At 70.4% G+C, this 55033-nt stretch carries 52 protein-coding genes and 1 tRNA gene (1 of these 53 only partly in view); 32 read left to right on the plus strand and 21 right to left on the minus strand.

All coding sequences use genetic code 11. The features are described 5' to 3' along the window. Positions 1-38 precede the first annotated feature (38 nt). The 3 genes from ACQUS7_RS08110 to ACQUS7_RS08120 form a co-directional block, all read right to left on the minus strand. Positions 39-728, minus strand: coding sequence for an alpha/beta hydrolase (locus ACQUS7_RS08110; RefSeq protein ID WP_435125891.1), 690 nt, complete (start codon positions 726-728; stop codon positions 39-41). Next, positions 729-1328, minus strand: a complete 600-nt coding sequence (locus ACQUS7_RS08115; RefSeq protein WP_435125893.1) for a nucleotide exchange factor GrpE — start codon at positions 1326-1328, stop codon at positions 729-731. Between the two features lie 71 nt (positions 1329-1399). Beyond that, positions 1400-1627, minus strand: coding sequence for a hypothetical protein (locus ACQUS7_RS08120; protein WP_435125896.1), 228 nt, complete (start codon positions 1625-1627; stop codon positions 1400-1402). A 132-nt stretch (positions 1628-1759) separates the two neighbouring features. Here ACQUS7_RS08120 and ACQUS7_RS08125 point away from each other — a divergent pair, with 132 nt between their 5' ends. After that, a complete protein-coding gene (locus ACQUS7_RS08125) occupies positions 1760-3115 on the plus strand; it encodes a DEAD/DEAH box helicase family protein (protein ID WP_435146216.1) in 1356 nt (451 codons plus the stop codon). Between the two features lie 51 nt (positions 3116-3166). Here ACQUS7_RS08125 and ACQUS7_RS08130 read toward each other — a convergent pair whose 3' ends face one another. After that, on the minus strand, positions 3167-3559 hold the full coding sequence (locus ACQUS7_RS08130) for a hypothetical protein (RefSeq protein WP_435125900.1): 393 nt from the start codon (positions 3557-3559) through the stop codon (positions 3167-3169). A 112-nt stretch (positions 3560-3671) separates the two neighbouring features. Here ACQUS7_RS08130 and ACQUS7_RS08135 point away from each other — a divergent pair, with 112 nt between their 5' ends. Beyond that, the gene (locus tag ACQUS7_RS08135) at positions 3672-5234 is read left to right on the plus strand and encodes a DUF790 family protein (RefSeq protein WP_435146218.1); all 1563 of its coding nucleotides are present in this window, start codon (positions 3672-3674) and stop codon (positions 5232-5234) included. A 33-nt stretch (positions 5235-5267) separates the two neighbouring features. Here the strand turns inward: ACQUS7_RS08135 and ACQUS7_RS08140 are convergent, their stop codons facing one another. Then, positions 5268-5861 carry a DUF7122 family protein gene (locus tag ACQUS7_RS08140; protein ID WP_435146220.1) on the minus strand — a complete coding sequence of 198 codons (594 nt, stop codon included), beginning with the start codon at positions 5859-5861 and terminating at the stop codon, positions 5268-5270. After that, positions 5861-6769, minus strand: a complete 909-nt coding sequence (locus ACQUS7_RS08145) for an RsmB/NOP family class I SAM-dependent RNA methyltransferase (RefSeq protein WP_435125907.1) — start codon at positions 6767-6769, stop codon at positions 5861-5863. The genes ACQUS7_RS08140 and ACQUS7_RS08145 overlap by 1 nt, the downstream gene beginning before the upstream one ends. A gap of 406 nt (positions 6770-7175) precedes the next feature. Between ACQUS7_RS08145 and ACQUS7_RS08150 the strand changes: the two genes are divergently transcribed. The 3 genes from ACQUS7_RS08150 (at position 7176) to ACQUS7_RS08160 (ending at position 9998) form a co-directional block, all read left to right on the plus strand. Beyond that, a complete protein-coding gene (locus ACQUS7_RS08150; RefSeq protein ID WP_435146222.1) occupies positions 7176-7916 on the plus strand; it encodes a proteasome assembly chaperone family protein in 741 nt (246 codons plus the stop codon). Between the two features lie 136 nt (positions 7917-8052). Then, positions 8053-9156: an ABC transporter ATP-binding protein gene (locus tag ACQUS7_RS08155; protein WP_435146224.1), complete on the plus strand. Its 1104-nt coding sequence runs from the start codon at positions 8053-8055 to the stop codon at positions 9154-9156. A gap of 26 nt (positions 9157-9182) precedes the next feature. Beyond that, positions 9183-9998: an SAM hydrolase/SAM-dependent halogenase family protein gene (locus ACQUS7_RS08160; protein WP_435146226.1), complete on the plus strand. Its 816-nt coding sequence runs from the start codon at positions 9183-9185 to the stop codon at positions 9996-9998. Between the two features lie 7 nt (positions 9999-10005). Here ACQUS7_RS08160 and ACQUS7_RS08165 read toward each other — a convergent pair whose 3' ends face one another. Together ACQUS7_RS08165 and ACQUS7_RS08170 are read right to left on the minus strand one after the other, a co-directional pair. Then, positions 10006-11343 (minus strand): hypothetical protein, encoded by a 1338-nt coding sequence (locus ACQUS7_RS08165; RefSeq protein ID WP_435146228.1) that lies wholly within the window; start codon positions 11341-11343, stop codon positions 10006-10008. Then, on the minus strand, positions 11340-11993 hold the full coding sequence (locus tag ACQUS7_RS08170; protein WP_435146230.1) for a hypothetical protein: 654 nt from the start codon (positions 11991-11993) through the stop codon (positions 11340-11342). Before ACQUS7_RS08170 ends, ACQUS7_RS08165 begins: the two co-directional genes overlap by 4 nt. 141 nt (positions 11994-12134) lie before the next feature. Between ACQUS7_RS08170 and ACQUS7_RS08175 the strand changes: the two genes are divergently transcribed. After that, positions 12135-13256, plus strand: a complete 1122-nt coding sequence (locus tag ACQUS7_RS08175; protein WP_435146233.1) for a pyridoxal phosphate-dependent aminotransferase — start codon at positions 12135-12137, stop codon at positions 13254-13256. 321 nt (positions 13257-13577) lie between these two features. Next, positions 13578-13841 (plus strand): hypothetical protein, encoded by a 264-nt coding sequence (locus tag ACQUS7_RS08180; protein WP_435146235.1) that lies wholly within the window; start codon positions 13578-13580, stop codon positions 13839-13841. A 10-nt stretch (positions 13842-13851) separates the two neighbouring features. On the opposite strand, the gene ACQUS7_RS08185 is transcribed toward ACQUS7_RS08180, so the two are convergent. Next, complete coding sequence (locus tag ACQUS7_RS08185) at positions 13852-14592, minus strand: proteasome assembly chaperone family protein (RefSeq protein WP_435146237.1); 741 nt, start codon at positions 14590-14592, stop codon at positions 13852-13854. A gap of 145 nt (positions 14593-14737) precedes the next feature. Here ACQUS7_RS08185 and ACQUS7_RS08190 point away from each other — a divergent pair, with 145 nt between their 5' ends. The 3 genes from ACQUS7_RS08190 to ACQUS7_RS08200 all read left to right on the plus strand — a co-directional run bounded on the left by ACQUS7_RS08190 (position 14738) and on the right by ACQUS7_RS08200 (position 16874). Next, complete coding sequence (locus ACQUS7_RS08190) at positions 14738-15220, plus strand: hypothetical protein (protein WP_435146239.1); 483 nt, start codon at positions 14738-14740, stop codon at positions 15218-15220. A gap of 109 nt (positions 15221-15329) precedes the next feature. Further along, positions 15330-16511, plus strand: coding sequence for a redox-regulated ATPase YchF (locus ACQUS7_RS08195; RefSeq protein WP_435146241.1), 1182 nt, complete (start codon positions 15330-15332; stop codon positions 16509-16511). A 57-nt stretch (positions 16512-16568) separates the two neighbouring features. Next, positions 16569-16874, plus strand: coding sequence for a hypothetical protein (locus ACQUS7_RS08200; protein ID WP_435146243.1), 306 nt, complete (start codon positions 16569-16571; stop codon positions 16872-16874). Between the two features lie 13 nt (positions 16875-16887). On the opposite strand, the gene ACQUS7_RS08205 is transcribed toward ACQUS7_RS08200, so the two are convergent. Next, entirely contained in the window at positions 16888-17082 is a 195-nt protein-coding gene (locus tag ACQUS7_RS08205) for a DUF5800 family protein (protein ID WP_435125938.1), read from the minus strand. 96 nt (positions 17083-17178) lie between these two features. Beyond that, positions 17179-17946: a ribonuclease H-like domain-containing protein gene (locus tag ACQUS7_RS08210; protein WP_435146245.1), complete on the minus strand. Its 768-nt coding sequence runs from the start codon at positions 17944-17946 to the stop codon at positions 17179-17181. Between the two features lie 251 nt (positions 17947-18197). Here ACQUS7_RS08210 and aroA point away from each other — a divergent pair, with 251 nt between their 5' ends. From aroA to aroC, 4 genes are all read left to right on the plus strand, one after another. Further along, on the plus strand, positions 18198-19493 hold the full coding sequence (aroA, locus tag ACQUS7_RS08215) for a 3-phosphoshikimate 1-carboxyvinyltransferase (RefSeq protein ID WP_435146247.1): 1296 nt from the start codon (positions 18198-18200) through the stop codon (positions 19491-19493). 96 nt (positions 19494-19589) lie between these two features. Beyond that, on the plus strand, positions 19590-20759 hold the full coding sequence (locus tag ACQUS7_RS08220) for an iron-containing alcohol dehydrogenase family protein (protein ID WP_435146249.1): 1170 nt from the start codon (positions 19590-19592) through the stop codon (positions 20757-20759). Positions 20760-20873: 114 nt separating this feature from the next. Next, positions 20874-22220 (plus strand): cytochrome P450, encoded by a 1347-nt coding sequence (locus tag ACQUS7_RS08225; RefSeq protein ID WP_435125949.1) that lies wholly within the window; start codon positions 20874-20876, stop codon positions 22218-22220. Positions 22221-22315: 95 nt separating this feature from the next. After that, positions 22316-23500: a chorismate synthase gene (gene aroC, locus ACQUS7_RS08230; protein WP_435146252.1), complete on the plus strand. Its 1185-nt coding sequence runs from the start codon at positions 22316-22318 to the stop codon at positions 23498-23500. A 29-nt stretch (positions 23501-23529) separates the two neighbouring features. On the opposite strand, the gene ACQUS7_RS08235 is transcribed toward aroC, so the two are convergent. From ACQUS7_RS08235 to ACQUS7_RS08245, 3 genes are all read right to left on the minus strand, one after another. Continuing rightward, positions 23530-24030, minus strand: a complete 501-nt coding sequence (locus ACQUS7_RS08235; RefSeq protein ID WP_435146254.1) for a hypothetical protein — start codon at positions 24028-24030, stop codon at positions 23530-23532. Between the two features lie 230 nt (positions 24031-24260). Further along, entirely contained in the window at positions 24261-24983 is a 723-nt protein-coding gene (locus ACQUS7_RS08240; protein ID WP_435146256.1) for a CAP domain-containing protein, read from the minus strand. A gap of 104 nt (positions 24984-25087) precedes the next feature. Further along, positions 25088-27787 (minus strand): PKD domain-containing protein, encoded by a 2700-nt coding sequence (locus ACQUS7_RS08245; protein ID WP_435146259.1) that lies wholly within the window; start codon positions 27785-27787, stop codon positions 25088-25090. A 321-nt stretch (positions 27788-28108) separates the two neighbouring features. Between ACQUS7_RS08245 and ACQUS7_RS08250 the strand changes: the two genes are divergently transcribed. From ACQUS7_RS08250 to lrpA1, 3 genes are all read left to right on the plus strand, one after another. Further along, positions 28109-30001: a 2-oxoacid:acceptor oxidoreductase subunit alpha gene (locus tag ACQUS7_RS08250; protein ID WP_435146261.1), complete on the plus strand. Its 1893-nt coding sequence runs from the start codon at positions 28109-28111 to the stop codon at positions 29999-30001. Between the two features lie 2 nt (positions 30002-30003). Continuing rightward, a complete protein-coding gene (locus ACQUS7_RS08255; protein ID WP_435146263.1) occupies positions 30004-30942 on the plus strand; it encodes a thiamine pyrophosphate-dependent enzyme in 939 nt (312 codons plus the stop codon). Between the two features lie 154 nt (positions 30943-31096). Continuing rightward, positions 31097-31525 carry an HTH-type transcriptional regulator LrpA1 gene (gene lrpA1, locus ACQUS7_RS08260; RefSeq protein ID WP_435125969.1) on the plus strand — a complete coding sequence of 143 codons (429 nt, stop codon included), beginning with the start codon at positions 31097-31099 and terminating at the stop codon, positions 31523-31525. A 143-nt stretch (positions 31526-31668) separates the two neighbouring features. Here lrpA1 and ACQUS7_RS08265 read toward each other — a convergent pair whose 3' ends face one another. Then, positions 31669-32526 carry a hypothetical protein gene (locus ACQUS7_RS08265; protein WP_435146265.1) on the minus strand — a complete coding sequence of 286 codons (858 nt, stop codon included), beginning with the start codon at positions 32524-32526 and terminating at the stop codon, positions 31669-31671. 145 nt (positions 32527-32671) lie between these two features. On the opposite strand from ACQUS7_RS08265, the gene dinB reads away from it, so the two are divergent. Beyond that, positions 32672-34003: a DNA polymerase IV gene (gene dinB / locus ACQUS7_RS08270; RefSeq protein WP_435146267.1), complete on the plus strand. Its 1332-nt coding sequence runs from the start codon at positions 32672-32674 to the stop codon at positions 34001-34003. 87 nt (positions 34004-34090) lie between these two features. Continuing rightward, positions 34091-36001 (plus strand): helicase HerA domain-containing protein, encoded by a 1911-nt coding sequence (locus tag ACQUS7_RS08275; protein WP_435146269.1) that lies wholly within the window; start codon positions 34091-34093, stop codon positions 35999-36001. A 51-nt stretch (positions 36002-36052) separates the two neighbouring features. On the opposite strand, the gene ACQUS7_RS08280 is transcribed toward ACQUS7_RS08275, so the two are convergent. Continuing rightward, positions 36053-37717 carry a S8 family peptidase gene (locus ACQUS7_RS08280; protein ID WP_435125980.1) on the minus strand — a complete coding sequence of 555 codons (1665 nt, stop codon included), beginning with the start codon at positions 37715-37717 and terminating at the stop codon, positions 36053-36055. Positions 37718-38074: 357 nt separating this feature from the next. Between ACQUS7_RS08280 and hflX the strand changes: the two genes are divergently transcribed. The 10 genes from hflX to tpiA all read left to right on the plus strand — a co-directional run bounded on the left by hflX (position 38075) and on the right by tpiA (position 48417). Next, on the plus strand, positions 38075-39433 hold the full coding sequence (gene hflX / locus ACQUS7_RS08285) for a GTPase HflX (RefSeq protein ID WP_435146272.1): 1359 nt from the start codon (positions 38075-38077) through the stop codon (positions 39431-39433). A gap of 56 nt (positions 39434-39489) precedes the next feature. After that, positions 39490-39888, plus strand: coding sequence for a hypothetical protein (locus tag ACQUS7_RS08290; RefSeq protein WP_435125986.1), 399 nt, complete (start codon positions 39490-39492; stop codon positions 39886-39888). 102 nt (positions 39889-39990) lie between these two features. Next, entirely contained in the window at positions 39991-41085 is a 1095-nt protein-coding gene (gene hisC / locus ACQUS7_RS08295; RefSeq protein ID WP_435125987.1) for a histidinol-phosphate transaminase, read from the plus strand. Continuing rightward, positions 41082-41606 (plus strand): adenylate kinase family protein, encoded by a 525-nt coding sequence (locus ACQUS7_RS08300; RefSeq protein ID WP_435146274.1) that lies wholly within the window; start codon positions 41082-41084, stop codon positions 41604-41606. The genes hisC and ACQUS7_RS08300 overlap by 4 nt, the downstream gene beginning before the upstream one ends. Then, a complete protein-coding gene (locus ACQUS7_RS08305; protein ID WP_435146276.1) occupies positions 41603-42223 on the plus strand; it encodes a CDP-alcohol phosphatidyltransferase family protein in 621 nt (206 codons plus the stop codon). Before ACQUS7_RS08300 ends, ACQUS7_RS08305 begins: the two co-directional genes overlap by 4 nt. A gap of 83 nt (positions 42224-42306) precedes the next feature. Next, the gene (locus ACQUS7_RS08310) at positions 42307-43152 is read left to right on the plus strand and encodes a DUF7504 family protein (protein WP_435125996.1); all 846 of its coding nucleotides are present in this window, start codon (positions 42307-42309) and stop codon (positions 43150-43152) included. Positions 43153-43278: 126 nt separating this feature from the next. Beyond that, the gene (locus ACQUS7_RS08315; protein WP_435125999.1) at positions 43279-43803 is read left to right on the plus strand and encodes a multiprotein bridging factor aMBF1; all 525 of its coding nucleotides are present in this window, start codon (positions 43279-43281) and stop codon (positions 43801-43803) included. Positions 43804-43968: 165 nt separating this feature from the next. Continuing rightward, entirely contained in the window at positions 43969-45630 is a 1662-nt protein-coding gene (locus tag ACQUS7_RS08320) for a type II/IV secretion system ATPase subunit (RefSeq protein WP_435146278.1), read from the plus strand. After that, positions 45623-47683 carry a type II secretion system F family protein gene (locus tag ACQUS7_RS08325; RefSeq protein WP_435146280.1) on the plus strand — a complete coding sequence of 687 codons (2061 nt, stop codon included), beginning with the start codon at positions 45623-45625 and terminating at the stop codon, positions 47681-47683. The genes ACQUS7_RS08320 and ACQUS7_RS08325 overlap by 8 nt, the downstream gene beginning before the upstream one ends. Positions 47684-47772: 89 nt before the next feature. Further along, positions 47773-48417, plus strand: a complete 645-nt coding sequence (gene tpiA, locus ACQUS7_RS08330) for a triose-phosphate isomerase (RefSeq protein ID WP_435146402.1) — start codon at positions 47773-47775, stop codon at positions 48415-48417. A 179-nt stretch (positions 48418-48596) separates the two neighbouring features. Here tpiA and ACQUS7_RS08335 read toward each other — a convergent pair whose 3' ends face one another. Beyond that, positions 48597-49334: a fumarylacetoacetate hydrolase family protein gene (locus ACQUS7_RS08335; RefSeq protein ID WP_435146282.1), complete on the minus strand. Its 738-nt coding sequence runs from the start codon at positions 49332-49334 to the stop codon at positions 48597-48599. Between the two features lie 154 nt (positions 49335-49488). Between ACQUS7_RS08335 and ACQUS7_RS08340 the strand changes: the two genes are divergently transcribed. Continuing rightward, a complete protein-coding gene (locus tag ACQUS7_RS08340; RefSeq protein ID WP_435146404.1) occupies positions 49489-50202 on the plus strand; it encodes a metal-dependent hydrolase in 714 nt (237 codons plus the stop codon). Positions 50203-50289: 87 nt separating this feature from the next. Then, on the plus strand, positions 50290-52209 hold the full coding sequence (locus ACQUS7_RS08345) for a response regulator (protein WP_435146284.1): 1920 nt from the start codon (positions 50290-50292) through the stop codon (positions 52207-52209). 42 nt (positions 52210-52251) lie between these two features. On the opposite strand, the gene ACQUS7_RS08350 is transcribed toward ACQUS7_RS08345, so the two are convergent. The 3 genes from ACQUS7_RS08350 to ACQUS7_RS08360 all read right to left on the minus strand — a co-directional run bounded on the left by ACQUS7_RS08350 (position 52252) and on the right by ACQUS7_RS08360 (position 54295). Then, a complete protein-coding gene (locus ACQUS7_RS08350; RefSeq protein ID WP_435146286.1) occupies positions 52252-52674 on the minus strand; it encodes a CoA-binding protein in 423 nt (140 codons plus the stop codon). Between the two features lie 40 nt (positions 52675-52714). Continuing rightward, positions 52715-53323: an RAD55 family ATPase gene (locus ACQUS7_RS08355; RefSeq protein WP_435146288.1), complete on the minus strand. Its 609-nt coding sequence runs from the start codon at positions 53321-53323 to the stop codon at positions 52715-52717. A 138-nt stretch (positions 53324-53461) separates the two neighbouring features. Next, the gene (locus tag ACQUS7_RS08360) at positions 53462-54295 is read right to left on the minus strand and encodes a geranylgeranylglycerol-phosphate geranylgeranyltransferase (RefSeq protein ID WP_435126017.1); all 834 of its coding nucleotides are present in this window, start codon (positions 54293-54295) and stop codon (positions 53462-53464) included. A gap of 112 nt (positions 54296-54407) precedes the next feature. On the opposite strand from ACQUS7_RS08360, the gene ACQUS7_RS08365 reads away from it, so the two are divergent. Beyond that, positions 54408-54482 (plus strand) — tRNA-Arg (locus tag ACQUS7_RS08365). Positions 54483-54748: 266 nt separating this feature from the next. On the opposite strand, the gene ACQUS7_RS08370 is transcribed toward ACQUS7_RS08365, so the two are convergent. Next, positions 54749-55033, minus strand: the 3' portion of a protein-coding gene (locus ACQUS7_RS08370) for a helix-turn-helix domain-containing protein (protein WP_435146290.1). It continues 117 nt past the right edge of the window; 285 of the gene's 402 nt are visible here — the last part of the coding sequence; its start codon lies off the right edge, out of view — the gene reads right to left on this strand; it ends in the stop codon at positions 54749-54751.

The following is a 55033-nucleotide window of genomic DNA, read 5'->3' on the forward strand; positions in this document are numbered from 1 at the left end:
GTCCGGTCGCCGTCGGTGCGCGTTCGCGGAATCGGTACTTACGCGTCGGCGACGTCGTCGAGGTCGGCGAGGAACCGGTCGAGGACGGCTTCCCGCCCGGTCGACGCGAAGAACTCGTGGCCGCCGTCGTACAGCCGGATTCGGTCCGCGGGAGCCCGGTCGCCGATGGCGTGCACGTCGACGACGCGGTCGCTGAGCGAGCAGTGCACCGCGCTCCCCTCGCGGAACGGCGGCAGCGACGCCTGCGCCGCCCGGACCGCGTCGAGCCACGCCGGCGACGCGCCGCGGTCGGCCGCCGTGTCCTGCGTCTCCGGCTGGAGGTCGCCGATGAGTTCGGGTTCGTGCTCCAGCGGGACGACGCGGCGCGACACCGGGAGCGTCGCCAGTAGCGGGACGAGCAACCCGGCCGCGCCGGACGTCTCCAGCCCCCAGAACGGCGACGAGTAGACGCGGGGGTCGTCGCCGGGGACGTGCGCCAGCGTCAGGCCGCCGAGGCTGTGGCCGGCGCAGGCGTCCGGGTCGACGTCGTCGCGGACGCGGGTCAGCGGCTCCGCGTAGTCGCGGGCGAAGTCCGTTCCGTTCTCCGGGACCACCGCGGCGTGAACGGTCCAGCCGGCGTCGGCGAGGCTCGACAGCAGCCAGTCGACCGTCTCGTGGCCGGGCCGGTTCCCCCACCCGAGCGCGAACAGCAGGTCGCGGTCGCCGTCGCCGCGGACGTGGACGTCCATCTACGAGTCGCCGTCGCTCACCGTCACCTGCGCGGCCTCGATGACCTTCCCGGCCATCTCGTAGCCCGGCTTGTACACCTCGGCGATGGTGTCGGCAGGCTGGTCGGCGTCGACGCGCATCAGGACCTCGTGCCGCTGCGGGTCGACCTCGTCGCCGAGGTCCGGGTCGATGACGGAGACGCCCTCCTCGTCGAACACGCGGTCGAACGACTCCAGCGTCGACTCGACGCCGGGCCGGATGTCGGCGTCTTCGTCTTGGTCGAGCGCCCGGACCAGGTTGTCGCGCACCTCGGTGAGCCGCGTCACCAGGTCCTCGGTGGCGCGCGCTTTCTGCTGCTCCTGCCGCTTTTTCGCGCGCTTCTTGTAGTTCTCGAAGTCGGCTTTCGTCCGCGACAGGCTCGACTTCAGCTCCTCGACGCGCGCCTCCGCCTCCGCGGCGCGCCGCTCCATCTCTGCGACGTCGCGCGCGAGCGCCTCGTCGTAGTCGGCGACGCGGTCAGCCAGCGCCGGTTCGGCGTCGGCCGCCGGCTCTCCCGACGCACCGTCCCGCTGCTCGTCGGACGCCTGCTCGGCGGGGTCCGCTTCGGCCTCTTCGCTCATACCCGTCCAGACACGTCGCGGAGAAATACGGGTTGCGGATTCGCCGCCCGAGCCGCACCGCCCGGTCTCCGCTATTCGCCGCCGTGCGCCTCGTGGACGTCCCGGAGTTCGTCGATGTGCCGCCACAGCAGCGACACCGCGGCGTCCGCGTCCATGTACCCCTGCTCGTACTCCTCGCGGACCGTTTCGGCGTCGGCGAGGAACGCCGAAACCGCCGCCGTCAGCTCCTCGTCCGCGGGGACGTCCTCGGCCTCGTCGTCTGCGGCGTCTGCGCCGGTGTCGTCGGAGCGTCGACTCATAGCGGTGGCTTGTTGCTCCACCTACCTCGGTGTTGTGCCCGAACGGCCGGCGGTGCGCCCGACCCGGGCCGAGGAGCCGAGACGGGGCGGCGACCAGAGTACATTTCTGCCGCGGCGACTCACGGCCACGTAGTGACCGTCGTGCTGCGGTTCGAGGACGGAACCGTCGTCGTCGACGGCGACGTGCAGTCCGCGCTGAGCGACGTGCCGGACGTCGAAGCCGACCCGCGGAGCGGCGTCGTTCGCGCGCCGGCGGGCCGGTACCGCGCGGTTCGGGACGCGCTCGCCGACGCCGGCGTCGACGTGGACGACCGCGTCGCCGTCGCGGACGACGACCGGCTGGAGCTGACGCTGCGGTACGACCTGCGCGACTACCAGCAGGACGCGCTGGACGCGTGGCGCGACGCGGGCGACCGCGGCGTCGTCGAACTCCCGACCGGGAGCGGGAAGACGGTCGTCGCGCTCGCGGCGATGGCGGCGCTCGGCGTACCGACGCTCGTGGTGGTGCCGACCGTCGACCTGCTGACGCAGTGGCGGCGCGAACTCGAATCCGAGTTCGACGAGCCGGTCGGCCAGCTCGGCGGCGGCGAGCAGCGCGTCGAGCCGCTGACCGTCGCCACCTACGACTCGGCGTACCTCCGCGCCGACGACGTCGGCGGCGACTTCGGCCTCGTCGTCTTCGACGAGGTCCACCACCTCGGCGGCGAGGGCTACCGCGACATCGCGCGGCTGTTCGCGGCGCCGGCGCGGCTCGGCCTGACCGCGACGTTCGAGCGACCCGACGGGGCGCACGAGGTCGTCGCCGAACTGGTCGGCCCGGTCGTCCACCGGCTCTCCGCTGACGACCTCGCCGGAGACCACCTCGCGGAGTACGAGGTCCGCCGCGTCGAAGTCGACCTCTCGCCGGCCGAGCGCGACCGCTACGAGGAGGCTCAGGGGACGTTCGTGGACTACGTCCGGGACGCCGGCATCACGTTCCGGTCCGGCTCGGACTACCAGGAGCTGGTGAAACGCTCCGGGAACGACCCGCGGGCGCGCGAGGCGCTGCTGGCGAAACAGCGCGCCCGCGAAGTCATGATGAACGCCGACGCGAAAGTCGAGGAGCTGGCGCGCATCCTCTACCGGCACCGAGACGAGCGCGTCATCGTCTTCACGGCCCACACCGACCTGGTGTACCGGCTCTCGGACCGATTCCTGCTGCCGGCGATAACCGCGGAGACCGGCGCCGCCGAGCGCCGCGAGATCCTCGACCGGTTCCGCGACGGCGAGTACAGCCGCGTCGTCGCCGCGAACGTCCTCGACGAGGGCGTCGACGTCCCGGACGCGTCCGTCGGCGTCGTCATCTCCGGCAGCGGCTCCGAACGCGAGTTCACCCAGCGGCTCGGCCGCATCCTCCGGCCGGGCGACGACGGCGCGAAGACCGCGACGCTGTACGAGCTCGTCACCGCCGAAACCGCCGAGGAACGAGTCGCGGACCGCCGGCGCTGAACCCGGCTCCCGCCCGGCCGCGACGACTCTGGACGACCCGCGACGCCGAACTCACTCGATGGTGACCTGGAGCGACCCGTCCTGCTGGAACTTCGCGTACGACAGCGACGTTTCGAGGACGACGGTGACGCGCTCGCTCGCGCCGACCGTCACCTGCTCGCTGGCCGAGTCTTCGGCGCCGCTGGCCGAGGCCGTCGCGACGACGGTGCCGGTGCGCTGCTCGCCGCTCCGGTTTTCGACCGTGACGCTGACGTGGAGGTCGCCGTCGTCGGACTCCACGTCGGTGAAGTCCGCGACGACCAGCCCGGAGCCGGAGACGACGGTCGACTCGGGGGAGCGCGGCGGCGTCTTCGGGCCGGACGGCGCGGCGCTGTTCGTACAGCCGGCGGCGACGCCGAGCCCCGCGACGCCGGCGACGCCCTTGAGCAGTCCGCGGCGCTTCATACCCGCGAATCAGCCGCCCCCGCCATGAGCCTTGTCCATCCTCCGTCGGTCCCGTGTGTTCTGTCCGCCTCCGCACCGTCGCGGCTTTACGCCGGGGTCGCCAACGGCGGGTGTGCTGCGGAAGGACCTCCTGCGCGTCTCTCGTCGCGGCGGCTACCGCCCGGAGTTCGTCCGGGGCGACCCGGACGCGTCGGCGCTGGCCGCGCGAGTCATCGGCGTGTATCAGGGCCACGTCGGGGAGCCGCGTCGCCGCCTCACGGCGTCGCTGGAGGCGCTCGAACGGGAGGCGGACGACTTCAAACTGGTCCGGGGGTTCGCGGCGCTGCTGGAGCGGGAGGCGACGTTCGAGACGTCGGCGTCGCTGCCGCCCGAGCGCGCCCGCCGCGCCGCGTTCACCGCCGCCGAAGAGGTCGGCGTCGTCGACGAAGCGGACCGGGAGGCGGCGCTGTCGCTGGCGGCGGACCGGCTCGGCGTCGACGCGGCCGCCGTCGAGTCGTCGCTGTACGCCGACCGCGATCCGAACCAGGTGCTCGCCGCCGTCGACGTCCGCTGGGACCCCGCGTCGCTGTGTGAACAGTACGACCTGTCGCTCGCGCAGACCGCGCTGTTCGACGCCACCGAGGTGCGCGTCCGGTCGAGCGACCCGAAGGCCGTGGTGTCGGCGGTGAAGCGGCTCGGGCTGCTGTACGAGATTCGTCGGCCGGCCGACGACGCCGGCGCGGAGCCGGTCGCGGCCGGCGACGACGCGGCGTCGAACCGCGAGGTCGTCGTCACCGGCCCGGACGCGCTGTTCCGGCGGACGCGCCGGTACGGCACGGCGTTCGCGCGGCTGCTCCGCACCGTCGCGTCGACGGCGGCGACGTGGGAGCTGACGGCGACAGTCGACGACCGCGGCCGCGAGTACACGATGACGCTGACGGACGACGACGTGTCGGTGCCGGGCGTCGAGCCGCTGGCGGAGCCGTCGTTCGACTCCGGCGTCGAGGCGGAGTTCGCGGCGCGGTTCCGCGCGCTCGACCTGGACTGGGACCTGGTCCGGGAGCCGGAGCCGCTGGCCGTCGGCACCCGCGTCATGATTCCGGACTTCGCGTTCGACTACCGGCACGCCGACTTCCGCGTGTTCTTCGAGGTGATGGGGTTCTGGACGCCGGCGTACGTCGAGAAGAAACTCGGCCAGCTCGCCGGCGTCGAGGACGTCGAACTGGTGGTCGCGGTCGACGAATCGCTCGGCGTCGGCGAGGAAATCGCGGCGCGCGACCACCGCGCAGTCACGTACTCCGGGTCGGTGCGCGTGAAAGACGTCGTGGACGTGCTCCGCGAGTACGAAGCCGACCTGGCCTCCGAGGTGACCGCGTCGCTCCCCGCCGAACTGACGCCGGACGCCGACGTCGTCGACGCCGACGAACTGGCCGCCGAGTACGGCGTCCCGACCGACGCCCTCGACGACGTCGCGTTCCCCGAACACGAACGGGTCGGCGGCGCGCTCGTCAGGCCCGCCGTGCTCGACGCCGTCGCCGCCGAAATCGCCGACGGCGACGACTTCGCCGACGCGGAAGCCGCACTGGAGGACCGCCGCATCAGCGACGCGTCGGCGGCGCTGTCACGGCTCGGCTACCGCGTCGCCTGGGACGGCCTCACCGGCGGGACGGTCCGCGCCGTCGACGGCGACGAGTGAGAGAACGGGGTTCGGCTCGGTCGTCGTCTTCGTTCAGTCGTCCAGTTCGGGGAGGTCTTCCTGGTAGCCCTTCGGGACGACCGACCTGAGTTCGTCGTAGAGGTAGAGGCCGACGCCGATGGGTTCGGCGTCGCCGGCGACCTCGTGGGTCGCGATGAGGTAGCCCCAGTCGCCGTCCCACTCCGGGAGGTCCTGGTCGTGGCCCGCCGCGAACGCCGAGGCCTGGCCGGGCGACAGTTCGATGACGTTCTTCGTCGCGAGCCGCCCCCAGCGCTGCGCCGCCGTCGTCGTCGGCTTCCAGTGCTCCTGCCGGGTGCGGAGGAACGTCATGCCGACGCCCTCGCGCTCCTGCGGCGACGGCAGGTCCGCGGCGAACGCCCACAGCTTTCCGGCGCCTTTCTCCCAGAAGGTGTAGTCGTCGAACGTCTCCGGCGGAATCCCGAACCGCTCGTCCCACCACTCCAGCACCGCCTCGCGCGTGGCGCGCCCGTCGACCTCGCGGTCGGCCGCCGTCGCGGGAAGCCGGTCGAACTGCTGGCCGTCGTTCTGCTGGCCGTCGTTCTGCTGGCCGTCGTTCTGCTGGCTGTCGTCCTGCTGGCCGCCGCTCTGCTGGCCGTCGTCGGTCATCAGGCGCCCACCTCCAGTTTCGCGACGAAGAAGCCGCCGGTGTCGTTGAGGTGCGGGTAGACGCGGTGGGCCTTCGCGACCTGGTCGTCGTACTCGTCGTCCTGCCACTCGGTGACGCCGGGCCGGGAGTCGAGCGGGCAGTCCCAGTCGGCGACGCGGCAGTCCTCGGCGTCGAGCACGTGGTCGAGGACGGCCTCGTTCTCCTCGGGCGCGAACGTGCAGGTGGAGTAGACGACGGTGCCGCCGGGCTTCGTCGCCTGGACGGCGCGGGCGAGAATGCCCTTCTGGATGCCGCTGACCTCCCGGACGTGCTGGAGCGTCCACTGGTCGAGCGCGTCCGGGTTCTTCCGAATCGTGCCCTCACACGAGCAGGGCGCGTCCACGAGCGCCGCGTCGAAGGCGTCGAAGTCGAAGCCGTTCAGCGAGTAGTTCCGGGCGTCTTGGTGGTCGACGACGAGGTTCGTGACGCCGAGCCGTTCGGCGTTGTGCCGGAGCGCCGAGATGCGGCCGAGGCTGGTGTCGTTGCCGACGAGGACGCCGCGGTCGCTCATCAGCGCCGCGAGGTGGCTCGTCTTCGACCCGGGGGCGGCGCAGGTGTCGAGCACGCGGTCGCCCGGCGCCGGGTCGACGGCGAGCGCCGGGAGCGACGACACCTCCTCTTGGCCGTGTATCCAGCCGTGCGCGTACGGCCACGTCGTCCCCGGCGACCGGCTGTCGAGCCGGAAGACGCCGCGGTGCCAGTCGGCGCGCTCGTAGCCGACGCCCTCCTCGTCGAACGCGGCGGCGACGCGGCCGGCGTCGGCTTTGATGTCGTTGACGCGGACCACCGACGGGAGCGGCCGGTCGCACGCCGCCCGGAACGCCGCCTCGTCGTCGACCAGCGGCGCGTACCGGTCCAGCGGATTCATGGCGAAGCGTTCGTCGGCGCTCCGGTAATCGGTTTCGAACGCGGCTCGTCGGCCGCGACCCGCGGTGGAGCGACCGAACAGGGGGCGGCCGGGGCGGCGTCAGACACGGCCTTCGCCCGCTCCGCCGTCAGAGGCCGACGAACCCCTGTACGTGACTGACTAGCACTCCGCAGATGTGGGTGAGTTGACTTGTCGGACAGTCGTCGGACAGACGGCCGTGTAACCAACTCCCAATGGGCCGTGGTCTGTGGGTTCGAGGCTGTCTGACGGACGCCGTCTGACGCCGGCTGCTGTTCGGTGGCAGTCCGGCGGCTGTTCCGTGGCTGTTCGGCGGTTGTCGAGCGACCGTTCGGTGGGCGGCCGGTGACTGGCGTACGTTTACGGTCGCTCCGCGCTCACTGGGGGTATGGCGCACGTAGACGTCGTTTCGGACGCGGACCTGCACGAGCCGGTGCTCGTCGAGGGGCTCCCCGGAGTCGGGCTCGTCGGGAAAATCGCGGTCGACCACCTCGTCGACCAGCTCGACATGGAGCACTACGCGAACGTCCACTGCGAGGCGCTCCCGAAGGCCGCCGCGTACGGCGGCGGCGACTCGACGCTCCGCACGCCGGTCCGGCTGTACGCCGCCCCGGAGGCCGACCTGCTCGCGCTCCAGTCGGACGTGACGGTGTCGCCGGACGCCGCCGCCGAGTTCGCCGGCTGCATCGCCGACTGGTTCGCGGAGGCGTCGGTGACGCCGCTGTACGTCGCCGGCCTGGAGCGCGACGAGCCGTCCGACGGCGCCCCGCGACTCCGTGGCGTCGCCGCCGGCGAGGGGGACGCGGTGCTCGACCGCGTCGGGGTTTCGGCGCCGGACGAGCCCGGCATCGTCTCGGGGCCGGCGGGCGCGCTGCTCAGCCACGCGCTCGCGACCGACCAGACCGCCGTCGGGCTCGTCGTCGACGCGGACCCGAAGTTCCCCGACCCGATTGCGGCCCAGGCCGTCCTGGAGGCCTGCGTCGAGCCGATTGCGGACGTCGACGTCGACAGCGACCGCCTGGAGTCGCAGGCGACGCAGATTCAGCGGGCGAAAGAGCAGTTCGCCGAGGAGGTCCACGAGGACGGCGAGAACGCCTCGCGGGCGCACCGGCTCCGGATGTACCAGTGAACGCCCCGCGTCGCCGTCGCGTGTCCGACACGTCTCCGCCCGTGAGATTCGACGGGTATATCCCTCGGTGGTTTCGACGGTGAGTCGATGAGAGCCGCCGAGTCCGGCGCCGGCCCCGGAGCCGGGGAGGTCCGCCGTGGGTAGCCTCAGCCTCGACGCCGTCGAAAAGCGGTACGCCGAGACGGCGGCGCTCGACGGCGTCTCGCTCGCCGTCGAAGAAGGGGAGTTCTTCACGCTGGTCGGCCCCTCCGGCTGTGGGAAGACGACGACGCTCCGGGTCATCGCGGGGCTGGAACCGCCGACGGCGGGAACCGTCCGGTTCGGCGGCGACGACGTCGCCGACGTGCCGACGGAGGAGCGCGGCGTCGGCATCGTCTTCCAGAACTACGCGCTGTTCCCGCACATGACCGTCCGCGAGAACGTCGCCTACGGCCTCCGGTTCCACGACCCGCCGGCGGACCAGTCGGTCGACGAGCGCGTCGCGGACCTGCTCGACGTCGTCGACCTCGCCGGGATGGGCGGCCGCGAACCGGACCAGCTCTCCGGCGGCCAGCAGCAGCGCGTCGCGCTCGCCCGGGCGCTCGCCCCGCAGCCGGAGGTGCTGTTGCTCGACGAGCCGATGTCCGCGCTCGACGCGCGGCTCCGCGAGGAGCTCCGGCGGCAGGTGAAGTCGATTCAGGCCGAACTCGGCGTCACGACCGTCTACGTCACCCACGACCAGGCGGAGGCGCTCGCCGTCTCCGACCGCGTCGCCGTGATGAACGACGGCCGCGTCGAGCAGGTCGGCACGCCGCGGGAGGTGTACCGCGAACCGGCGACGCAGTTCGTCGCGTCGTTCGTCGGCGAGAACAACCGGTTCGCCGGCGTCGTCACCGGCGCCGACGGCGCGGACCGCGACGGCGGCGAGCCGCGTCCGACTTTCACGGTCGACGTCGACGGCACGTCGTTCCGGGTCGCCGCCGACCGAGTGGACGGAGATTCCGACGGCGACACGGCTCCGTCCGTCGGGGACGACGTCGTGTTCTACGTTCGGCCGGAGGCGCTCGACCCGGTGGCGTCGGACAACCGGTTCACGGTCGCCGTCGAGACGACGGAGTTCCTCGGCGAGGCGACGCGGCTCCACGGGGCGTGGCGCGGCCGCGACGTCGTGGTCCGGGGCGACCCTGACGCCGACGTCGACGTGGACGAACTCGCGGTGGGGTTCGCGCCGTCGGACGCCGTCGTCGTCGCGCAAGATTGACCGTCTCCGCGGCCGCAGCCCCGGCCGTGATTACGCTCGCTTCCGACTTCGGGACGCCGTACCCGGCGGCGATGAAGGGCGTTTTGCTCTCGCGGACGGACGCCAGACTGGTCGACGTCGCCCACGACTTTCCGCGGCAGGACGTCCGCGCCGCGGCGTTCTGGCTCCGCGAGACGCTGCCGTACTTCCCGCCGGCGACGCACCTCGTCGTCGTCGACCCCGGCGTCGGCACCGACCGCGCGGCCGTGGTCGTCGAAGCCGGCGGTCACCGGTTCGTCGCGCCCGACAACGGCGTCGCCGTTCCCGCCGCTCGCCGAATCGCGTCCGCCGACCGGCCGACCGACACCGCCAGCCGCGACGGCGACACCGATGCCGACGCGCCGTTCTCCGTCTCCGAAATCGAGTACGACGACGCCGAGACCGCGTCCACGACGTTCCACGGCCGCGACGTGTTCGCTCCCGCCGCGGCCGACGTCCACGACGCGGACCGCGTCGGCGACGTGGCGCGCTGCACTCCGACCGACGACTGGGTCGACCTGCGGTTCCCGGAGCCGGCTGTCGACCGCGACGGCGGCGTCGCCGTCGGCGAAGTCCTCGTCGTTGACGGCTTCGGCAACGTCGTCACGAACGTCCCCGGCGACGTGCTGGCCGACGCTGACGGGTCGACCGTGGCGGTCGGCGGCGAACCGGCCCCGGTCCGGGACGCGTACGCCGCGGTCGGCGTCGGCGCTCGACTCGTCACGGTCGGCAGCCACGGCAACGTCGAACTCGCCGTGAATCAGGGCCGCGGCGACGACGCCTTCGGCGTCGGCGTCGGCGACGAGGTGCGGCTGGCGTGGTGAGTCGGCGTCACGAGCGGATGGCGTCCGAGACGGTCGGCGCCGTCCCGTACACCGATTCGAGCAGCCACTTCGCCTCGACGTACCGGGCGACGTCGGAGGCGACCCACGACAGCTTCGGGTCCTCGTCGAGGTCGGTGAACTCGCTGTCGGCGTATCGAACCAGCCGATCGTACTCGGCGGCCTCGTGCCGTTCGAGGAGCCGATGGGCGTCGTCGCGCCGCCACCGGGTCGCCGCGTCGACCGCGTCGCTCCGAATCCCGGCGACGCGGTCTGCGGTCCGTATCGGCTCGTAGTCGTCGCGCTGCATCGCCGACTTGAGGCCGTCGTAGGCCGTGACGGCGACGAGCCGGCTCTGGGCGGCGACGACGGCTCGCGCCGGCTCGCCGTCCCGCCGGAGTTCCGCGGCCCAGTCGTCGTCTGCGGCGTCGAAGTGGAGGCTTTCGAGCGCCCACGCCGACGGGGTTTCGCGGAGCCGCTTCGGAATCCCGGCGGGCGTCCGGGACGTCGGCGCCCGGGTGTTCGCGGCGTCGACGAGCCGCTCGCTCGCGACCCGGAACCGCTCTCGCAGCGTCGTCGCCGCCGACAGCGACGCCCGGTATCGGTCGGCGACGTACGCGGCGTCGTCGACGGAGGCGCGGGCGCGCTCGACCAGTCCGGCGACGGCGCCGACCGCGAGCACGCTCGTCTCCGCGCGGACGTCGCCCTGGACTGCGTCCGTGAGCGCCTCGTCGGCGCGGCCGAACAGTTCCTCGACGAGCGCGTGGACGACCAGCGCGGCGGCCGGGTCGCCGCCGGCGTACCGGTGGTCGTCGCTGGCGGCGTCGAGTCGGTCGCGTACCGGCGCGGCTCGCTCGGCGGCCCGCTCGGCGGTCAGGTCGCCGTCGATGGCCGCCCAGGTGCCACGTGCCTCCGCGGCGCACTCGCGGGCCCGTCGCGCCGCCGCCATCGCTTCACGGCGAGTCCGGGCCGACGCGGCGTCCTCGATTCCGGCGCGCGCCTCGTCGCGGACCCGCGCGAGCCGCTCGCGGACGACGCCGTTCGGCACCTGCGCCTCGGTGAGCGACGCCGGGACGTCCGCGAGCAGTTCGCGGGCGCGGGCGACGGCGTCGTCGAGGTGTGACTGTTCGACGCGGACGGGGAGCGGCCGGAACACGCGCGGCGGCGACGACGACACCATCTTCCGGAGGCGGTCGGCGTCCAGCCGCGGCTCGGACTGCAGCGGGTTCTCGACGCCGCCGCAGCCGGCGAGCGCGGCGGTGCTCGCCGCGCCGACGGCACCCAGAAGCCCCCGGCGCGTCACCGCGGTCTCCGGTTCCGAGTCGAGCCGCCGGTCGCTCCCGGTCATCTGTCTGCCTCCGTCGACGCGGTCTCGCTGCCGTTCCGGAGCCGTTCCGGGACGTGACACTCGCCGCTCGACACGGACGAGCCGTAGCCGCGAAGCTGTTCGTGGTCGAGCGCCGCGGGGAGCCGGATGAGCACCGCGGCGGCGTCTTCGGCGTCGGCGGAACACGCGGCGTCGTACGGCCGGAGCTGTCTCGCGTAGCTCGTCTCGATTTCGTCGCGGCTCCACGCGACGTAGCAGAGTTCGCGGCGGTAACACTCCGGGACCGAAAACCCCTCCACCCAGACGGACTCCGAGGAGAAGTCGGTCTCGTCGATGAACCGGCGGGCGCCGTCGCGGCCGTCGACGGCGGCGAACTCGACGCGGTCGGCGCGGCTTCGGGAGTCCACGAGCAGGTAGTTCCGGTGGTTCTCGGGCGTCGCCCCGCCGTCTTCGGTGGTCTCGTCGCGGAGCCAGACGAGCGGGTCGGGCGCTGCCGCCCGGAGACGGTACGTCGGCGGCGACGCGTCGGCGTTCGGCTTCCCGGGGCGGGCCGCCACTGTCGGCGTCGGGCTGTCGCGCGACTCGGCGCCGCAGCCGGCGAGCGCGGCTGCGAGGCCCGTGGTTAGCCCTGCGGCTGTGCGGAGGGCGCGTCTGCGGGTGAACGGGGGCATTCGTCGTCGGACCGTCACCGCGGCGGTGGAAAGACGTTACGGAGCGACCGTTCGGAGCCGCCGGGGCGGCCGTGAACCGTGCGCCGCCGGCCGGGTTCCGGAGGGGAAACGCCTAACTCGGCCGGAGTCCGGGTTTCACCCATGACTGGGTTCTCAGCGCGCGTGGAGCGCATCTCCATCAGCGGGATTCGGGAGGTGTTCGAGGCGGCCGGCGAGGACGCCATCAACCTCGGCCTCGGCCAGCCGGACTTCCCGACGCCCGAGCACGTCCGCGACGCCGCCGTCGACGCCATCGAGTCCGGCGTCGTCGACGGCTACACGTCGAACAAGGGCACCGAGTCGCTCCGGGAGGCCATCGCCGCGAAACACGAACGCGACCAGGGCGTCGCCGTCGACCCCGGCGACGTCATCGCCACCGCCGGCGGGAGCGAGGCGCTCCACGTCGCCATCGAGGCGCACGTCGACGCCGGCGACGAGGTCATCTTCCCCGACCCGGGGTTCGTCTCGTACGACGCGCTCACCAAACTCGCCGGCGGCGACCCGACGCCGGTGCCGCTCCGCGACGACCTGACGCTCGACCCCGAGACCGTCGAAGAGCACATCACCGACGACACGGCGGCGTTCGTCGTGAACTCGCCGGCGAACCCGACGGGCGCCGTCGCCTCCGAGGACGACGTCCGCGAGTTCGCCCGCATCGCCGACGAACACGACGTGCTGTGCATCTCCGACGAGGTGTACGAACACTTCGTGTTCGACGGCGCGCACCACTCGCCGATGGAGTACGCGGAGTCCGACAACGTCGTCGTCGTGAACGCCTGCTCGAAGGCGTACTCGATGACCGGCTGGCGGCTCGGCTGGGTCACCGGGTCGACCGAGCGCGTCGACCGGATGCTCCGCGTCCACCAGTACGCGCAGGCGTGCGCGTCGGCGCCGTCGCAGTACGCCGCCGAGGCCGCGCTCACCGGGCCGCAGGGCGTCGTCGACGAGATGCGCGACAGCTACGAGCGCCGCCGCGACCTCGTGCTCGACGGCCTCGCGGACGCCGGCCTGGAGTGCCCGACCCCGCAGGGCGCCTTCTACGCGATGCCGAAGGTGCCCGACGGCTTCGTCGACGAGTGCATCGACCGCGGCGTCGTCGTCGTCCCCGGCGAGGCGTTCGGCGAACACGGCGAAGGCTACGCCCGGCTGTCGTACGCCACCGACGAGGAGAGCCTCGACGACGCCCTCGAAATCATGGCCGAAGCCGCCGACGCCGTGCGCTGACGCTGCCGTCCGCTGACGCCGCCGTCCGCTGACGCTGCCGTCCGCTGACGCCGCCGTCCGCTGACGCTGCCGTCCGCTGACGCCGCCGTCCGCTGACGCTGCCGTCCGCTGACGCCGCCGTCCGCTGACGCTGCCGTCCGCTGACGCCGCCGTCCGCTGACGCTGCCGTCCGCTGACGCCGCCGTCCGCTGACGCTGCCGTCCGCTGACGCCGCCGTCCGCTGACGCATCCAGCATGGGCCGTCGGCAACGCATCCAGCACTATCGGCCGGCGACACTGCCGGGGCGAACATTTGTGTGTCCTCGGCGGCGTCGTTCCGGTATGTCCCCGTCGCTGCAGTCGCTCACGTCGGCCTGGCGCGGCGCGACGACCTTCGAGTCGTCGCTGGTGCATCTGCTCGTCGTCCTCGTCGCCGCCGCGGTCGGCGCGGTCGTCTCGTGGCAGGTGAGTCAGCTCTGGACGCGGTGGTTCGGCTACTCCTCTGCGCTCACCATCGGCGTCACAATCGTCGTCTTCTTCAGCCTCTACGTCGGCTTGGGCGTCGTCGCTGCGGCGGTGCGTCGCCGGACGGAGCGCCGGGACTGACGGACGCCGCCTACTGGAACATCCCGGTCTGCTCGGCGCGGGACTGCTGTTCGCCGCTCTGCTGGAGCTGCTGTGCGAGCCGCTTCCGCTGCTCCATGATTTCCTCCGCGCTCTCCACCAGCGGGTCCGTGTCGACGTCGACCCCGGCGACCGGGTTGATGCCGTCGCGGACGAGGACGTGCGCGCCCTCCGGGTCGGGGAACCGCGGCGTCGTCTCGACGATGAGCCCGCACGACCCGAGGCCGCGCTGATGGGCGTCCGTGAGCAGCGCGCCCGCCGGACCCTGCACGGCGCCGTCCACCTCCGGCGCGTCGACGCCGGCGTCGTCGAGGCGGTCGCCGGCGCCGCCCGTGGCGACGCCGTACATGTCCGGCACCTCCGTGGACTCGCGTTCCGTCGGCAGGCCGCTCAGGTACAGCGGGGTCGCGCCGACCTCGGCCGCCCAGCCGTTCACGGCGTCCGCGACGTCGTCGGCGATTGCGGGCGGCACCGGCGCGTCGCCCGCCAGGACGACGACGTCGTCGGCCTCGTCGACGTACAGTCGGAGCGGCGACGCCACCCCGCGGTCCCCCTCGGTGAACACCGCGGTCTGCGGAATCTCGTCGCCGGTCAGTTCGCCGTACTGCCGCGCGTCCAGCACGTCGCGGACGTGGTCGGCCGCGATCTTCCCGGCGAGCCCGATTCCGGGCAGCCCTTCGACGAGTATCGGGTCGTCGAGCGACGCGTCGCCGGCGGTCTCAACGGTAACCATGTCGGACGTGGTGGGCGCCGGCAGAAAAGGCGTGGTGGCCGCGCTCCCGGGTCTGCCGGCCGGGCCGCGCCGCCGCACTGCGGTTCGGACGCGCCGCCGGCGTTTTCACGGGATTTTTGCGGCTGCGGGTCGTCCAGTCGCCGGTATGGTTCGCGAGGAGGACCGCGCGGTGGCCCCGCCGCCCCGAGGCGACGTCTCGGCGTTCGCCGAGTTGCTGCGTCGCCGCCGGGACTCCTTCGACCCCGACGACGACACCGCGGCCGACGCGATACGGTTCGGCGTCGCGCCGCTCGTCCACGCGTACGTCCGGTGCTGCCGCGTCGACGCGGAGCTCTCGCCGGTCGAGCGGTCGCTGCTGGAGGGGACGCTGAACGACTGGCTCCGGGCGTACGCCGAGAGCCGCGGCCTCCCGGCGTTCGACGGAACCGCCTTTTCGATTCACGAAATCGCGATGGAGTACGCCGACTGCGGCGACGTCGCCGCCGCGGTGTCGCGGCTGTTCCGCGCGAGCGACGCCGCGACCGCCCCTGACGCCGGCGGCGACGGACCGAGCAGCGGCGGCCGGGACGGCGTCGCCAGCGGCGGCCGGCCAGCCGGCGACTCCCGCGACGCCGGACGGCGGCGCTGAACGGGGCGGCGTCGAACGCCGACGCTGAACGTGGTTCGGGTGCGCGGCGCCGAGCCGAGTCGGGCGGTGTAACCGAAAGCGGCTTTTCACCGGCTCGGGAAGGGTCGGTATGATTTCGGTCGCGCTCGCGGGCAAGCCGAACGCCGGCAAGTCCACGTTCTACAAGGCGGCGACGATGGCGGACGTGGACGTCGGGAACTACCCGTTCACGACCATCGACCCGAACCGCGGCGTGACGCACGTCCGCACCGACTGCCCCTGTCTCGACCGCGCGGAGCGCTGCGGCAACGAGAACTGCCACGACGGCAAGCGCTACGTCCCGGTGGAGCTGCTCGACGTCGCCGGGCTCGTCCCGGGCGCCCACGAGGGCCGCGGACTCGGCAACCAGTTCCTCGACGCGCTGACGAACGCCGACGTCATCCTCCAGGTCGTCGACGCCGCCGGCGCCACCAACGCCGAGGGCGAGCCGGTGGAGGTCGGCGCGTACGACCCCGTCGAGGAGGTCGACTTCGTCGAAAACGAGATGGACCAGTGGCTCGCCGGCATCGTCGACCGGAACTGGGAGTCAATCGAGCGGAAGTCGCGCTCGCCGGAGTTCGACATCGACGACGCGCTCACCGAACTGCTCACCGGGTTCGGCGCCACCGAACACGACGTCGCCGCCGTGCTCCGCGACGTGGAGTACCCGGCCGACCCGATACAGTGGACCGACGAACACCGCGAGACGCTCGCGCGGAAGATTCGCGCCCGCACCAAGCCGATCGTGCTCGTCGCGAACAAAGCCGACATCGCGCCCGAGGAGAACATCGAGCGGCTCCGCGAGACGGACAAGCCCGTCGTCCCGGCGTCCGCCGACGGCGAACTCGCGCTCCGGAACGCCGTCGAGGCCGGCGTCGTTGAGTACGACCCCGGCGACGACGAGTTCGCCGTCACCGGCGACGTCTCCGACGCCCAAAAGCAGGGGCTCGACCAGCTCGCGTCGCTTCTCGACCGGTTCGGCGGCACCGGCGTCCAGCAGAGCCTGAACGAGGCCGTCTACGGCCTGCTCGACCGAATCACCGCCTACCCGGTGCAGAACGAGTCCAAGTGGACCGACGCACAGGGGGACGTCCTCCCGGACGCCTTCTTGCTGCCGCGCGGCAGCGGCCCGAAGGACCTCGCGTACGCCGTCCACACCGACATCGGCGACGGCTACCTGCACGCCGTCGACGCCCGCGCGGACCGCCGCATCGGCGAGGACACCGAACTCGAAGAGGGCGACGTCGTCAAAATCGTCTCCACCGCGAACTGACGCCGAACGGCTCGGCGAGACGCCACGCTTTTCAAGACGCCCTGAGCGTCCACCCGTATGTCTGAGGAGTCCGCCGCCGGCGATGCCGGCGGTGACGACGAAGAGGCCGCCGCCGGCGCCGACGACGCTTCCGCCGACGGCGCACCCGACGACGAACAGCGACCCGGCGGCGCCGGCGACCCGTCGGCCGACGACACGGTCCCGGAGGTCGAACTCGGGCTCTACCAGGTGTCCGTGCGCGTGAAAGGCGACGCGGACGACGACCTCGAATCCGTCGAGGAGACGGCGACGCGGCTCGTCGACCACCTCGTCGACCGCGCGGAAGCGCTCGAAGAAGAACCGGACAAACGCGGGCTGGGCTGAGCCGCGCGGCCGCTCAGACGATGTCGCCGACGCGGCGCGGTTCGCCCGACAGCGACGGGGACTCCTCGACGATCTGGAGCACTTCGTGGTCGGTGACGTCCACGTACTGTTTCTCGGTCGCGTCCTCGATGAGCGACTTCTCCAGCCGGAACTCCGTTCCCTCGTAGACGACGTCGACGCCGGTTTCGTCGAACGACAGCGCAGTCATACCCGACCCAACGGCGTCGACACTGATAAACCCGAAGTTCGGCGCCCGGAGCCGGACGGCGGCGTCCGCGTCGGAGACCCGGCCGTCGGCGCGGCGTCAGTCGTCGCCGTGGCCGGCCGCCTGCGGGAACGTCGCGCGGTGGAGCCGGTCGACGACTTCGTCGGCGAGCGCGCGGAGGTTCGCGGCGTCGTCGCGGTTGTACGACACCAGCGTCTCCAGGGCGTCCTCGTCGCCGTCCTGGTACTGGTGCCACAGCCGGACCGCGTCGCGGCCGGTGATGTCCGGGCCGTCGCGGTCGACGCCGACCGCCTTCTCGATGGGCTTCAGGCCGCCGGTCAGGTCGAGCGTCCGGCACGGATACATCAGGTCGAGGTGCGGCGTCGTCACGTCGACGTCGAAACTGGTCTCGAGGAACGGCGCGTCGAACCGCTTGCCGTTGAACGACACGAGCAGGTCGGCGGCGGCGAACTCCTCGCGGAGCGCGTCGGCGGTGAGGTCGCGGCCCTGGACGAGCGTCGACGTCTCGCCGGCGCGGTGGAACGACACCGTCGTCACGTCGTCGCGCTCCTGGGACAGCCCGGTCGTCTCGATGTCGAAAAAGCACGCGGACTCCCGGAAGTCCTCGTAGAGCCGCCAGCGCTCCCCGCTCGGGAACCGCCGGTCGAAGAACGCCGAGTCGCCGTCGTCGAGCCGCTCGGTGGCCTCGTCGATGAACGACTCGATGCGCGACGCCGTGGTCGCGCCGACGCCCGGGGCGCGGTCCTGCCGGAACTCGCCCCACTCGGTGACGCCGTTCTCCCACATCCGCCGCTCTGTCGTTTCGCCGACGCCGTCGACCGGGATGAAGCTGTTGTGGATTCGCATGGCCTGCTGTGTTCGGGTCGACGCTCCCACCCGCGGGAGCGCCGCGAAGACAGCGACACTCAGGCCGCAGTCGGTCTAAAGGGTTCGGATACCCGGCCGCGTCCGGCCAATTCACGGCCGCGGCGCACGGTTGCCGCGTCCGGCCAATTCACGGCCGTGGCGTACGGTTGCCACGTCCGGCCAATTCACGGCCGCGGCGCAGCGTCGCCGCGTCCGGTACACACTTGCCCGCCCGGGCGGATGCCGGAGGTATGGACGCACACGTCTCGCCGTCGCGGGTCGCCGGCCGGGCACGGGCGCCGCCGTCGAAGAGCTACACGCACCGCGCGATTCTCGCCGCCGGCTACGGCGACGGCACCGTCGTCCGGGACCCGCTCGACTCCGCCGACCCGCACGCGACCGGCCGCGCGGTCGAGGCCTTCGGCGGCGCCGTCGACTGGGCGGACGACGGCCGAACCGTGACGGTCGACGGCTTCGGCGGCCGCCCGGAGACGCCGAGCGACGTCGTCGACTGCGGGAACTCGGGGACGACGATTCGGCTGGTGACCGCGGCGGCGGGGCTCGCTGACGGCCTCGTCGTGTTCACCGGCGACGAGTCCCTGCGGTCGCGGCCGCACGGCCCGCTGCTCGAGGCGGTGACGTCGCTCGGCGGCCGCGCGGAGTCGACGCGGCGGAACGGCCAGGCGCCGCTCGTAGTCGGCGACGCGATGACCGGCGGCGACGTGTCGATTCCGGGCGACGTCTCCTCGCAGTTCGTGACGGCGCTGCTGATGGCGGGCGCCGTCACCGACGACGGCGTCACCGTCGACCTCGAAACCGAACTGAAGTCCGCGCCGTACGTCGAAATAACGCAGGAAGTCATGGCCGACTTCGGCGTGGAGACCGAGCGGACCGACACCGGATTCCGCGTGCCGGGCGGCCAGCGGTACCGCGCCGACGAGTACGAGGTGCCCGGCGACTTCTCGTCGATGTCGTACCTGCTCGCCGCCGGCGCCGTCGCCGCCGCGGACAGCTCCGACGTGACCGTCGAGGGCGCGCGGCCGAGCGCGCAGGGCGACTCGGCCATCGTCGACGTGCTCGAGCGGATGGGCGCCGACGTCGACTGGGACCGCGACGTCGGCGAAATCACGGTGTCGCGGTCCGCGCTCAGCGGCGTCGACGTCGACGTCGGCGACACTCCCGACTTGCTGCCGACAATCGCCGTGCTCGGCGCCGTCGCCGACGGCGACACCCGCATCCTGAACGCCGAGCACGTCCGGTACAAGGAGACCGACCGGGTCGCCGCGATGGCCGAGGAGCTCACGGCGATGGGCGCCGCCGTCACCGAGGAACGCGACGCGCTCGTCGTCCACGGCGACGACTCGGAGCTGCGCGGCGCCACCGTCGACGGCCGCGGCGACCACCGGCTCGTGATGGCGCTCGCCGTCGCCGCGCTCGTCGCCGACGGCGACACCACCGTCCGCGGCGCCGAACACGTCGACGTCTCCTTCCCCGGCTTCTTCGACGCGTTCGCCGACCTCGGCGCCGACGTCGAACTGGACGACTGACGCGCACCCGCGTTCCGCCCGTCCGGCCCGCTCTGCCGAGCCGCCCCGTTCTGCCGCGCCCGTCACCGTTTTCGCCGCGTGGCCGCACCTCCCTGCATGAACACCGCTCCGTTCACCTTCGACTACCAGCCGGGCGCGCTCCACTACGGCCGAGGCTGCGTCGCCGACGTCGGCGACGCGCTCGCAGACCGCGGGCTCTCCCGCGCGCTCGTCGTCACTGGGTCGAACGTCGCCGGCAACGACGAACTGATGGGCGCCGTCGACGACGGCCTCGGCGACGCGCTCGTCGAAGTGTTCGCGGGGACGACGCCCGACAAGCGCGTCCGGGAAGCGGTGCGCGTCGCCGACCGCGCGGACGACGTCGACGCGGACGTCCTCGTGCCGGTCGGCGGCGGGTCGAGCCTGGACGTCGCGACCGTCGCGTCGGTGCTGCGCGCCCGCGGCGCCGACCTCGACGACGTCCGCGCGGAGGTCCGTGACACCGGCGGCATCGCGCTCCCGGACGACCGCGGCGCGCTGACGCCGACCGCGCCGGTCCCGACGACGCTCGCCGGCGCCGACCTCTCCGTCATCGCCGGCATCACCGTCGACCTCGGGGACGACGTGGTGTCGACCAGCGTCGGCGGCGCCGAACTGATGCCGGCGTCGCTGTGGTACGACCCGGCGCTGTTCGAGACGACCCCCGAATCCGTGCTGGCGGGGTCGGCGATGAACGGCTTCGACAAGGCGCTCGAATCGCTGTACTCGCGCCACCGAACCGTCGTCACGGACGCCACCGCAGAACACGCCGTGAACTACCTCGTGGACGGGCTTCCGGACATGTTCGACTCCAAGCGTGCGATGGACCGCGCGGTCGCCGGCGTCGTGCTCGCCCAGTACGGCATCTCCCGCCCCGGCCACATGACCATCAACGTCGTCCACGCGTTCGGCCACGGCCTCCGCGACGCCTTCGGCGTCCAGCAGGGCCTCGCGCACGCGGCGGTCGCACCGACCGTCGTCCGCGACCTGCTGGACTCCGATGCGGACACCGACCGGCTACTCGCGGCGTTCGACGTCGACGAGGCGGCCGACGCGGTCGCCGAAATCGAGCGGGTCCGCGACGAACTCGGCCTCCCGGGTCGCCTCCGGGACGTCGACGGCGTCACCGAAGACGGCCTCGCCGCCGCGGCCGCCGCAACGGCCGACGACTCGCTCCTCGACAACGCCCCGGACGGCTACGCGCTCGACGCCGACGCGGCTCTCGCCCTGCTGAGACAGGCTTGGTAGCGACTGGAGTGACTGGGGCGACGGAAGCGACCAGGCTGAGCCGTGTCGGCGGAACCCCGCGGAACGCGCCCGGGGTTGACGAACGCCTTTGAGGGTCCGTCTCCAAGCGCGGTCATGGCGAGTGACTCCCCGCGGCCGACCGACGCGATTCCGGGCCCGGACGGCCTCCCGGTCGTCGGCTCCTTCCTCGACGTGCAGCGCGACTCGTTCGGGTTCCGCGAGCGCGTCGCGCGCGAGCACGGCGGCGTCGCCCGGTTCGACGTGCTCGGCCGGGACGTCGTGCTGCTCACCGACCCCGAGGTCATCGAGCAGGTGCTGGTCCAGGAGAACCAGCGGTACGTCAAGGGCGACCTGTTCCAACAGCAGCTCCGCCCGGTGCTCGGAAACGGCCTGCTGACTAGCGAAGGGGAGTTCTGGCGGCGGCAGCGCCACCTCATCCAGCCGGCGTTCACCCCGGACCGCATCGCCGACTACGCCGACATGATGCGCCAGCGCACCGACGCCGCGACCGCGCGCTGGCACGACGGCGAAGTCCGAGACGTCCACGGCGACATGATGCGGCTCACGCTCGACATCGTCGCGCGGGCGCTGATGGGCGTCGACATCGCGGCGAAAACCGAGGCGATCGGCGGCGCGCTCGACGACGTCATGGCCGCCGCCGCCGGCTCCGTCTTCGACGCGCTGCCGGAGCGGGTGTGGACGCCGAGGCGGCAGTCGGTCGACGAGGCGGTGGCGACGCTCGACCGCGTCGTCGGCGAAATCGTCGCGGAGAAACGAGACGACCCCGGCGACGACGTCGTGACGGCGCTCCTCGACGCCGAGGACGACGCCGGCGACGGCATGAGCGACGAGCAGGTGCGCGACGAGGTGAAGACGCTGCTGCTCGCGGGCCACGAGACGACGGCGCTGTCGCTCACCTTCACGTTCCACCTGCTTGGCCGCCACCCGCAGGTCGAAGCCTGCATCCGCGAGGAGCTCGACGACGTGCTCGGTGGCGACGCGCCGACGTTCGGCAGCGTCACCGACCTCGACTACCTCGACAAGGTCGTCACCGAGTCGATGCGGATTCTCCCGCCGGTCCACGGCATCCTCCGGGAGCCGACCGAGGACGTCGTTCTCGGCGGCTACCGCGTCCCCGCGGGAACCCCGCTGTCCATCAGCCAGTGGGTCGTCCACCGCGACCCGGACATCTACGACGACCCGCTGGCGTTCCGGCCCGAACGCTGGACCGACGAGTTCGAGGAGTCGCTGCCGCGGCTCGGCTACTTCCCGTTCGCCGCCGGGCCGCGCCGCTGCATCGGCGACCGATTCGCGCTGCTTGAGGCGAAGCTCGTCCTCGCCCGCATCCTGCAGCGCCACCACCTCGAACTGCTGTCGCCGGAGGAACTCGACCTGCAGGCCAGCATCACTTCCCGGCCCTCGTCGCCCGTCCGGATGCGGATTCACGACCGCGCCGACTGAGCCGGCGAGCGGCGACCGGCAAGGCCGCCCGCGTCGGTGGCGCGGTTCCCGCCACCTTCACCGGACTTTATACTCGCCAGCCCGGAGGTGGCCGCATGAACGGAAACGAGTTCGGCCGGCTCTTCCGAGTCACCACCTACGGCGAGAGCCACGGCGACGCGATGGGCTGTACGGTGTCCGGCGTTCCGGCGGGCGTCGAACTGTCCGAGGAACTGATTCAGCGAGAACTCGACCGGCGGAAGCCCGGGCAGTCCATGATCACGACCAGCCGCGGCGAACCGGACGAAGTCGCCATCAACTCCGGCATCCAGGACGGCTACACCACCGGGACGCCGCTCGGCATGGTGATTCAGAACAAAGACGCGCGCTCCGGCAAGTACGAGCCGTTCGTCACGGCCCCGCGGCCGAGCCACGGCGACTTCACCTACTCCGCGAAGTTCGGCACCCGGAACTGGGGCGGCGGCGGCCGGTCGTCCGCCCGCGAAACCGTGAACTGGGTCGCCGCCGGCGCCGTCGCCAAGGCGGTGCTCGATCAGAGCGACCACGACGTCCAGATCAAAGCGCACGTCAACCAGATCGGCGACATCGAGGCGCCGCCCGTCACGTTCGACGACCTGCTCGAACACACCGAGGAGAACGAGGTCCGCTGTGCACACCCGGAGACCGCAGAGCGGATGCGCGACCTGATCGACGAGTACCAGCAGGCCGGCGACTCCATCGGCGGCGCCGTCGAGTTCGAAGCCCGCGGCGTCCCGCGCGGCCTCGGCGCCCCCCGGTTCGACTCGGTGCCCGCGCGGCTCGGCCGCGCACTCATGGCGGTTCCGGCGACCACCGCCTTCGAGTTCGGCCTCGGACGCGACGCCCGCGAAGTCACCGGCCACGACCGAAACGAGAACTGGGAGTTCGACGACGGCGACCACCCCGAAACCGTCAGCGAGGAAGGCGACCCCGTCCCGGTCGGCAACGACCACGGCGGCCTCCAAGGCGGCATCACGACCGGCGAACCAATCTACGGCGAACTCACCTTCCACGCGCCGACGTCGATTCCGAAAGAGCAGACCACCGTCGACTGGGAAACCGGGGAGGAAAAGCAGATTCAGGTCGTCGGCCGCCACGACCCGGTGCTCCCGCCGCGAGCCGTCCCCGTCGTCGAAGCCATGCTGTACTGCACGGTGCTCGACTTCATGCTCCTCGGCGGCCGCATCAACCCCGACCGGCTCGACGACCGCCCCGGCGAATACGACACCGACTACCACCCCAGCAGTCCGGAGAACGAGTAAGCGCCGACCCGGCCGAACAACGACAACGATTACGCCGACCGATTTTCGACGAACGAACGGATGTCCGCAGCCGACGTGCCGTCTATCGGGTCTCGTCCCCACCGAAACGCCGGAAGCGTCTCGACGCCTGTACTCTCCCCGAACTGCTTGTCGGCGAACGCCTGATTCCGGCGGCGCCGCGCTTTCGCGGCCGCAACGACGTCCGCTCCGTCCGCACCCACGTCCGTCGCCAGCTCTGCCACTGCGTCGAGCGAGTAGTCGCCGTCGAGATTCACGAGCGCCTCATGAAATGCCCACGCCGACCGCCGGTCTGTCTGGGCGCGCACCTCGAACAACGCACTCGGGAGCATCACCGACCACCGCGTCACCGGTTTCGGGTACATCAGCAGCGTCAGCCTGAGTTGACCACTCTCGATGAGATCAGTGAGTTTTGGATACTCCTCCCGCCACCAGACGAGCGACGGCTCGTGAGCGTAATCGAAAAACGCGATGACGAGCGTCCCACCACCACGATACGTCTGTTGTACCATGGGATACGGCGTTCGTGTTCCTCGATACCCGAACGTCTCTGTTTTATCGACAGTCGTGTAGGGCTCGGAGCCGCTTGACGACTCTTTGGTGCTGAACAGCCCGAGACAACCAGTAAGACCCGCCGTAGCTCCTGCCCCGCAGACAGCGAGTAGTCGCCGACGAGATGGGGAAGGGTGGTCACCGCTACGATCACTCACGCTAGTCTGTTGCTGTGGTTCCATCATGGTGATTAGAAGCTTCCGCAGAAATCCATCGTGATGTACGTCCGCCGGTCCTCTGTGACGTAGATTCCAATTCCGACCGTCGTGAGATCTGGCTGGAGCATCACCTCGTTGTGCTCCGCTGAACCCATGAACGTGTACAGAATCTCTCTCGCCATGTCCTCTTCCGTCTTCTTCCCCTCCATCTTCCAGAACGTCGCCTGGATGTTTTCCCCGCCGTAGTAACAGTCGTAGTTGTGCTCCTCCAAGCGCGAACGATAATTCTGTCCTTCAGGGTTCGTGTGGTCGAAGTAATCGTTCGTCGCCATGTCGAACGAATGCTGACGTGCGATGCGGGACAACCGGGGATCCACGAGAAGGGTCCCTAAATCATTCAGATTACGGTGTCTGTTTAGTTTTTGTAATAACACATTTTCTATTTCTGTGACGTTTACATCCTCTCTCGTTGTCTTGTTTTTGAGAGCCTCTGGGGTATCCACCGAGGAGGGGGGTTGTCCGTGTGCAAATCTCGCAGAGAGGTTCTCAGGTGTCCCGTCCAGCGGAGTTGCGACTTCACTGTGCATCGCTGGTGTCCTATTTGAAGACTCTATGGCACCCAAACAACCGGAGCTCAGGAGTATGACGGCCAATCCAAATATGGGGAGTAACCGGGTGCCTGAGTTGTCCTGCAGGACGCCTGTTTTGAAGGAAACGTCCTCTACTGTTCGGGGAGACGAATTACTTTTGTCCATGAATCTTGGGGAGGTGCCTGCCGAGCGAAAGACCCGTCAGGGCGTTAGAATCTATTCATACCCCATCTCATATAAGTTTACTTAGATGGACAAAGAAAATCGAATCAGCACTTCACGTGGTCGAAATGGCTCTCATCCGTGCCGCATTTCACTTCGACGATTCTGAGAGACCCCGGGAGGTAGCTACCGTCTGCCGGACGTTTGAGTGAATGTTGTGTCGACGGCCCACCGAACGGCCGCTCCCACAACCAGTAATTCCGACTGGCAGTCTCAGCATACTCGGTAACGAGCACCGTCTGTTTGACGCTCTTCTCGTACCTGTTGAGCCAGACAGTATCAGTGTGTTTGACTTCGCGGTGATATCGATAATCTACGTCATGTTCGGTCCAGCCGTTGTGTTCGTGGCCAGTGTACCAGACCTCTGTATAGTGGTTCCAAGCCGTACAAACCGGCCGGGGTGACCTGAATCGCGAAGCGTCCATCGCCCAACTTCGGCAAGATGTCCGTTTCGTCTCTTCGTGACGCGTCGGCCGGTGGGTATGGCCGTCGCCGTGGACGATTCGTTGGGACCGAGTTTCTCCCGTTGACTCCCATCCAGGTATCCCGAACTGAGCCTCAACCCATTTATACTCATCTTCGTAGGACACGACGGTCTTCTGATCCACACGTGACTCCGAAAGCGTCCAGAGATCACCACTACCGTCCGGATCCATCCGCGCGGTTTCGAATCTTTTCCGTGTCATCTGCTTAGAGTATGTACGATTTTCTACCCAGTCATCGCCGACAAACCGCGGAATACGTCTATGAGTTTGAATAGTGAGGGTTTCTCCGGTGTAATAGCGTTCCGCATGGTGTATCTCAACCTGGGTCCAGCCTTTCCCTGAAGGCTCATCTCTCGAAATCAGTTGTTGACGGCTTTTTGTCGGCTTTTCATACCAATATTCTCGGTAGCTTTGCGGAGTGACGTCCACCAAAATCCGCTGAAACGCGTATCCTGGACCTTCTTGATAGGATGTTAGTAGAACTGTGTACTCGCCGCCCTTTGGGAACTCGTGTTGGAACTCCAGGATATTCGGGCTACCTTGGGATTGGATCATTTCACCATCGCCGAATTCGACGCGGAAGTGCTGGAGTGACCAGACTCGGAAGTCAACCCATCCTGGGTTAACACTAAGTCGATCTCCTCCAGTTGCGGTTTCCCCAGTAGCCGATATTGCGTTAAACGTGACGTTCGTCCCAGATACGACGGAGCGGACGCGGCTCACCCACCGTTCAGTCGTTCGGTTACCGTCTGTGTCTATTGCTGTGACCTCGACGGACCTCGTTATCGGTCCTCCCTCCGCGCCGAGAAAATGGTGCTGAATGGAGGTCGATTTCGTCCCGTTGAATCGACCGAGGTTCTGGGTAATCGTCGTGCTGTCGTTGATTTCCCAGACCGCTCGTACCAGCTTATCTTCTCCGTGTTTAATGTCCGCACTGAAGGAGTATGTGCCCAACTGTATCGTGTCACTTTGACTGTCTTGTTTTGGATCGTCGATGATATAGGCTGCTCTGAAATCGGAGATCACGGGAACAGTGTGCCACCTTTCCGGGTTGTACTGCGTCATAACGCCGGTGCGCTTCAGCACGGTCGTCCGTTCGCCTTCGTCGTCGATGACGGTTGCAGACACCTGGACGGTGCCGCCGAGGCCGCCGTTGATTCTGACGTTGTTGGTGAACGGCGAGTAGTCTCGTTCGAGTTGGGATTGGCTCGGGTTCCAGACGACGGTGAGTTCGCCGCCGTCGGGGTCGTGTGCGGTCAGGCCGTACTGTTGGACGGTTCCGTTCTGTGCGGTGTCGGGGCCGGTGAGCGTCGCGATAGGTGGGCCGTCTTGGTACACTTCGACGGTCGTCGCGGCTTCGGCGGTTGCGCCTTCGTCGTCCGTGACGACGCCGCGAAGCGTTCGGGTGCCGGGTGTGTCGAACGTCCGTTTGAGGACCGCGGTTCCGTGGGTGGGTGCGGTCCATTCTGCGTTTACGATTGTTCCGTCGGTGTCGGCGCCGTGGAGGATGAACGTCGCGGTGTCGCCGGCGGCGACGCGTGCTGGTCCGGTGATCGAGGCGGTCGGCGGGCTGTTCGGCTGGTCGCCGTCGGCGGGGGCGACTTCGGTGCGGACGGAGACCTGTTTCTGTATCGTCGTCGTCGCTCCGTCGTCGTCGGTGACGGTGACCGATATCGTGAGGCTGCTGCCGGCGGGGGCGTCGATGGTTCGGCGGACAGTTCGGCTCTGTGCGCCGTCGGACCAGGCGTAGCTGACGATGGAGCCGTCCGGGTCGTACGCGTCGACGCTGAAGGTGGCTTCTCGGTTCGGCCTGACCGTATTCGGGCCGTCGATGGTTCCGGTCGGGGGCTGGTTTTCCGCGGTGTCGTTCGGTTCTCGTGTGTCTCCGGTGGCTGGTTCGGCGGCGACGTCGACGTAGAGCGTGTCGCGCCGCGTTGCGCCGTGGTCGTCGGTCGCGGTGAGCGTGACTTCGTATCGGCCGACTTGCTGCGGCGTGAAACTGGTCTGTTCGGCGGACGGGTCGGTCGGCGTCGTCGTGGCTCCGGCGGGGGTTTCGATGACCCAGTTGAACGAGGCGAGTTCGCCGTCCGGGTCGATTGAGCCGCCGGCGTCGAGGAGGACTCGTTCGCCGACGGGGACGTCCCGGTCGAGTCCGGCGTCGACGAGCGGTGGTTCGTTGTGACCGTCGTGTGCGGCGGCGACCGCGGTTTGGAGCGGACTGAGGACGACGAGGGCGACGAGTATTATCGGCACGAATCGCATGCTGACACACTCTGTCTCGGGTTCCTATATAAATATTAACTAGTTCGAGATAGGATTATCTCTTGATGGGAGAGAAATCGCCGTTGAAGGCCTCGTGGGTGAGAACCGAAGCAGCACGGAGTTGCCCCGAAACCGACGCGGTTCGAGTCGCGCTGTCGGTGCTTCGAAGTGGGTAGTGACAGCCGCCGAGAACTGGGCCGTGAACCCGGACTGCTCCGCCCCGAACCTTCACGAAAGTTCCGTGAGAACCTATAGCAAGGTCTTTTACCGGGGCAGGACTACCTCCGGACACTAGGCCTTCTGGAGGGGCCAAGACCTACAATGTCAGAAGACGAACTCATCTGGCGAATCGCAGGCGGGTCCGGTGACGGGATCGCCTCGACGAGCCAGAACTTCGCGAAAGCCCTGATGCGTGCGGGGCTTCACGTATTCACGCATCGCCACTACCCGTCGCGCATCCGCGGCGGCCACACCTACGTGGAAGTACGCGCCTCCGCCGACCCCGTCAAGTCACGCGGCGACGGGTACAACTTCCTGCTGGCGCTCGGCGACTCGTTCGCCCGGAACCCGCAGGAGGGCGCCTACTACGGCAACGAGGAGATCAAGCCGCTGTCGGAGAACCTCGACGAACTCCGCGAAGGCGGCGTCATCATCTACGACGAGGGGCTCGTCGACACCGACGACATCCCGAACTTCGAAGAGCGCGTCGAGGAGAACAACTGGCACGTCTACCCGCTCGACCTGCGCACGCTCGCCCGCGAGAAGGGCCGCGAGGTCATGCGGAACACGGCCGGCGTCGGCGCCACCTGCGCCATCACGGGTATCGACCTCGAGTGGATCGAGGAGCTGATGGCCGACGCGATGCCGGAGAAGATTCTGGAGCCGAACGTCGAAATCCTCAACGAGGCGTACGAGCAGGTGTCCGAGGAGTACAACGTGGACGCCCCGGACATCTCCGTGCCGGAGGGCGAACACGACGAAGAGCAGCTGCTCATGTCCGGCTCAGACGCCATCGCCTACGGCGCCATCGACGAGGGCTGCCGGTTCATCGCCGGCTACCCGATGACGCCGTGGACCGAGGTGTTCACCATCATGAGCCAGAACCTCCCCGACCTCGGCGGCATCTCCGAGCAGGTGGAGGACGAAATCGCCGCGGCGGCGCTCGCCATCGGCGCCTCCCACACCGGCGTGAAGGCGATGAGCGGGTCGTCGGGCGGCGGATTCGCGCTGATGGGCGAGCCGCTCGGGCTCGCCGAGATGTCCGAGACGCCGCTCGTCCTCGTCGAAGCGATGCGTGCCGGTCCGTCGACCGGGATGCCGACGAAGCCCGAGCAGGCCGACCTGGAGCACGTCCTGTACAGTTCGCAGGGCGACTCCCACCGCGTCGTCCTCGCACCGGGGACGGTGCAGGAGGCGTACGACCACGCCCGGAAGGCGTTCGAACTCGCCTACAAGTACCAGATTCCGAGCATCGTCCTGTACGACCAGAAGCTCTCCGGCGAACTGACGAACGTGCCGGCGAGCCACTTCGACCGAGAGCCGAACCCGGACATCGGGAAGACGCTCACCGAGGACGAACTGGCGGAGCAGCCGCACACCGAGGACGGCAAGTTCCACCGGTTCCAGCACGACGTCGACGACGGCGTCTCCCCGCGCTCCGTGCCGGGGCAGAAAGGCGGCCGCTTCCTCGTCACCGGGAACGAACACAGCCCGGCCGGCCACATCAGCGAAGACCCCGACAACCGGGTCGCGCAGGTGAACCGCCGGTTCGAGAAGATGGACGCCATCCGCGCGGACCTGGACGGCGACTCGCTGCTGACGCCGCACGGCCCCGACGAGGCGGAGTACGGCATCCTCACCTTCGGCTCCCAGCAGGGGACCGTCGAGGAGGCCGTCGACCGGCTCAACGACCGCGGCCACTCCGTGAAGCAGCTGACCGTCGGCGAACTCGCGCCGTACCCGGTGGACGCCGTCGAGGCGTTCGTCGAGTCCGTCGACGAGGTGCTCGTCGTCGAGATGAACGCCTCCGCGCAGTTCCGCGGGCTGACGCAGAAGGAACTGGGCCGGTACGGCGAGAAGCTCTCCTCGCTGCTGAAGTACAACGGGAATCCGTTCGAACCCGAGGAGGTCATCGAGGGCTTCGTCACGAGCATCGTCGAGGACGGGGAGCTCCCCGGCCACGAAACCAAGTTCGTCCCCGCGGCAGGTGACTAACAATGAGCGCATTCAACGCAATCGGTGAGGAACGTGAAATCGACCGCGACGAGTTCACGCCGAGCGTCGAACCCCAGCCGACGTGGTGTCCGGGGTGCGGCGACTTCGGCGTGCTCAAGGCCCTGAAGGGCGCGATGCCCGAAGCCGGCCGGACGCCCGAGGAGACGCTCCTCGTTACCGGCATCGGCTGTTCGGGCAAACTGAACAGCTACTTCGACAGCTACGGGTTCCACACCATCCACGGCCGGTCGCTTCCCGTGGCCCGTGCGGCGAAGCTGGCGAACCCCGGCCTCGAAGTCGTCGCCGCTGGCGGCGACGGCGACGGCTACGGCATCGGCGGGAACCACTTCATGCACACCGCCCGGGAGAACCACGACATGACCTACATCGTGTTCAACAACGAGATTTTCGGGCTGACGAAGGGGCAGACGTCCCCGACGAGCCCGAAGGGTCACAAGTCGAAGACGCAGCCGCACGGGTCGGCGAAGACGCCGATTCGGCCGCTGTCGCTGTCGCTGACGTCCGGCGCGTCGTTCGTCGCGCGGACCGCCGCGGTGAACCCGAACCAGGCGAAGGACATCATCCGGCAGGCGATGGAGCACGACGGCTTCGCGCACATCGACTTCCTGACGCAGTGTCCGACGTGGAACAAGGACGCGAAGCAGTACGTCCCGTACACGGACATCAACGAGTCCGACGACTACGACTTCGACCCGACGAACCGCGCTGACGCCCAGGAGCTGATGCGCGAGACCGAGGACAAACTGTACGAGGGCGAGGTGCTCACCGGCGTCTACTACAAAGACGAGGACCGGCCGTCCTACCAGGAGGAGAAGCGGAACCTCGGCGAGATGCCGGAGGAGCCGCTCGCGGAGCGCTACTTCGACGACGACTACGAGTGGGAGCGCTCGTACGACCAGTTCATCGACAAGCACAAGTAGCGACGTCGGCCGTCCGGCCGACGGGCGACGATTTTTCGGTGCCGCGGAGACGGACAGCGCTGCCGTCGCCGTGTTTTCCGCGACGGCGACACATCTGGAACAACCGTTTTCGCTTCGCAAGGTATTTTTTCCGGGACGCAAAAGAGTAGTGTACATGAGTGCACCCTCGACGGCCGACCGCATCCTCGAAGCGCTCGAGGAGGATGCGCAGGCCTCCTACGCCGAAATCGCGGACCGCGCCGGCGTCTCGAAGCCGACCGTGCGGAAGTACATCAACCAACTCGAAGACGACGGCGTCATCGTCGGCTACTCCGCCGACGTCGACCCGAAGAAGCTGTCCGGGCGGACCATCGCGCTGGTCGGCATCGACGTCGACAGCGAACGCTACGTCGAGGCGACCCGGGAGCTGAAGGACATCGACGCCGTCGAGGCACTGTTCACCTCGTCGGGCGACCACATGTTCATGGCGGAGGTGTCGGCGGCCGACGGCGACGAACTCGGCCGCATCATCTCGGAGGAGATCGGCGAAATCGACGGCGTGACCGCGGCGCACCCGTCGGTGCTGCAGGAGCGTCTGAAGTAACACCACCTCGGCCGTCGAGCCCGGCGGCGTGCCGCGGCGCCGTCACGTCCGCTGATTTTCGGTTCGCCTGTTCCGTTTCTCTCCGGGCGGCGACGCCGGGAACTGTTCGTGACCGGCGACACCGCCGTTCGCCGCCGGCGACGTCAGACGGCGGGATTCGCCGAATCGGCGTCGGCGTCAGCGTCAGCGCCGTCGGGGCCGCTTCGGTCAGCGTCGTCGCCGCGGATGCTCCGGTAAAACGCCACGGAGAACGTCAGGAACAGCGCGCTGAACAGCGTCGTGAGCACGACGTACGCCGCCGCGCCGACGACCGCGACTGCCGGCGTCGCCTCGGGAAGCGGCAGGCCGGTCGGCGGGTCCGGGGAGACGAGCAGCGACGCGGCGCCGCCGACGACGCCGAACACGCCGCCGAGCACGCCGACGAAGACCGTGTACAGCGCGACCTGCCAGAGGTTCGCGCGGACCGTTGCGACGCTGCGTTTCAGCCCGTCGACGCCGCCGACGTCGTCGACGACGATGGCCTGCCCGTAGAACTGGATGAACGCCAGAACGACGAGGTAGGCGAGTCCGAACACGCCGCCGCCGACCGCGACGACGACCAGCACCGTGGTTCCGGCGCCGCCGCCGAGGCCGGCGAGCAGCGCGACCATCCCGAGCACGAACAGCGCGCCGCCGACCACGAGGTTCCCGGCGAACACGAGCAGATACGCGACGAGGATGTCGACGTAGTGGCTGACGCCGGCGCCGTGGAACGTCGATAGGCTCGTCGGGCCGTCGAGCGCCTCGTCGGCCATCCCGATGAGGCCGCCCTGCACGTACGGCACCGCGACGACGTAGACGACGGTGAACAGAAGCGACACCGCGACGCTGGCGAGCGGTCCCGCCCACTGCGCGAGCAGTTGGGGGAGCTGGACGAGCGCGAGCAGCCCGGTCACGGCGAAGATGACCGGGTTTCGACCGAGTGCACCGACGGCTGCACGGAGGGAGCTTCGGAGGGCCATATCGGCCCATTCCTTTCAGGCGTCCTAACCGTTTCGATGGGCGCGGCGAGCGCGTCCACCGCACGAACCGCGCCGAAGCACGAGTTCCGTCCACTTTCACCGCGGGAGGCGAACCTTAAGCATCGGCGAGCGCCTACGGTCGCGCATGGAGGAGACGCTTCCCGGCGCGCCGACGGCGGAGGACGGGGAGCGCGTGGTGCTGCACGTCGACATGGACTGTTTTTACGCGTCCTGCGAGCGGCTCCGCGACCCGTCGCTGCGCGGCGAACCGGTCGTCGTCGGCATGGGGTACGAGGCGGGCGAGACGGTCGGTGCGGTCGCGACGGCGAGCTACGAGGCGCGCGAGTACGGCGTCGAGTCGGCGCAGGCCATCTCGGCCGCGCTCGACCGGCTGCCGCGGATGGCGGCGGCGGACGCCGACGACCCGGACGCCCCCGACCCGGCGGACGCCGGCTACTACCGCCCGGTCGACATGGAGTTCTACAAGTCGGTCGCCGCCGACGTCAAGGAGATTCTACACGACTGCGCCGACACGGTCCGGGAGGTCAGCGTCGACGAGGCGTACCTCGACGTCACCGACCGGACGTCGTGGGACCGCGCGCCCGACGGCGACCGGACGCTCGCGGAGGGGTTCGCGCGGTACGTCAAACAGCGCATCGGCCGCGAGGTGGGCGCGCCGGCGAGCGTCGGCGTCGCGCCGAACATGGCGACCGCGAAGGTCGCCTCCGACCACGACAAGCCGGACGGCCTCACCGTCGTCGAACCCGGCGACGCCGCCGACTTCCTCGCGCCGCTTCCCGTCGACGACATCCACGGCGTCGGCCCGGTGACGGCGCGCGAACTCGCGTCGATGGGCATCGAAACCGCCGGCGACCTCGCGGACGCCGACACGTCGGCGCTGGTCGACCGGTTCGGCGAGCGGGGCCGCGAGTTCTCCGAGCGCGCCCGCGGCAGCGACGACCGCGAGGTGACGCCGACCGGCCGGCCCAAGTCGCTGTCGCGGGAGTCCGCGTTCGCCGCCGAAACCGAGGACGTCGAGCGGAAACGCGAGGTCGTTCAGGCGCTCGCCGCCGACGTCGCCGAGCGCGCGCGGAGCCGCGACGCCATGTACCGGACCATCGGAATCAAGGCCGTGCTGCCGCCGTTCGACGTGAACACGCGCGCCGAGTCGCTCTCCGGCCCCGTCGACGACCCCGAACTGGTCGAGGAGGTCGCACTCGACCTGCTCGCCGAGTTCCACGACGACCCCGTCAGGAAACTCGGCGTCCGCGTCTCGAACCTCTCGTTCGACGCCGGCGAACAGGCGACGCTCGTCGGCTACGAGGACGCCGCCACGGAACACCCGCGAGACGGCGACGACGGGCCGAGCACCGACCGCGACGGCGACAGCAACGACAACGGCGACGCGGACGACGCCGACGGAGGCGCGGGGCGTCGTCGCCGACGCGGCCAGGTGGACCTCGGCGACTTCGAGTGACTGCGCTCCGGCGGTCGGGGCGAGCGGCGGACGTCCGTCAGACGCCGAGGGTGGGACTTATGCCGGCCGCGGCGCCAGATACGGCTAATGAGCGAGGAGACCATCACGGTCGCGGACGTGAGCGACGGCCCCGGCGGGGAGTCGGACCTCGCAGCCGGGACGCCCATCTCCCTGCCGGTGGTCGAACTCCTCACCGGCCGAGGGTTCATCACGGGCAAGAGCGGCAGCGGGAAGTCGAACACGGCGTCGGTCGTCATCGAGAACCTGCTGTCGAACAACTTCCCGGTGTTCATCGTCGACTCCGACGGCGAGTACTACGGGCTGAAAGAGGAGTTCGAAATCCTGCACGCCGGCGCCGACGAGGAGTGCGACATCCAGGTCTCCGAGGAGCACGCCGGGAAACTGGCGAGTCTCGCGCTCGAACAGAACGTCCCCATCATCCTCGACGTCTCCGGCTACCTCGACGAGGACGAGGCGTCGAACATCATCAAGGAGACCGCGCGGCAGCTGTTCGCGAAGGAGAAGAAGCTGAAGAAGCCGTTCTTGATGCTCATCGAGGAGTGTCACGAGTACATCCCGGAGGGCGCCGGCATGGACCAGACCGGGAAGACGCTCATCAAGATCGGGAAGCGCGGCCGGAAACACGGCCTCGGCATCGTCGGCATCAGCCAGCGCCCCGCCGACGTCAAGAAGGACTTCATCACGCAGTGCGACTGGCTCTGCTGGCACCGGCTCACCTGGGACAACGACACCAAGGTGGTGTCGCGAATCCTCGGGTCGGAGTACGGCGACGCCATCGAGGACATGGGCGACGGCGAGGCGTTCCTCATCACCGACTGGACCGAGTCGATTCGGCGCGTCCAGTTCCACCGCAAACAGACGTTCGACGCCGGCGCGACCCCCGGTCTGGAGGACTTCGAGCGCCCGGACCTGAAGAGCGTCAGCGGCGACCTGGTCTCGGAGCTGCAGAACATCACGGACGAACAGGAGCGCCGCGAGTCCGAGCTCGCCGACCTACGGCAGGAGCTCGACAAGAAACAGCAGCGCATCCAGCAGCTCGAACGCGAACTGGAGGAGGCGAAGGACATGTCGGACATGGCGGACAAGTTCGCGCAGGCGCTGTTGCAGAAGTCGGAGGCGTCCTACCGCGGCGGCAGCGGACGCCACCCGAGCCGTGACGCCGCAGCGGTCGGCGCCGACGCCGACGCCGACGCAGTCGCGAACGGCGCGGCGGGCGGTCCCGGCGCGGCCGGCGCTCCGCGGCAGGTGACGGACGACCAGTCGGAACTCCACGACTACGAGGAGCGGGCCGCCGCGAACGGCGACGCCGCGACGGCCGCATCGGCGGCGACGAACGGCGACGGCAACGCCGCCGGCGGCGAGTCCGCGAGCACGCCCGCCGAGTCGGCCGACGGCCCGGACGACGCCGCCGACGACGCGGTCGCGGTGGCCGCGGCGGCCGCCACCGGCGGCGTCAGCGGGGCAGGCGCGACGGGCGGCGACACGGCCGGACAACGGGGCGACGGCGCCGCCGCGACGGCCGGGTCGAACGCCGGCGGCTCGTCCGCGGTCCCCGAGACGGACGGCGTCGACGTGTCGGGGCCGCGGTCGGACGGCTTCGACCAGGAGTCGGAACTCGCGTCGTTCACCGACGGCGCGGAGCTCCGCCACCGCGACGCCGTCGTCGAAGGGTTCGTCCGCGCCGTCGAGTCGATGGAGGACGTCACGCAGAACATGCTGGCGCACTACCGGCGGGCCGGCCGAGCGACGCCGACGGAGGCGCACCTCGCCGCCGGCGGCTCCGGCGACCGGCGGTACGCGTACAGCCGGAACAAGACGCTGCGGCGCGCCGGCGTCGTCGAACACCGGTCGTGCGGCGAGTACGGCTACGCGCTGCCGTCGCTTGTCAGGCTCGTGTACGGCGACAACGCCGACGAGCAGGAACTGGTCGAAGTCGTCGCGGAAATCGAGGCGCGCGCCGGCCTCGCCGAGCAGTGACCCGGGGCTGAGCCGAGCCGCGGCCACGACACGGATTCCGTCTCCGACGCTTCAGCCGCCGGTTTCGCTCTCGTTTTCGCCGCCGTCGTCGCTTCCCCAGTCGCCGCCGTCTTCGCCTCCCCAGCCGTCGCCGCCTTCGCTTCCCCTGCCGTCCTCGCCGTCGGAGCCGTTTCCGAAGCCGCCGTCGGTGCTGCCGGCCCACGCGGCGAACACGAGCCGCGGGAGGCTGAGGTGGCCGCTGCCGTGGTAGGCCTCGGTGCCGTCGCCGTCGACGGCGGTTTCGCGGACGAGCGACTCCACCTCGTCGACCGACGCGTCGGCCTGGAGCGACCGGACGAGCGCGACGGCGCCGGCGACCTGCGGGGCGGCCATCGACGTTCCGGCTTTCCAGCCGTACGACGGCGTCACGGTCCCGTCGGCGGCGGTTTCGAACACGGTCGAGATGACGAGGTCGTAGTACCACTCCTCGTCGCCGTCGACGGCGGCCGGGTCGTAGTTGCCGCCGGCGGCGCTGACGTCGGTTCCGTGGCCGTAGTTCGTGTACCGGGCCGGCTGGTCGGTCGGCTCCGAGAGCTTCCCCGGGAGGAGCGCGAACTCCTCGTTCGGCGGGTCGTCGTCCCAGAGGAAGCCGACCGGGCCGGTCGCGGAGACGCCGAACACGCCCGGGACCTCCGTCGGGAGGCTCAACACGGACTCCGGCGACATGTCGAGCGACCCGTTCCCGGTCGAGTTCACGACGACGGTGCCGCGGCTCCGTGCGTGCGAGACGGCGCGCTCGTACAGCTCCGCGATCTTCAGCAGCTCCGGGTACTTCTCGGGGTAGACGTACGGCTTCGGGTAGCCGAGACTGAGGTTGGCGGCGTCACAGCCGGCGCCGGCGGCGTACACGAGCGCCGCGAGGACGTCCCCCGACTTGCCCTCGACGCCGGAGAACACGCGGAGCGAGAGGAGTTCGGACGCCGGCGCCGAGCCGAGAATCCCGCCGCGGTCGCCGTCGTTCGAGTCGGTGCCGGCGACGATGCCGGCGACGTGGGTGCCGTGGGTGCCGGCGCCGTTCGGCCGCCAGTCGTACTGGTCGGTCGTGAAGTTCCGCGACAGCGACTCGTTCACGACGCCCCGCAGGTCGGGGTGGTCGGCGTAGATGCCGGAGTCGAGGACGGCGACGCGGGCGCCCTCGCCGCGCGTCACGCTGTGGACCGTCCCGGGCAGCGGCACGTCCGACTGGTCGTCGTCCGGGCCGACGCCTTCGACTTCGGTGAGGTCAGCGAGGTGCTGTGCCCGCTTGTCCCACTGGAGTTCGTTGTACGTCGGCGGGCCGCCGTCCAGTTCGCCGGGCGATTCGGTGGCCGGTCCGTGCTCTTTCGCCGGGCCGCCTCGCTCGTCCTCGTCGTCGCCGTCGTCGGGGCCGGCGCCGTCGTTCGGGTCGCGCAGGGAGTCGGCGTCGACGCCGTGCCGGTACACCGAGACGTCGAGCGCCGTGGACGCCTCGCCCGGAACGGCGTCGGGGTCGCCGCGCGCGGCGAGCACGTCGATTTCGCCGATGTCGTGGACGATTTCGACGTCGGCCGGAACCGCCGACCGGTCGACTTCGCGCAGGTCGATGAGGAACCGCTTCGACTCGCCGGAGGCCGCGGCACCCGGCGCCGACGCGACTGCTGCGCCCGCCAGCGCGGTGCCTGTCGCTTTCAGGAACTGTCGCCTGTTCTGTCTGCTCATCGTACGCTTGTCGAACCGAGGACGCCCACATAAAACTTTTCACGGGGATAGCAGTAAAATGATTCTCTGCACGGCAGATTCTATACTGTGGTGGCCGTTCACACGGCGACCGAACAGTTATCCGGGTTCCGCCGGGACACCGTCGTGATGGAGACCTGTTCTTCGGTTCGCTGACCGGGCGCGTCGACGGGGACGCGGCCGGCAGCACGGCGACGCCGCGCGGACGGTCGCTCCCGACGCGACGGGGGTGCCCGCGTCCGACGCGGCACGGAAGCGCCGACTGACCGGTTCGCCGCCGCCTCCGCCCCGTCGGGCCCCGCACCGCTCGCCGGAGCCGAGCCGGCGGCGCCGACACGAATGCAATCAGGACACAGTTCGACGGGCGGCCGCGCGGTCGTCGCCGCCCGAGACGCAGACGAGGAACCGCAGACCGACGAAATCAGCGCGCTCGCAGCCGCCGCCGGCTACCGCGTCGTCGACGCGGTGACCCAGCGCCGCCGCGAGGACACCACGTACAACCTCGGCCGCGGGAAAGCCGAGGAACTCGGCCGCGCCGTCGCCGATGCGGACGCGGCGGCCGTCGTGTTCGACGGCGAACTCACGCCGGGCCAGTACGCCAATCTCCGCGGGCTGCTCCCGCCTGACACCGCGGTCGTCGACAGGTACCGGCTCGTCCTCGACATCTTCGCGGAGGGCGCCAGTTCGACGGCGGCGCAGGCTCAGGTGGAGTTGGCGACGCTCCGGTACGAACTCCCGCGGCTCAGACAGGTCACCGAGGAGTCGCTGTTGAACGAGGCCACCGAGAAGGGGTCGCCGGTGCTCGACGCGGAGCGGCGGATGGACGCGCTCCGGCGGACGCTCGACGACGTCGCGGACGAGGCGGCGTCGCGGCGCGAACGGCGGCGCGCCGACGGCTTCGACCTCGTCGCGGTCGCGGGCTACACGAACGCCGGGAAGTCGACGCTGCTCCACCGGCTCGCGGACGACCTCGACGCCGACGCGGCGGCAGCGCGGCAGGACGGTTCCGACCCGGGCCGCGAGCCGCCGGCGGACGTGGACCGCGCCGCCGGAATCGCAGACCGGCTGTTCGAGACGCTGGAGACGACGACGCGCCGCGGCACCGTCGACGGACGCCGCGTGCTGTTCACCGACACCGTCGGGCTCGTCGACGACCTCCCGCACGACCTCGTCCGGTCGTTCTCGGCGACCCTCGACGAAATCCGCGGCAGCGACGCCGTCCTCGCGGTCGTCGACGCCGCGGCACCGCCGGAGACGCTCCGGCGGCGCGCGGACGTCACGATGTCCGTTCTCGCCGGGGAGGCGTCCGGCGCGGTGATTCCGGTGTTGAACAAGGTCGACCGCGTCGACGACGCGGCGCTGGCCGAGCGCCGCCGCCTCGTCGCCGACGCCGCCCCCGACTCCGCGGCCGACCCGGTCGCGGTTTCGGCGCTGTCCGGCGACGGCGCCGAGTCGCTGCGGGCGGCGCTGCTGGACGCGCTTCCCACCGACTCCGCGGCGTTCACGCTGCGGAACGACGGCGACGCCCAGCGGCTGCTCGCGTGGCTGTACGACCGCGGCGACACCGGGGCCGCCTACCGGGGCGACACGGTCGACGTGGAGTTCACGGGGAACCCGGCGGTCGTCGCCGAGGCGGAGCGACGGGTCGCTGCGCTCCGCACGGACGACGGGACCGGTGACCGCGGCGACGACCCGTAGCGAGCGAGTCGGCCGCGGGCGAACGACACATCCGTCCGCGGCGGCAACGTGGCGGTATGACGGAGACGCTGACGCTGCCGACCGGGGAGGAGGTCACGCCCGACGACGCCTTCCTGTACGACGACTACCCGTACCGGTTCGCGCCGATGGACGACGACCGGTACGCGTTCGCGCTGTCGCCGCTGTACTGGGGCGACAGCGGCATGGACGTCCCGTTCCGGAGCCGCGAGGCGTTCCTCGACCAGTGGGTCGACGAGCGCTCCGGCACGATGACCGACGACGACTGGCGCGGCTGGCTCCGCGACGCCCGCGGCGACGACCGGTTCGACGACGCCGAACTCGACTCGCTCGCCCGCGAACTCGGCGTCGACGACGAAGCGGCTCGCGGCGACCGCGGCGGCGACGACGACTCGGCGGGGCTCGTCGCTCGGCTCCGCGGACTCCTCGGAACGTGACGGCCCGGGCCCGGCCGCCGCGACACCTGCGGGAACCGGCGGTTCTGTCCGCCGCGTCGCGCTGTGGGCACGCTTAAGCGTCGGCGTCCACTTCGCTGACGCATGGAGCCGCGTGACCTCTCAGCGAACACGCCGTACGTCCCGGGCCGGGGCGTCGAGGAGGTCGCCAGGGACCTCGGGCTGGACCCCGACGAGCTGGTGAAGCTCTCCTCGAACGAGAACCCGCACGGGCCGTCGCCGAAGGCGGCCGAGGCGGTGCGGGACGCCGCCGACTCGGTGAACGTCTACCCGAAGGCGGCGCACACCGACCTGACCGAACAGCTCGCAGAGCGGTGGGACGTCGCCGACGAGCAGGTGTGGGTGACGCCCGGCGCGGACGGCGCGCTCGACTACCTCTCGCGGGCGATGCTGGAGCCGGGCGACCGCGTGCTGGCGCCCGAACCGGGGTTTTCGTACTACTCGATGAGCGCCCGGTACCACCACGGCGAGGCGGCGACGTACGGGCTGCGGAAGGCCGACGGCTTCGCGCAGACCGCAGACCGCGTCCTCGGCGCCTACGACGGCGAACGCATCGTCTACGTGACGACGCCGCACAACCCAACCGGGTCCGAACTGCCGCGCGAGGAACTGGCGGCGCTGCTCGACGCCGTCGCGGACCACACGCTCGTCGTCGTCGACGAGGCGTACGCGGAGTACAGCGACACGCCGACCGCCGTCGAACTGCTCGCCGAACACGACAACCTCGCGGTCACGCGGACGTTCTCGAAGGCGTACGGGCTCGCCGGGCTCCGCATCGGCTACGCGGTCGTGCCGGCGGAGTGGGCCGACGTGTACGCCCGCGTCAACACGCCGTTCGCGGCGAGCGCCGTCGGTCTCGCCGCCGCCTCGGCCGCCCTGGACGACCAGGCGCACGTCGACCGCTCCGTCGAGTCGGCGGAGTGGGCGCGCGAGTACATCGCCGCGGAACTGGACGCGCCGACGTTCGACTCCGCGGGGAACTTCGTGCTCGCCGAGGTCGGCGACGGCACCGCCGTCGCCGAGGCCGCACAGGAACGCGGCGTCATCGTCCGCGACACGTCCTCGTTCGGTCTCCCCGGCTGCGTCAGAATCTCGTGCGGAACCGAGGCGCAGACCCGCACGGCGGTCGAGACGCTGAACGACGTGCTCGCCGAACTCCGGCCCGAGGCGGACGCATGAGAATCGCCGTCACCGGGACGCCCGGAACCGGGAAGTCCACGGCGACCGACCTGCTCGGCGACGACTACGACGTCGTCCACCTCAACGACGTCATCCGCGAGGAGGGCCTCACCGTCGAGCGCGACGAGGAGCGCGACTCGCTGGTCGCCGACCTCGACGCCGTCGCGTCGCGCCTCGACGACTACGACCCGGACCCGGACGCCGAGCACGTCGTCGTCGACTCACACCTCGCTCACCGCTTCGACGCGGACCGCGTCGTGGTGCTGCGGTGCCGCCCGGACGTCCTCGAAGAGCGGCTGCTCGACCGCGGCGAACCGGAGCCGAAGGCCCGCGAGAACCGCGAGTCCGAGGCGCTCGACGTCGTGCTCGCGGAGGCGGTCGACCGTCACGGAACGGAGTCGGTGTACGAAATCGACGCGACCGACGCGTCGCCGTCGGACGTCGCCGCCGCCATCGAGGCGGTGGCGTCAGGGGAGCGTGACCCGTCCGCCGGCGACGTGGACTTCGTGGCGTACCGATGACGCTCGACCAGCTCCGCCCGGTCGCCGAGCGCGGCCTGAAGCCGTTCGTCGGCGTCGCAGACTGGCTCGGGCTGACGCCTGACGGCGTGAGCGTGCTCGCGTTCGCCTGCGCGGTCGCCGCCGGCGTCGCCTTCGGCCTCGACGCCCCGACGGCCGCTCCGGAACTGTACCTCGCCGGGTCGCTGCTGGTGCTCGCGAACGGCTGGCTCGACCTCGTCGACGGCGCGCTCGCACGGGCGCAGGGCGTCTCGTCGTCGGGCGGCGACCTGCTCGACCACGTCCTCGACCGGTACGCCGACATCGCGATGCTCGTCGGCCTCGCGGCCGGCGTCGACCGGTACGCGCTCGGGCTCGCCGCCGTCACCGGCGTCCTGATGACCTCCTACCTCGGGACGCAGATTCAGGCGGTCGGAATCGGCCGCGAGTACGGCGGGCTGCTCGGCCGCGCCGACCGGCTGGCGCTCATCGGCGTCGTCGGCGTCGCCGCCGCGGTGGTTCCGGGGCCGCTGGTCGCGGGCTACGGCGTCGTCGCGGCGCTGCTCGTCGTGTTCGCGCTCGTCGGCCACTTCACCGCAGTGCAGCGGTTCTGGGGCGCCTGGCGCGTCCTCAACGAGTAGCGGTCGACGCCCGATTCGCCCGGGCATCCGCGGGTCGTTGAGCGGGCGAACGTTTTTGATACACGAAACGAATACTGTGAATAATGACGCGGCGGACCGACGGAACGGCCGGAGAGAACCGCGACGAAGGCCCCGGACCCGACGGCGCCGCCAGCAGCAGCCGTGTCCGAGCGGGCCGAGGCGCTGACCCGCCGCACCTGGCGCGCGGCGACGACACGTCACCGCTCGGTTCGGCGCTGGCGGAGCTCGAATCCGGCTGCGGGCTGCTCGTCACCGGAGACGCGCCGACGGCGGCGTTCCGGGTCGCGACGTCGCGCTACTTCGGCGTGCCGTCGCGGCGACGCAGACGGCTGCTCTGCCTGACGAATCCGCCCGCCCGGACCGACGCATGGCTGCCCGGCGCTGTCACCGCGGCCCACGACGACGCCGCGGCCGTCCGGCTCGGCCCCGCTGACCCGCGGTCCGCGTCCGGCGACGTCCGCGGCGACGGCCGCGCTCACGGCCCCGGCGACGACCGCGCCGTCGACCGCCTCCGAACCGACGACGCCGGACCGGTCCGCGAGGCGCTGTTCGGCCGGCTCGACGCGCTCGCCGGCAGCGAGGGGTCGCTGGACCGACTCGAACTCCGCGTCGGGCTGTTCCGCGTCGACCAGCTCCGCCACCGACTCGGCGACGACGCCGCCGACGCGCTCCTCCGCGAACTCGCCGCGGCCACCCGCGACCGCGGCGGCCTGGCGCACTTCCACCTGCCGCGCCCCGTCTCCGACGTCGACGCGCCGCGGGACGACCCGGTCGTCGGCGACGTGACCGACGCGCTCGGCGACGCGGTCGACGCCGTCGTCCAGCTCCGCGGCGGCGCGGACGGCGTCCCGGAGGAGCGCTGGAGCATCGACGGCTGGGGCGTGACGGAGTGGAGCCGGCTCGGCTGACCCGCGCGGGGAGGAGGGTGTCGTCGCCGCAGCGGGGCATCACGTCGCCGTCGGCCGCGCTGCCGCGGCGGAGCGTCACGTCGCCGGGGCACACCATTTATAGCGGGGTACCCGCTAGGTGGAGGTATGCCCCAGTGTGAGATGTGCGGCGCGGAGAAGCCCTCGCTGACCACCACGAAGGTCGAGGGCGCCGAGCTGGAGCTGTGTGACGACTGCAAGGACTTCGGGACGGAGGTCCGGACCGAGTCCACGTCGTCGGCGTCGACGAAGTACTCGACGTCTTCGAGCAGCAGCTCCTCGTCTTCCTCTGCATCTTCGTCTTCCACCTCGTCTTCGTCGTCTCAGCGGCGACGGGACATGTTCGACGACATGGAGACCGTCGCCTCCGACTACGACGACCGCATCAGGAACGCCCGCGAGTCCGCCGGCCTCAGCCAGGAGGAACTCGCGAACCAGCTCAACGAGAAGGCGTCCGTCATCCGGAAACTCGAACGCGGCGACATCCTCCCGAGCGACGACGTCCAGGAGAAACTGGAGAAGGCGCTCGGCATCTCGCTCACCGAAGGCGAGGACGTCGAAGACTCCGAGTGGTCCTCCGACTCCTCGGGGACGATGACGCTCGGCGACGTCGTCAAGCGGAACGACGAGTAACCGCCGACCGCCGACGAGCCGACCGCCGACGCGAACGTCCCTCGGTCTGCGTCCGCGCCGCCTCGTACCGCCCCCGTTGCTTCCTGTTTCCGGCCGTCGCCGCGACTCCGCGGTTCCGCCACCGGTCTTTTCACGGTCGATTCCGTCTCGCCGACAGTCTGACCGATGAGTGAGGATGCAGCTGGTGACGCGGACACGGACGCCCTGCGGTCAGCCGTGCTCGACGACGCCGCGGCGTCGCTGCGGGCGTCGTCGCCGCTCGGCCGGCCCGACGAGTCGTATCTGCGCGAGTCGCTGTTCGAGTTCGCGTGGCCCGAGTCGTTCGACCTCGTCGACGACTACTGGGTGAGAGAGCCGTTTGCGCACGTCGCGCTGTTCGGCGATCCCGAGTCGGGCGAACAGCGGTACGTCGTCACGGAGCCGGCCCTCGACGAGTTCGAGTCGCACGTCAGAAAGGACGTCGCCGACCGCGTCCGGACGCGGCTGCTCGACGACGAGTACGGCTCCGCCGAGCAGGGCCGCGAGCGGTTCCGCGAGGACTTCGAGTCGCTGCTCGCCGAGGAGGCGCGCCACGTTGACCCGGGCGTCCGTCACGTCGTCGCGTACTACCTCCGACGGGACTTCCTCGGCTACGGCGAAATCGACCCGTTCATGCAGGACCCGCACGTCGAAGACCTCCACGTCGACGGCGCGGACGTCCCGGCGTTCGTCTACCACGACCGCCACGGGAACCTGGAGACGAACCGGTCGTGGGGCGACGACCGGCTCGACGAGATGACGGTTCGGCTCGCTCAGCGGACCGGCCGGCACCTGTCGGCGTCGCGGCCGCTGCTCACGTCGACGCTGCCGGACGGGTCGCGGATTCAGGTGACGCTCGGCACCGACGTGGCGACCCGCGGCTCGAACTTCACGGTCCGGAAGTTCCGCGAGGAGCCGTTCACGCCGCCGGAGCTCGCGCGGCTCGGCACGTACACCGTCGAGGAGCTCGCGTATCTCTGGCTCGCCATCGAACACAACCGCTCGGTGCTGTTCGTCGGGCCGACGGCGTCCGGGAAGACCACGTCAATGAACGCCTGTTCGCTGTTCGTCCCGCCGGACGCGAAGGTGGTGAGCATCGAGGAGACCCGCGAAATCGGGCTGCCGCACGACAACTGGATTTCGAACGTGACCCGCGAGTCCGACGTCGGCGACGGCCGCCCGGAGGTCGGGATGTACGGGCTGCTCTCGGAGGCGCTCCACCAGCGGCCGACCCACATCCTGGTCGGCGAGCTCCGGACGGACCCGGAGGTCGTCTACACGTTCTTCCAGGCGGTCGGCACGGGCCACGCCGGCTTTTCGACGTTCCACGCCGACACCGCCGACGACGCGCTGCGCCGCCTCCGCAACGACCCGCTGTCCATCCCGGACGAACTCGCGGCCGAAATCGACGTCGTCGCCGTCCAGCACCTCATGGAGGTCGACGGCGACCGCGTCCGGAAGAACCGGTCGCTCACCGAGGTCCACCCCGCAGACGACCCGGACGAGAGCCGGCCGGAGCTCCGCTCCGTCTTCGCGTACGACCCGACGGCCGACGAGACCTCCCAGCGGAGCGCGTCGCGGCTGCTCGCCGAAGTCGCCCGCGAGCAGGGCTGGACGGACGCGGAGCTCCGGACGAAACTGGAGCGCCGCCGACGGCTGCTCGGCCACCTCGTCGGCAGCGACACCACCGGATACGAGGCCGTCACGAACCGGCTGTTCCGGTTCGCCCGGCGACCGGACGCGGTGCTGGACGAACTCGACGAGGAACCGATTCCGGAGACGCGGCCGGTTCGGGTCCAGGATGTCTGACCCTGACCGGTCTCGCCGCGACGAAGCAGCCGCCGAAGGCGCTGACAGCCGAACGGGCACCGATGACTCCTCGGCGGCCGGCACGGCGGAGTCGGACGCCGACGAACACGGTCCGGCGACGGCGGAACCGCTGTCGTTCGGCATCCCGGAGCGACACCCGAGCCTCAGCGAGCGGCGGCTCCGCGAGGAGTACGGCCGGCTGCAGGGATACTTCCGGTACCGCGCCGACGACTACCGCGGACTGGCCGCCGCGCTCCGCGCGAACCGGTCGACGAACACGGTCGACGAGTACCTCGCTCGGAGCGTACGGCTCGCCGCCGCTGCGACCGCGGGAGGCGCGCTGGCGGGGGTGCTGTTCGCGGCGCTTCTCGCGGCTTCGATGGCCGGCTCGCTCGGCGGCGCGGCCCTCCTCGCGGTCGGCGTCGCGCTCAGCGTCGGCGGCGCGGTCGTCGCCGGCGCCGGCGTGTGGCTCGGTCGGCGCTGGTACCCGACGGTCCGCGCGCGGCAGCGTGCGCGGCGCGCCGACCTGATGCTGCCGCACGCCGTCATCTTCCTGTACGCGCTGTCACACGGCGGCATGAACCTGCTGTCGGTGTCGTCGCGGCTCGCGGACGCCCGCGACGTCTACCGGGAGCCCGCGGCGGCGTTCGACGACGTCGTCGCCGACGTCACCTGGTTCGACCGGAGCCTGCTCTCGGCGCTCACGGCCGCTCGCGAGCGGACGCCCGGCGACGCCACGTCGTCGTTCTTCGACGAACTGGTCGCGGTCGTCGAGACCGGCGGCGACGTCGACAGCTTCCTCGAAACCGAGGCGGACCGCCACCTCGAACTCGCCGCGCAGAAACAGGAGCAGCTCCTGGACGACCTCGAAACGCTTGCGGAGGTGTACGTGACCGTCGTGTTCGCCGGCCCGATTTTCCTGCTGGTGACGCTGCTGGTCGTCAGTTTCGTGCGCGCCGGGCTGCTGTTGCCGCTGCGGCTGCTGGTGTACGGCGTGATTCCGGCGGCCGTCGTCGCCGTCGGCTTCGGCGTCTCGTACCTGTACGAGCCGTACCGGCAGCAGCTCGGCGAGGCGCGCGACGGCGTCACCGCGGCGGCCTCGCTGTTCGAGTCGTCGACCCACGAGGACGAACGAGTCGCGGCGTACGAGCGGTCGCGGCGCCGCGAGCGGTGGCGACGAATCCTCACGGAGCCGGTCGAACTGATGCGCGAGCGGCCGGCCGCGACGCTGCTCGTCACGGTCCCCGTCGGCGCGGCTGCCGTGGCGGCGCTGCTCGGCGTGGTCGGGTCGTTCACGACGGGGCCGGCGGTCCGGTCCGCCGTGCTGTTCACGGTGCCGTTCCTCGTCGCGGCGGCGCCGTTCTCGTACGCGTACCACCGGAAGCGGTCGTACGAGCGGTCGGTCCGCCGGCGGTTCCCGGACGCGCTCGAAATCCTGGCGGACGCCGACGAGAACGGCGTTCCGCTCGCCGAGTCGTTCGGGCTCGTGGCGGCGCGGACGTCCGGCGACCTCGCGACGGAACTGGAGCGGGTGTCCCGCGACATCGACTGGACCGACGACGTCGGCGGCGCGCTCGACCGGTTCGAGTCGCGGCTCGGCGTCCCGTCGGTCACCCGGGTCGTACGGCTCGTCAGGGAGACGGTGAACGCGACCGACGACCTCGCGCCGGTGTTCTCTATCGTCGCGGAGGACCTGGAGACGCGGAACGACCTCCGGGCGCGGCGTCAGCGGCAGATGCGGCCGTACGCGTTCGTCGCGGTCATCGGCGTCCTCGTCTTCCTCGGCATCGTGCTGTTCTTCGAGTCGCACTTCCTGCCGGCCATCGCGGAGTTCGTCACGTCGTCGGACGCCGGGCTGAGCGGGACGTCGCTGTCGGTCGGCACCGTCGACACGACGACGTACCGCCGGCTGTTCGTCCACGCGACTCTGATTCAGGCGGTCACGAACGGGCTGCTCGTCGGGAAACTCGTGGACGACCGCGTCGCGAGCGGCGTGAAGTACGCCGCCGCGCTCGCCGCGGTGTGCACCGTCGCGCTCGTCGCCGTGATGTAGCCGCGAAGAACCCGGCCGGCCGAGCATCACTTTCGCCGGGACCGCCGGCACTTTTCAGGCGGCGCGCCAACCAGTCGACCATGTCCGACGTGTTCGTTCTCGTCAACCTCAAAGCGTACCCGTGTGACCCGGTCGAAATCGCCGAGGCGGCCCGCGACGTCGCCGAGGAGTCCGGCGCCAGAATCGCCGTGGCGCCGCAGGCGGCGCACCTGTCCGCGGTCGCGGAGACCGGCGTCGAGACGTGGGCGCAGCACGTCTCCCCGAACGGCCACGGCAGCCACACCGGCAGCACGCTCGCGGAGGCCGCCGCGGACGCCGGCGCCGAGGGGACGCTGTTGAACCACTCCGAGCGCCGCGTCACGCTCGCCGCCATCGACGACAGCCTCGCGGCGGCCGACCGCGCCGACCTCGAAACCATCGTCTGCGCGAACAATCCGCCGCAGGCCGGCGCCGCGGCGGCGCTCGGCCCCGACGCGGTCGCCGTCGAACCGCCGGCGCTCATCGGCGGCGACGTCTCCGTCGCGTCCGCCGACCCGGCCGTCGTCGAGGAGTCGGTCGCCGCCGTCACCGCCGTGGACCGCGACGTCGACCTGTTCTGCGGCGCGGGCGTCTCCACCGGCGACGACGTCGCCGCCGCCGCGGACCTCGGCGCCACCGGCGTCCTGCTCGCCTCCGGCGTCGCGAAGGCCGACGACCCGCGGGCGGTGCTCCGCGACCTCGTCTCGCCGCTCTGAGCCGCGGCCGCCCGTCTCGAATCGGCCACCGGTCTCGAATCGGCCGCCCGTCCCGCCTCACAGGACCGCCGCCCGATTTCTGTAGTGCACCGCCGCCGACGCCAGACGTGGCTCGGTGCGGCGTGAACGGTACTCTCGGCGAGCGTTGCGTCGTCCAGAAAAATCGCCGTGGTCCGGCGTCAGGCGGACCGGACGGTGTGTTCGAGGACGCCGACGCCTTCGACCTCGACTTCGACGCGGTCGCCGTCGCTGAGCGGCCCGACGCCGGCCGGCGTCCCGGTGGAGATGACGTCGCCGGGTTCGAGCGTGAGGTACGTCGTGATCTCCTCGACGAGCGTCGGGACGTCGAAGATGAACTGGTCGCGGGTGCCGCGCTGTCTGGTGTCGCCGTTCAGCCGCAGTTCGACGGACGCGTCCGCCGGAACGTCCTCCGGGTCGGCGACGACCGGGCCGATTGGGGCGGCGGCGTCGAACGCCTTGCCGCGCACCCAGTTCTGCTCGCGGCTCTGGTCGTCGCGGTTCGACACGTCGTCGAGGCACGTGAACCCCTCCACGACGTCCCAGGCGTCGTCGGCGTCGACGTTCCGGGCCTGCTCGCCGATGACGACGCCGAGTTCGGCCTCGTGTTCCACCTGCTCTTTGCCGGCGGGCAGCGTCACGGTCGACCCCGGAGCCGCGACGGTGTTCGGCGGCTTCAAGAACAGCATCGGGCGGTCCGGGACGTCCGCGTCGCGCTCCTCGGCGTGGGCGGCGTAGTTCCGGCCGATGCAGACGATTTTGGTGGGTTCACAGGGCGGCAGCAGGTCGACGTCCGGGTCGCTGACGTCGAACGTCTCTCCGGCGGCCTTGACGACGCCTTCGACGTACTCGCCGCGCCGAGTGACGCCGGCGGGGTCGCTGATTCGGGCGTAGCGCATGCGCGAGCCGACGGCGCCGGGCGGCTTAGTCCCAGCGAACCCGGCGAGCAAGCGGCGGGCGGCCGCCGGACGGTTCCGGGCGGCGCCGTTCCGTCGGCGTCCGGCGGACGAATTTATGTGTGATTCGGCCGAACGACCGGACGCGATGACCGCAATGGAACTCACCTGGCACGGCCACTCCACGTGGCACGTCTCGCTCGGCGACACCGACCTGCTCATCGACCCGTTCTTCGACAACCCGTACACGGAGACGGACCCGGAGGAGGTCGACGCCGACCACGTGCTGTTGACGCACGGCCACGCAGATCACATCGCCGACGTGGACCGGTTCCGCGACGCCCACGTCGTCGGGACGCCGGAGCTGACGGGGTATCTCGCCGACGAGTACGGCGTCGAGGACTCCACCGGGATGAACCTCGGCGGCACCGTCGAACTCGGCGACGCGTACGTGACGATGGTGCGCGCCGACCACTCGAACGGCATCGAAACCGGCTACGGCGCGTCCGCCGGAATGCCCGCCGGCTACGTCGTCTCCGACTCGAAGCCGACCCAGGAGAGCGACGAGGAGGCGACGACGTTCTACCACGCCGGCGACACCAGCCTGCACTCGGAGATGCGCGACGTCGTCGGGACGTTCCTCGAACCGGACGCCGCCGCGGTCCCCGTCGGCGACCACTTCACGATGGGGCCGGCGCAGGCCGCCGTCGCCGTCGACTGGCTCGGCGTCGACCACGCCTTCCCGATGCACTACGACACGTTCCCGCCCATCGAAATCGACACCGACGACTTCGTCCGCGAGGTCGCCGCGACCGGAAGCGACGCCGACGTCGCCGTCCTCGGCGGCGACGAGACGTTCACGCTGGAGTAGCCCGACTCCCGCCGGCCCGGACGCCGCGACCCGAGGGCAGATTTTTACGCGGGAGCCGCGAACACCGGACCAGTTGGTTCCACGCCCATGAGCGAGACAGGCGACCGGATACGGGTGCTGCACGTCGACGACGAGCCGACGTTCGCGGAGCTGGTCGCCACCCGACTGGAACGGCAGGACGACCGGTTCGACGTGGTGACGGAGCACGACGCCGGCGACGCGCTCGACAGGCTGTCCGAGGACGTCGACTGCGTCGTCTCCGACTACGACATGCCGGGCCGCAACGGCATCCAGTTTCTCGAAGCGGTCCGCAGCCGTTCGCCGGACCTGCCGTTCATCCTGTTCACCGGGAAGGGCTCGGAGGAGCTGGCGAGTGAAGCAATCTCCGCCGGCGTCACGGACTACCTCCAGAAAGGCGGCGGCAGCGACCAGTACGCGCTGCTCGCGAACCGCGTCCGCAACGCGGTCGACGCCGCGCGGTCGAAACGGGCGCTCGCCGAGCGGAACCGGCGGCTGGAGACGCTCATCGGGAACCTCCCCGGGATGGTGTACCGCTGCCGGAACGAACCCGACTGGCCGATGGAGTTCGTCGAAGGCGAATGCGAGACGCTCACCGGCTACGCCGCCGACGCCATTGAGTCGGGCGACGTCGTCTGGGGCGAAGAGGTGTTGCATCCGGACGACCGCGACCGGATGTGGACCGCGGTGCAGGACGGACTCGCCGAGGACGGCTCGTTCGAGGTGCGGTACCGAATCGTGACGAGCGGCGGCGCGACCAAGTGGATGTGGGAGCGCGGACAGGGCCTCTACGACGACGGCGGCGACCTCGAAGCCATCGAAGGGTTCATCACCGACGTCACGAACCGCCGCGAACACGAGCGCGCGCTCGCGGAGCTGCACACGGTCGCCACCGAAATCTCGGGGGACGAGACGGTCGAGGCGGTGTGTGAACGCACCATCGACGCCGCCGAAACCGTCCTCGACCTCGACCTCTGCGTCATCAACCTCGAATCGGACGGCCGGCTCCCCGTCGTCGCCATCTCGTCGGGCGTCCCGCCGGACGGCGCCACCCCGATGTCCGTCGAGGAGGGGCTCGTCGGGAAGACGTACCGGACCGGCGAGTCGTTCGTCGTCGACGACGCCGCCGACCACCCGGAGGCGAACCCGCAGGGCGACTACCGCGCCGGGCTCAGCATCCCCATCGGCGACCACGGCGTCTTCCAGGCCGTCTCTGACGCTCCCGGCGCGTTCGACGAGAACGACCGGGCGCTCGCCGAACTGCTCGTCTCGCACACCGCGGAGGCGCTCGACAGAATCGAGCGGACCGAAGAACTCCGCAGGCAGAACGAGCGGCTCGAGGAGTTCGCCACCGTCGTCAGTCACGACCTGCGGAACCCGCTCACCGTCGCCGACGGCCACGTCGACCTCGCGTTGGAACGCTGCGACGACCCCGACCTCGAAACCGCGGCTCGGGCGCTCGACCGGGCGTTCGCGCTCATCGAGGGGCTATTGACGCTCGCCCGCGACGGCCCGGAGTCGCTGACGGTCGAACCGGTCGACCTCGAATCGGTCGCCGCGGAGAGCTGGGAGACCGTCCGGACGCCGAACGCCACGCTCGTCGTCGACGGCACCCGGACGGTCCGCGCCGACGAAGCCAGACTCAGGCAGCTGCTGGAGAACCTGTTCCGCAACAGCATCGAGCACAACGCCGCTGGCGTCCCGGCTCCAGGCACCGCTGCGCCCCGCGGCGCAGACGGGGCGGGTGACATCACCGTGACCGTCGAGGCGCTTCCGAACGGCTTCGCCGTCTCGGACGACGGCGTCGGCGCCGCCGGTGACGACGCCGACGAGTTGTTCACGCCGGGCTACTCGACGTCGGCGTCCGGGACCGGGTTCGGGCTCCCCATCGTGAAACGCATCGCCGACGCCCACGGCTGGGACGTCGCCGTCACCGACGCCGACGACGGCGGCTTCCGCGTCGAACTGACCGGCGTCGACGCCGACTGACCGCCGGCAATCGACCACCGGCGGCGACGTTCACCGGCGCGGTCAGCCGCGGAGCCGCCGGTGCTCGACTTTCATGCAGCGGTCCTGCGTCGTCACCACCCCGGCGTCTTCGGCGCGGGCGAGCGCGTCGTCGTCAGTGATGCCGCGCTGCAGCCAGACGCCGCGGACGTCGCCGCGCTCCTCCCGGCGTGCGACGACGTCGTCGACGATGCCGCCCACCTCGTCGCTCGGCCGGAACACGTCCACCAGTTCGACGTCCTCATCCACGTCGGCGAGCGTGTCCGCGGCCGGCCGGCCGAGCACCTCGTCGGCGTACGGATTCACCGGGATGACAGTGTAGCCGTGGTCCTGGAGGTACCGCGGGATGTCGTGAGCCGCCTTCCCGGGCGTCGTCGAGCAGCCGACGACCGCGACCGGGTCCATCGACAGCAGTTCTCGCAGACCGTCGTCGTCCGTGACAGGCATGGCTCCCCCAACGGACGCGGCCCGCAAAAGTGGTTCGCGCTCAGGCCTCGGCGAGCCGAACCGTCGGCTCGCCCTCCTCGTGCGTCTCGATAACGCCGTCGAACAGCTGCTTCAGCGTGTTCAGCGTCTGGTCGTCGTGCGCCGTCGAGTCGATGCAGTACAGCCCCAGGCCGTCGACGCTCTGAATCCGGCCGGTGAACACGTGCAGGAACCGGAACACCGTCTGCAGGTCCGAGTACATCAGCAGCGTCGACAGCGAATGGACCATGACGCGGTTCCGCTCGATGCGGCGGTTCTGATAGAACTCCTCCAGGAACTCGGAGAGCTTGATCCCGATTCCGGTCATGTCGACCGGCGACGACGTGTACTTGATGCGGTCGTCGTCGCGGACGTCCCCGACCCCCTGCTGGCGCGTCACCGTGTCGACGACCGCGACCGGCTTCCCCTCGTAGTCGACGCGGCGCCCGTACCGCTCCAGCAGCCGCTTCGCGCCGTCCTTCGTCGTGACCATGATCGCGCCCTCCCCCCGACGCGTCCCCTCCGCGAGCACGTCCAGCGCGAGTTCGCGCTTCCCGGTCAGCGGCGGCCCGGATACGAGAACGTTCGACCCCGGAGAAATCCGCGTGTCCAGCGCGTCGACCTCATACATGCCTGTTCCCCGTAGACTCGCCGGTCACGGCCGGTCGAAAGTGACTCTGACGCGTCCTCGAGCCGGGAGTCATCAACTATAGGCACCAAACCGTGACCGGGTATTATTCTTTCTGATTGGGGAGTCCCGTCCCGCGCCCTACGCGAGCTGTGCGAGCCGACCGACCACGAACGCGACCGCCGCGAGATACGTCCCCCGCTTCAGCCACTGCTGAGCCGCCCGCGGCTCCCGGAACCCCCACGTAACGGCCCCGAGCATCACCGCGTCAGCCGGCACCACCACCGCCAGATACGCCGCGCCGAACGTCCCCCAGACGTACGGCAAGCCGCTCGCCGCCACCGCCGCCGCCATCACCGCGAACGCCACCCACAGCGCCGCCCGCTCCCCCACCACGATTGGGAGCGTTCGCAGCCCCTCCTCGCGGTCCCCCGCCACGTCCTCCACGTCCTTCACGACCTCCCGCGCGAACGTCGCCGCCGCCGCCAGCCAGAACAGCGTCCACACCTGCGACGCGAGCCCGCCGGCCGCCGCCGCACCGAACAGGAACGTCGACCCGGTGAGGTACGCCACGACGACGTTCCCGACCCCGGGAAGCCCCTTGAACAGCTTCGTGTACGCCACCAGCGCCACCAGATTCACCACCGCAATCGCGACCGCCAACACCGGCAGCGTCACCGCCGCCAGCACCGCCCCGACGAACAGCGTCGCCGCGAACCCCAGCGCCCCGCGCGGCGACACCCGGCCGCTCGGAATCGGCCGCTCCGGCCGATTCACCGCGTCGACGTCGCGGTCGAAGTAGTCGTTCACCGCGTTCCCGGCGGCAGTCGCGAACACCGTCGCCGCAACCGCCAACCCAACCGCTCCCGGACGGTCCAGCCCGCCCGCCACGAACGCCCCGATGAACGGCAACACGCCCGCAGCGACCGCATTCCCCGGACGCGTCAGCTCCAGATACCCGCCGAGCCTCGACATACCGCCGACTCCCGCCGGCGACACAATAAAACGCGCGACCCGCCGCCGCCACGTCCGCAACTCCACGACGAACCGCGGGGCTTAAACGAGAGACGTGTATAGAACGCAGTACGGGCGCTTAGCTCAGCCTGGACAGAGTACTTGGCTTCGGACCAAGCTGCCGCGGGTTCAAATCCTGCAGCGCCCATTCTCTCACGGCGTCATTCGACGCTAACCCTGAGTTCTCGGTAGCGGCCCGCTCGCTGCCGGATTCGGCGCTTCCGGGGAAGACGGTTCCACCACTTTCTGCGGAACTAAACGCGTACCACGTTGCGGCCCCGAGCCGTGGCCTGGTTTTGTTCGCAAATCGGGGGGTGATTCTCCGTGCGTGAAGCTCGGTTTGTTCCTGCGAGCGAACTCTACGACCCGGCTACGGGAGCCCGTTTCCTGCACCCTGCGGTTCAGGCGACCGACTCAGGACTCGGCGGCGGTCGGTTCGGGCTCGTCGGCGTACTTCTCGTTGAACTCCCCGATGAGCTGCCCCATCTGGGCGTACCAGTCGTTGAGGGTGCGCTGCATCTCCTGGGCGATCTCCTCGGCGTCGCGCGGCCGGTAGACGTGGTAGTAGCCGCCCTGCTCGTAGTTCACCTGCTCTTTCTGCAGGAATCCGGCCTGCAGCAGCCGCTGCACCGCCCGGTAGGCGGTCGAGCGTTCGCGGTCTATCTGCTCGGCGATTTCGTCGACCGTGAGCGGCTCGTC

Source organism: Halobaculum sp. P14 (assembly GCF_051195155.1).
Taxonomy (GTDB): domain Archaea; phylum Halobacteriota; class Halobacteria; order Halobacteriales; family Haloferacaceae; genus JBNTKA01.

Bases quoted from the DNA above. Each gene is read 5' to 3' on its own strand.
- ACQUS7_RS08195 (WP_435146241.1), top strand. From the start codon at position 15,330: ATGATTTCGGTCGCGCTCGCGGGCAAGCCGAACGCCGGCAAGTCCACG.
- ACQUS7_RS08145 (WP_435125907.1), bottom strand. From the start codon at position 6,769: ATGAATCCGCTGGACCGGTACGCGCCGCTGGTCGACGACGAGGCGGCG.
- ACQUS7_RS08250 (WP_435146261.1), top strand. From the start codon at position 28,109: ATGTCAGAAGACGAACTCATCTGGCGAATCGCAGGCGGGTCCGGTGAC.
- ACQUS7_RS08315 (WP_435125999.1), top strand. From the start codon at position 43,279: ATGCCCCAGTGTGAGATGTGCGGCGCGGAGAAGCCCTCGCTGACCACC.
- ACQUS7_RS08210 (WP_435146245.1), bottom strand. From the start codon at position 17,946: ATGCGAATCCACAACAGCTTCATCCCGGTCGACGGCGTCGGCGAAACG.
- ACQUS7_RS08150 (WP_435146222.1), top strand. From the start codon at position 7,176: ATGGCGCACGTAGACGTCGTTTCGGACGCGGACCTGCACGAGCCGGTG.
- ACQUS7_RS08200 (WP_435146243.1), top strand. From the start codon at position 16,569: ATGTCTGAGGAGTCCGCCGCCGGCGATGCCGGCGGTGACGACGAAGAG.
- ACQUS7_RS08310 (WP_435125996.1), top strand. From the start codon at position 42,307: ATGACGCGGCGGACCGACGGAACGGCCGGAGAGAACCGCGACGAAGGC.
- ACQUS7_RS08115 (WP_435125893.1), bottom strand. From the start codon at position 1,328: ATGAGCGAAGAGGCCGAAGCGGACCCCGCCGAGCAGGCGTCCGACGAG.
- ACQUS7_RS08305 (WP_435146276.1), top strand. From the start codon at position 41,603: ATGACGCTCGACCAGCTCCGCCCGGTCGCCGAGCGCGGCCTGAAGCCG.
- ACQUS7_RS08300 (WP_435146274.1), top strand. From the start codon at position 41,082: ATGAGAATCGCCGTCACCGGGACGCCCGGAACCGGGAAGTCCACGGCG.
- ACQUS7_RS08320 (WP_435146278.1), top strand. From the start codon at position 43,969: ATGAGTGAGGATGCAGCTGGTGACGCGGACACGGACGCCCTGCGGTCA.
- hisC (WP_435125987.1), top strand. From the start codon at position 39,991: ATGGAGCCGCGTGACCTCTCAGCGAACACGCCGTACGTCCCGGGCCGG.
- aroA (WP_435146247.1), top strand. From the start codon at position 18,198: ATGGACGCACACGTCTCGCCGTCGCGGGTCGCCGGCCGGGCACGGGCG.
- aroC (WP_435146252.1), top strand. From the start codon at position 22,316: ATGAACGGAAACGAGTTCGGCCGGCTCTTCCGAGTCACCACCTACGGC.
- ACQUS7_RS08165 (WP_435146228.1), bottom strand. From the start codon at position 11,343: ATGACCGGGAGCGACCGGCGGCTCGACTCGGAACCGGAGACCGCGGTG.
- dinB (WP_435146267.1), top strand. From the start codon at position 32,672: ATGGAGGAGACGCTTCCCGGCGCGCCGACGGCGGAGGACGGGGAGCGC.
- ACQUS7_RS08335 (WP_435146282.1), bottom strand. From the start codon at position 49,334: ATGCGCTACGCCCGAATCAGCGACCCCGCCGGCGTCACTCGGCGCGGC.
- ACQUS7_RS08360 (WP_435126017.1), bottom strand. From the start codon at position 54,295: ATGTCGAGGCTCGGCGGGTATCTGGAGCTGACGCGTCCGGGGAATGCG.
- ACQUS7_RS08175 (WP_435146233.1), top strand. From the start codon at position 12,135: ATGACTGGGTTCTCAGCGCGCGTGGAGCGCATCTCCATCAGCGGGATT.
- ACQUS7_RS08240 (WP_435146256.1), bottom strand. From the start codon at position 24,983: ATGGACAAAAGTAATTCGTCTCCCCGAACAGTAGAGGACGTTTCCTTC.
- ACQUS7_RS08255 (WP_435146263.1), top strand. From the start codon at position 30,004: ATGAGCGCATTCAACGCAATCGGTGAGGAACGTGAAATCGACCGCGAC.
- ACQUS7_RS08205 (WP_435125938.1), bottom strand. From the start codon at position 17,082: ATGACTGCGCTGTCGTTCGACGAAACCGGCGTCGACGTCGTCTACGAG.
- ACQUS7_RS08225 (WP_435125949.1), top strand. From the start codon at position 20,874: ATGGCGAGTGACTCCCCGCGGCCGACCGACGCGATTCCGGGCCCGGAC.
- ACQUS7_RS08220 (WP_435146249.1), top strand. From the start codon at position 19,590: ATGAACACCGCTCCGTTCACCTTCGACTACCAGCCGGGCGCGCTCCAC.
- ACQUS7_RS08265 (WP_435146265.1), bottom strand. From the start codon at position 32,526: ATGGCCCTCCGAAGCTCCCTCCGTGCAGCCGTCGGTGCACTCGGTCGA.
- lrpA1 (WP_435125969.1), top strand. From the start codon at position 31,097: ATGAGTGCACCCTCGACGGCCGACCGCATCCTCGAAGCGCTCGAGGAG.
- ACQUS7_RS08325 (WP_435146280.1), top strand. From the start codon at position 45,623: ATGTCTGACCCTGACCGGTCTCGCCGCGACGAAGCAGCCGCCGAAGGC.
- hflX (WP_435146272.1), top strand. From the start codon at position 38,075: ATGCAATCAGGACACAGTTCGACGGGCGGCCGCGCGGTCGTCGCCGCC.
- ACQUS7_RS08130 (WP_435125900.1), bottom strand. From the start codon at position 3,559: ATGAAGCGCCGCGGACTGCTCAAGGGCGTCGCCGGCGTCGCGGGGCTC.
- ACQUS7_RS08170 (WP_435146230.1), bottom strand. From the start codon at position 11,993: ATGCCCCCGTTCACCCGCAGACGCGCCCTCCGCACAGCCGCAGGGCTA.
- ACQUS7_RS08340 (WP_435146404.1), top strand. From the start codon at position 49,489: ATGGAACTCACCTGGCACGGCCACTCCACGTGGCACGTCTCGCTCGGC.
- ACQUS7_RS08140 (WP_435146220.1), bottom strand. From the start codon at position 5,861: ATGACCGACGACGGCCAGCAGAGCGGCGGCCAGCAGGACGACAGCCAG.
- ACQUS7_RS08185 (WP_435146237.1), bottom strand. From the start codon at position 14,592: ATGGTTACCGTTGAGACCGCCGGCGACGCGTCGCTCGACGACCCGATA.
- ACQUS7_RS08180 (WP_435146235.1), top strand. From the start codon at position 13,578: ATGTCCCCGTCGCTGCAGTCGCTCACGTCGGCCTGGCGCGGCGCGACG.
- ACQUS7_RS08275 (WP_435146269.1), top strand. From the start codon at position 34,091: ATGAGCGAGGAGACCATCACGGTCGCGGACGTGAGCGACGGCCCCGGC.
- ACQUS7_RS08120 (WP_435125896.1), bottom strand. From the start codon at position 1,627: ATGAGTCGACGCTCCGACGACACCGGCGCAGACGCCGCAGACGACGAG.
- ACQUS7_RS08110 (WP_435125891.1), bottom strand. From the start codon at position 728: ATGGACGTCCACGTCCGCGGCGACGGCGACCGCGACCTGCTGTTCGCG.
- ACQUS7_RS08350 (WP_435146286.1), bottom strand. From the start codon at position 52,674: ATGCCTGTCACGGACGACGACGGTCTGCGAGAACTGCTGTCGATGGAC.
- ACQUS7_RS08280 (WP_435125980.1), bottom strand. From the start codon at position 37,717: ATGAGCAGACAGAACAGGCGACAGTTCCTGAAAGCGACAGGCACCGCG.
- ACQUS7_RS08290 (WP_435125986.1), top strand. From the start codon at position 39,490: ATGACGGAGACGCTGACGCTGCCGACCGGGGAGGAGGTCACGCCCGAC.
- ACQUS7_RS08190 (WP_435146239.1), top strand. From the start codon at position 14,738: ATGGTTCGCGAGGAGGACCGCGCGGTGGCCCCGCCGCCCCGAGGCGAC.
- ACQUS7_RS08355 (WP_435146288.1), bottom strand. From the start codon at position 53,323: ATGTATGAGGTCGACGCGCTGGACACGCGGATTTCTCCGGGGTCGAAC.
- ACQUS7_RS08245 (WP_435146259.1), bottom strand. From the start codon at position 27,787: ATGCGATTCGTGCCGATAATACTCGTCGCCCTCGTCGTCCTCAGTCCG.
- ACQUS7_RS08235 (WP_435146254.1), bottom strand. From the start codon at position 24,030: ATGGTACAACAGACGTATCGTGGTGGTGGGACGCTCGTCATCGCGTTT.
- ACQUS7_RS08345 (WP_435146284.1), top strand. From the start codon at position 50,290: ATGAGCGAGACAGGCGACCGGATACGGGTGCTGCACGTCGACGACGAG.